This window comes from Streptomyces sp. NPDC050263 (assembly GCF_040655955.1).
GTDB lineage: Bacteria > Actinomycetota > Actinomycetes > Streptomycetales > Streptomycetaceae > Streptomyces.
In genome coordinates this window covers 1-56,996 of record NZ_JBFAKW010000023.1, presented here as the reverse complement: position 1 = coordinate 56,996, position 56,996 = coordinate 1, and the positions used below count along the sequence as shown (strand labels likewise).

Below are 56,996 nucleotides of genomic sequence, written 5' to 3'. Positions count from 1 at the left end.
CTGGCCCTGACACCGGGGCTGGACGCGTTCGTCATGCGTCCGTTCACGCCGGGGGTCCTGCTGCACAGCGACGGACGACATCACCGCGCGGGCGCGCAGGCGGGCGCGGGGAGCGCAAGGGGCGCACTGCACGCCGTACGCGCTCTGGCGAGCACTCCCCGGCCGGGTGCGCTGCCCCGGCCGCGCGCGGGCGGCTCCCTGCCCGCGCAAGGCCGCCCGACGGCCCCGCCCAGGGTCCGGGCGGGCGCGCCGCTGGGCACCGCCGTGGACCAGGCCCGGCTGGGCGCCGCGCTCACCCGGCTCGCGACCACCCCGGCCGAACGGCTGCTGCGCCGCCCGGAGTTGCCGGCAGCCCAGGCCCTCGCGGCCCGCGGTCTGCCGGCCCGCACGGTCGACGGGTTCCTGCGTCCGCTGCTCGCCGCGCTGCTGTGCGACCCGGACCTCACCACGTCCAGCCGGTGCGCGGACCTCGCGCTGCGCGCCTTCGCGTCGGGCCGGCTGTCGCTGCCCGAGGGCGGGGCGGAGGTGCTGCCCGAGCTGCTCGCGCGGACCCTGCCGCCGGGCACCGTGCACACCGGGGTGCGGGTCACCTCGGTCTCCACCACCTCGGTGACCACGGCGGGGCACGGCGAGTTCCGCTGCCGCGCCGTCCTGGTGGCCACCGACGCGCGGACCGCGGCGGAGCTGCTGCCCGGGCTGCGGGTCCCCGACTTCCACCCGGTGACGGTCGTCCACCACACGACGGACGAGCCGCCGCAGACCGGCGCCTCACTGCTCCTGGACGCAGACCGGGGCGGGCCGGTCGCGCACACGGCGGTGGTCAGCGAGGTCGATCCCAGCCGGGCGCCCGCCGGCCGGGCGCTGATCTCGTCCACGGTGCTGGGCACGCCGCCGCCGGGCGTGGACACCGCCGTGCGCATGCATCTGTCCCGGCTGTACGGCACGTCGACCGCGCGGTGGGAGACGCTGGCCGTGCATCACACCGCGGAGGCCGTGCCGGCGATGCGGGCGCCGCATGATCTGCGGCGCCCGGTGCGGTTGCTGGCGGGGCTGTACGTGTGCGGCGACCACCGGGACACGAGCACGGTGCAGGGGGCGTTGCACTCGGCTCGGCGGGCTGCGTCGGCGATCGTCTCCGACCTGCGCGCGGCAGGTTCGCTGAACGCGGCCGAGCCGTTGCCGACGGCCCGTCAGGAGCAGGCAGCGGCGTGAACGACACCGTCCCTGCGGGCTCCGCCCCCAGACCCCCTGCCCATGCCCACCCTCCACCCGACTCGGTGAGTCAAAAGGCAACGTCAAGGCACTTCAGCCCGTCCGGCGATTGAGGACGAGGACCGTTCAGGGCCGAAGCGGGGGTCCGGGGGCGGCAGCCCCCAGGGACGGGGGGGTGTCAGCCCTCAGGGACGGAGGGTGTCAGCCCCCAGGGACGGAGGGTGTCAGCCCCCAGGGACGGGGGTGTCAGCCCAGTGCCGCGACCTTGTCGCGGTACGTGCGGGCCGGGGCCGCGTCGCGGTACGGCTCCAGCCTGCGTTCGAAGTCCCTGACGTACTCCAGGGCGCGGACCGACCGCATCTCCGCCGCCTGGCCCGCCGCCTCGGCGGCGAGCTGGCAGGCCTGGTCGAGCTCGCCGAGGCCGAGGCGGGCCGAGGCGAGGACGACGCGGCAGAACAGGCGGCTGCGGGCATGCGCGGCGGGACGCAGTTGCAGCGAGCGTTCCGCGTGCTGCGCGGCCGCCCGGAACTGCTGGAGGTCGCGGTGGCAGTGCCCGAACTCGTCGGCGAGCTGCGCCTCGTCGAAGAAGCGGGCCCAGTGCGGCACCTCGTCACCCGCCTTGGCGGCCTCCAGCGCGCGTTCGGCCCGGACGAGCGCGGCGGTGGAGGCCCGCACCTCGCCGAGCACCCCGTGCCCGCGCGCCTCCGCCGAGTGCAGCAGCGCCTGCACGACGGGCGGGGCGCCCGTGCCGACCCCCTGCTGGGCCACCCGCGCGAGCTGCACCGCCTCGCGCCCGTGGCCGAGATACACGGCCTGGCGGCTCATCGTGACCAGCACGAAGGAGCCGTACGCCCGGTCCGCGGCCGCCTGGGACAGGCGCAGTGCCTGGACGAAGTAGCGCTGGGCCAGGCCGTGCGCGGCGATGTCGAAGGACGTCCAGCCGGCCAGCCGGGTCAGGTCGGCGGCGGCGCCGAAGAGGCGGCGGCCGGTCTGTTCGCCGTAGGCGCCGCGCAGCATCGGCTCGCACTCGTGTTCCAGGTAGCGCACGAGGGCCTGGCGGGCATGGCCGCCGCCGTACCGGTCGTCGAGGGTGCGGAAGAGCTCGCCGACCGAGCGGAGCGCGGAGATGTCGCCGCCGGTGACCCGCTGGCCGGGGCCGCGCTCGCTGCCCTGACCGCGCTGCCGGGGTACGGCCGCGAGCCCCGGCGTCGCCTGGACGGGTGTCGCCGTGGGCTGGATCGACGAGGGCTGCTGGGGCACGGCGGGCCTGGCCGCCGGGCGGGTCTGGACGGGTACCCGGGCGGGCGGTTCGCTGCGGGCGACCTTCTCGTCGGCCCGCCCGATCAGCCAGTCGCGGCTCGGCACGACGAGCCCGGCCGGGGTGAAGGCGATCTTGCGGAGCTCGGCATGGCTGCCGGAGTCCTTGCGCCAGAGCCCGCCGACGATGTCGATGGCCTCCTCGGGGGTGCCGGCGAACTCCAGGCCCGCGTAGACGGGGGCGCAGGCGTCCAGGCCGAGGTCCTGGGCGGTGAGGCGACGGCCCAGGCGCCGGGTGAAGACCTCGGCGATCAGGGCGGGGGTGGTGCCCCGGGGCTGCTGCCCGCGCAGCCACCGGGTGACGGACGTCTTGTCGTATCTGAGATCCAGCCCGTGCTCGAGGCCGAGCTGATCGACGCGACGGGCCAGTCCCGCGTTGGAGAAGCCCGCTTCTGCGATGAGCGCGGCGAGCTGGCGGTTGGGATTGCGCTGCGCGGGTCGTTCCGTCATCTGCGGTGCGGTCTCCTGCCTTCCGGGCGTCCGACGTGCCCGGTTGAAGTGCCGTGGTGGGTGTGAGCAGCCCTTTTGGCCTCGTGAACGGCGCGAATGTAGCGGAGCGTAGCCAGTCGGTCGCACATCTCCACGTTCATTCATCCGATCGTGTGAGGATTGGCCGTGCGGCTGACGCGGAACGCGCGGACGTACAGTGGCTTGGGCGCGTTACGCGCCTGACGACTTTCCAGGGAGGCGCTTGCCGTGAGCGAGTTGCGGTTCGTCCGGATGGGGTTCGGCGAGGACGCCGTCGAGTACCAGGAGGCGTGGGACGAGCAACGCCGTGTGCACGCGGCCCGGTTCGCCGACGAGGCCCCGGACACCGTGCTGCTCCTCGAACACCCCCCGGTCTACACGGCGGGCCGGCGCACGGCCGACGACGAGCGCCCCCTGGACGGCACCCCGGTCGTGGACGTGGACCGCGGCGGCAAGATCACCTGGCACGGGCCCGGCCAGCTGGTGGGCTACCCGATCCTCAAGCTGCCGCGCCCGGTGGACGTCGTCGCCCATGTGCGACGGCTGGAGGACGCCCTGATCCGCACGTGCGCGGAATTCGGCCTGGAGACCTCTCGGGTCGAGGGGCGCAGCGGGGTGTGGGTGCTCGGCGATCCGGTGGAGCGGCGCCCGTCGTTCGGCGGCCTGTCGCTGGACTTCGACCCCCGCCTCACGGACGACCAGTTCGACCCACGCCTGAACGGCCCCGAGTACGCCCCCTCCAACGCCGGCCAGCGCCGCGAGGACCGCAAGCTCGCGCAGATCGGCATCCGGGTCGCCAAGGGCGTCACGATGCACGGCTTCGCACTCAACGTGAACCCGGACAACAAGTGGTTCGACCGGATCATCCCGTGCGGCATCCGGGACGCGGGCGTCGCCTCGCTCGCGGGCGAGCTCGGCCGGGACGTGACGATCGCCGAGGTGCTGCCCGTGGTGGAACGGCACCTGAGCGACGTCCTCGAGAACGCCGAGCCCAAGCCGCGCGAGATCGAGAAGACACCGGTCTAGGCAGCCCGCCCGGGCGCAGGCGGGCGCAGACGTCGGGCGACAAATCAACGGGCGTACCCTGGGGCACGCCGAAGAATCAATCGTTAGGGAGCCGGTCGTGTCCGCAGTCGCACCCGACGGACGCAAGATGCTGCGCCTGGAGGTCCGCAACGCCCAGACCCCCATCGAGCGCAAGCCCGAGTGGATCAAGACCCGGGCGAAAATGGGTCCCGAGTACACGAAGATGCAGAACCTCGTGAAGAGCGAGGGGCTGCACACCGTCTGCCAGGAAGCCGGCTGCCCCAACATCTACGAGTGCTGGGAGGACCGTGAGGCGACGTTCCTCATCGGCGGCGACCAGTGCACCCGGCGCTGCGACTTCTGCCAGATCGACACCGGCAAGCCCGAGGCGCTGGACCGCGACGAGCCGCGGCGCGTCGGCGAGTCCGTCGTCACGATGGACCTGAACTACGCCACCATCACCGGCGTGGCCCGGGACGACCTGGCGGACGGCGGGGCGTGGCTCTACGCCGAGACCGTCCGGCAGATCCACCTCCAGACCGCCGAGCGGGCGGCGGGGCGCACGAAGGTGGAGCTGCTCGCTCCCGACTTCAACGCCGTGCCGGAGCAGCTCGCGGAGGTCTTCTCCGCACGGCCCGAGGTCTTCGCGCACAACGTCGAGACCGTCCCGCGGATCTTCAAGCGAATCCGGCCCGGCTTCCGTTACGAGCGTTCGCTGAACGTCATCACGGCCGCCCGCGACTACGGGCTGGTCACCAAGTCGAACCTGATCCTCGGCATGGGCGAGACGCGCGAGGAGGTCAGCGAGGCGCTGCGGCAGCTGCACGAGGCGGGCTGTGAGCTGGTCACCATCACGCAGTACCTGCGGCCCTCCGTGCGCCACCACCCGGTGGAGCGCTGGGTGAAGCCGCACGAGTTCGTCGAGCTCAAGGAGGAGGCCGAGCAGATCGGCTTCTCCGGCGTGATGTCGGGTCCGCTGGTACGGTCCTCCTACCGTGCCGGGCGCCTGTACCAGATGGCCGTCGAGAAGCGCGGTGCGTTCATCGCCACCCAGGCTGTCTGACGCGACGTCACCCGCCTTGCGCCGTACGGCCGCAAGCCGAGTGTGTGAATTCACGCACTAGTACTTACTCGTCAGTAGTGACCGAAATGACGCGGCCCTGACCGTCCTCGCAGATGAGGGCGTACGTCAGGGCCGCGTCAGCGTTTCGGCCCCCCGCATCAAGGCTTCATTCGCGTTTGACCGGTCGGTCACGCACTGGTAACACCAATCAGTGACGCTCGTATCACACCACGTAGACCCATGCCGAAGCCCTACGAGGGGGACGTTCACCATGCAGGCCGCGCCCGTTCGCGCCACCGCGATCCCGACCTTCACCGACGCACTGCGCGCCGTCGAGTCGCTGCTCATGAGCAGCGGCCAGCGCACCGCCCGTCGCAACGCCTGGACCTCCGTGCTGGAGGACCGTCGTCGCGCCAAGGACCGGGTCGAGGCGCAGCGCGTCCTCGAAGCGGTCACCTCCGCCCGTTCCTGACTTCCCGACCCACCCGCCCCTGCGCACCCCGCACGCGTCCCCGCACCTCCCCTCCTGCCGTCGAAGGCGCTTCCGAGGCCACGTAGACTTCGTGGCATGGCGAGAAGTGACAGCGCGGCGGACGCCGCTAACCCCGGGCGACTGAAGCAGATCGCCCTGACGTACAAGATGACCCGCAAGGCCGACAAGACGATCGGCCTCGTGCTCGCGGGTGTCTTCCTCCTCACGTTCGGCGTCTTTCTCGCGATCGGTTTCCTGATCGACCACCCGGTCTACCTGGGCATCCTGGGCTTCCTGCTCGCCTTCCTCGCGACGGCGATCGTGTTCGGACGCCGGGCCGAGCGGGCCGCCTTCGGTCAGATGGAGGGACAGCCCGGCGCCGCCGCGGCCGTCCTCGACAACATCGGCCGCGGGTGGACGACGACCCCCGCCGTGGCGATGAACCGCAGCCAGGACGTGGTACACCGGGCCGTCGGCAAGGCCGGCATCGTCCTGGTGGCCGAGGGCAACCCGAACCGGGTGAAGTCCCTGCTGGCCGCCGAGAAGAAGAAGATGAACCGCATCGTCGCGGACGTCCCGGTGCATGACGTGATCGTCGGCACGGGCGAGGGCCAGGTCGCGCTGAAGAAGCTGCGCACCACCATGCTGAAGTTCCCGCGCGTGCTGGCGGGCCCTCAGGTGACCGCGACCAACGACCGGCTGCGCGCCATGGGCGACCTGATGAGCAACATGCCGCTGCCGAAGGGGCCGATGCCGAAGGGCATGCGCCTGCCGAAGGGCGGCAGCCCGAAGTCCCGCTGATCTTCATCTCTGACGACGACGGGGCGCCCGGATCACTCCGGGCGCCCCGTCGTCGTCTTCCGTCGTCTTCCGTGGTCCCCCGTCGTCCTCTTCGTGGTCAGATCCGGACTTCCACCGTGCGGGCCAGCCGGTCGTGCAGGCCTCGGCCGTCGCGGTCCCAGATCAGGGCCGGGACGGCCAGGCAGAGCAGGACCGTGCGCAGCGCGGAGCGCAACGGGTTGACGGTGCCGGTCTCGGCGGAGACCACGCGCAGGCCGAAGAGGCGCTTGCCCGGGGTGGAGCCGACCGTGCCGACCGTCAGGACGCCCAGCACGAGGAAGATGAGCAGGGCCCAGTTACTGGTGGCGGGCCGGTAGCCGTCCGTGATCAAGCTGTATGCGATCAGAACGCAGAGGCCCCAGTCCACGGCCAGGGCGCCGAGCCGGCGGCCGGGACGGGCGATCGAGCCCGGCCCCTCCTCCGGCAGACCGAGCTGCTCGCCCCGGTAGCCGAACTCGGCACCGGCTTCTTCCATGGCCGACCGGGGTCCGGAGAGCCACGATCCGAGTGCTTGCCTGTTGTCCACCCGTCCACGGTACTGCGCACCCATATGACCGGTGACGGGCGGGGGTGGCGACCTGGTGTGTCCGGGCTACGGTGGACGATGGGCCGGTTAACTTGTGCGAAACAAATGGGTCACGCCCGAGAAATCACCCGTCCCTAGGGTCGACGACAGCGTGTGCCACCGCACTGGCCGCACGAACGAACTACCACCCCGGCTCGACGGTCGGGAGTAGGAGGAGCTGGATGTTCCAGAACGCCGACGAGGCCAAGAAGTTCATCGCGGACAAGGACGTCAAGTTCGTCGACGTCCGATTCTGCGACCTGCCGGGCGTCATGCAGCACTTCACGCTGCCCGTCGAGGCGTTCGACCCGGACGAGGAGCTCGCGTTCGACGGTTCGTCGATCCGCGGTTTCCAGGCCATCCACGAGTCCGACATGGCCCTGCGCGCCGACCTGTCGACGGCCCGTCTCGACCCGTTCCGCCGGGACAAGACGCTCAACATCAACTTCTTCATCCACGACCCGATCACGGGCGAGCAGTACTCCCGTGACCCGCGCAACGTGGCGAAGAAGGCCGAGGCGTACCTGGCGTCGACCGGTATCGCCGACACCGCGTACTTCGGCCCCGAGGCCGAGTTCTACGTGTTCGACAGCGTGCGGTTCCAGACCTCCGCGAACGAGTCCTTCTACCACATCGACTCCGAGGCCGGCGCCTGGAACACCGGTGCGGTCGAGAACAACCGCGGTTACAAGGTCCGCTACAAGGGCGGCTACTTCCCGACCCCGCCGGTCGACCACTTCGCCGACCTGCGTGCCGAGATCTCCCTGGAGCTGGCCGCGTCCGGCCTCCAGGTCGAGCGCCAGCACCACGAGGTGGGCACCGCCGGCCAGGCCGAGATCAACTACAAGTTCAACACGCTGCTCGCCGCGGCCGACGACCTCCAGCTCTTCAAGTACATCGTGAAGAACGTGGCCTGGCGCAACGGCAAGACCGCGACCTTCATGCCGAAGCCGATCTTCGGCGACAACGGCTCGGGCATGCACGTCCACCAGTCGCTGTGGTCGGGCGGCTCCCCGCTGTTCTACGACGAGGCCGGTTACGCGGGCCTGTCGGACATGGCCCGCTACTACATCGGCGGCATCCTCAAGCACGCCCCGTCGCTGCTGGCCTTCACCAACCCGACGGTGAACTCCTACCACCGCCTGGTCCCGGGCTTCGAGGCGCCGGTCAACCTGGTCTACTCGCAGCGCAACCGCTCCGCGGCCATGCGTATCCCGATCACGGGCTCCAACCCGAAGGCCAAGCGCGTCGAGTTCCGCGCGCCCGACTCCTCCGGCAACCCGTACCTGGCGTTCTCCGCCCTGCTGCTCGCAGGCCTGGACGGCATCAAGAACAAGATCGAGCCGGCCGAGCCGATCGACAAGGACCTCTACGAGCTGGCCCCCGAGGAGCACGCGGGCGTCGCGCAGGTCCCGACCTCGCTCCCGGCCGTCCTGGACCGCCTCGAGTCGGACCACGAGTTCCTGCTCGCCGGCGACGTCTTCACGTCCGACCTGATCGAGACGTGGATCGACTACAAGCGCGCGAACGAGATCGCCCCGCTGCAGCTGCGCCCGCACCCGCACGAGTTCGAGCTGTACTTCGACGTGTGATATCACCCCAGGTCAGAGCGGGTTTCCGCTCCCCTGGGCCGTCCGGCGCCCCCGCTTCCGTTTTTCGGAGCGGGGGCGCCGTCGTATGGTTTCTGGCACTGCTGTTCGAGAGACATGACGGGGGAACGGGGATGCCCGAACAGGACGACGCCGAGCGGGAGTTCGACATCAAGTGGGCGGACGCCGCAGTGCACAAGGAGCCCTCGGCGCGGGCCCGGATGCTGGCCGCCCGCTGGAAGGAGAATCCGCCCGAGCCGGTCCCGTTCCGCGGCGACCCGCGCCCCGTGGCACGGCACCGTTCGTCGTGGATGTCGACGGCGCTCGTCCTGGCGGGCGTGGCCGCGCTGATCCTGCTGCTGGGGTACCTGCGGTTCCGGGCGCCGTACTAGGGAGGCCGCGGAGCACGCCCACGACGACGTCGTCCAGAGCCTGTGCGCGGACGCCGCCCTGGCCGGCGGCGGTCACCGCGCTGCGGCGGGCCGGGCAGGCGGAGCGGGGAGCGGCTCGGTGTCGACCGGCTCGGTGTCGACCGGCCCCGGCAGGTGCGGATCGCCGCGTTGCGGCTGCTCGTGGAGCGGGGCGGTGACGGCTTCCCGGGACCTCGCAGAGAGCTTTTGCTGCGTCTAGGCCCGTTACGGACCCGTTCATGGGGCTGGGACGGTGCACACTTGCAGTGGGACGAGTGCCTGACTGCGGGGTGATGCAGATGCAGAGCCGTTTCCGGAGCGACCGGCGCCTGACCGTGCGGATGACGGTCACGCTGTTCCTGCTCGGACTGCTGTACGTGGCGTTCGTCGCCGCGTTGATCTTGTTGCTGAAGTCGTGGCTGCTGGTCGTCGTGCTGATCGCGGCGATGTTCGTCGCGCAGTTCTGGTTCTCCGACCGGATCGCGATGTTCGCGATGCGCGGGCGGGTCGTGGAGCGCGAGGAGTATCCCGAGCTGCATGCCGTGATCGACCGGCTCTGTGCGATCGCGGACATGCCCAAACCGGTGGTCGCCGTCTCCGACCTGGGCATGCCGAACGCGTTCGCGACCGGACGGAATCCCGAGCACGCGGTGGTGTGCGTGACGACCGGGCTGCTGGGGCGGCTGGAGCCGGCCGAGCTGGAGGGCGTCCTCGCGCACGAGCTGTCGCATGTCGCGCACAAGGACGTGGCCGTCATCACGATCGCCTCGTTCCTGGGCGTGATCGCGGGGTTGATCGTGCGGTTCGCGTTCTACTCGCAGCTTTTCGGCGGCGGGCGCAGGGACCAGAACACCGCGGTCGTCTTCGCCGCCGTGATGGGTGTCTCGGCGGCCGTCTACGCGCTCAGCTTCCTCCTCATCCGGGCTCTGTCCCGGTACCGGGAGCTGGCGGCGGACCGGGCCGCGGCGCAGCTGACCGGCCGTCCTTCGGCGCTGGCCTCCGCGCTGACGAAGGTCTCCGGCGACATCGCCCGGATCCCCACCAAGGATCTGCGGACCGCGCAGGCCTTCAACGCCTTCTACTTCACCCCCGCGACCGGCAGGGAGCCCGGCATCGAGCGGTACTTCTCCACCCACCCGAGCCTGGAGCAGCGGCTCGACCAGCTGGGGCGGATCTCCGCCGAGCTGGGCGAGGCGGCCACGCCCGGGAAGGCGGGCTGAGGGACATGGGGCTGCTGGACATCCTGCTCGGCCGGACGAAGCCGGTCGTGCCCGACCTCGATCAGCTGTTCGCGCTGCCCTCGGCCGCGGTGACGCTGGAGGCGGCCGCCGGGTTCACCCCGACCGGGCAGGGCGCCGTGTGTTTCGCGACCGTCGAGGGCTCGGCCTTCGAGCAGACGCACCGTGAGGTCCAGGCGCTCCTCGACGCGGACACCGAGCGCACCGGTCCCCCGGTGCGACTCCTGCGGGACGACTTCGGCTACTCCTGGCTGGTCTCGGAACGGACCCCCGACCAGCTGTCGCTCCTGGTCAACGATCTGCACGCGGTCAACAGCGCGATGGAGGTCAACGGCTTCGGGCCGCAGCTGCTGTGCTCCCTCGCCGGGTTCGAGGACCCGGACGGCAGAGCGCTGGCGCTCGTGTACCTCTACAAGCGCGGTTCGTTCTATCCGTTCGCGCCGCTGCCCGGAGCGGGGCAGCGGCGCGACAACGCGCTGGAGTTGCAGGTGAAGGCCGCTCTCGCGAACGACCTGCGGCTGGAACAGGACCTGAGCCGCTGGTTCCCGGTGTGGGGAGCCCCGGGACTGTAGGGCTCCCCCGGCTCGTAGGTCCTTTGCGGCTACTTGCCGCGCTCGCGCTCCTGACGGCGGTACTCCAGCGGACGCTCACGACGGTAGCGACGCTCCCACTTGGCCTGCGTGTCACGGCGCTCGCGGTAGGCCTTGTACGAGGTCGGCGCGGGACCCGGACCCTGGGCGGGACCGGGCGCGGACGGCGACGACGTCGACGACATCGAGGACGCGTCGAGTCCGTAGCGCACGTACAGGAAGAGCACGGCGACGGCGGCGAGCCAGTAGAGCGGGTTTCCGAATCCCAGGACCACCAGGACGACGGTCCCGGAGAGAACGACGGTGCCCATGGCGTACCTCCTTCCTGGGCAGGGACGAGTGACTGTGCGTAGCGTTGGGGGCGGGTTGATGCCTCCAGGGTACGGAAGCCGTCACTCAACGTGCATCTCCTTTTGGCTCACGGTGCGCTGCGGCTGCCGTGCCCCCGCCCGGGGCCGCCCGATTGTCAGTGGTGTCGGGGAGGATGCGGACGGCAACGAGATGACGAGGGGCGGAGGCCGGGATGGGCGACGGACTGCGGTACGTCGGTGTGGCGGAGCGGCGGGCCAGGCTGATGCTGCGGCACGGGCTGGCGCCGCAGGCACGGGGTGCGACGCCCGAGGCGGTGGCCGACGCGCTGCTCGCCCTGCACGGCTCGGACCCGGCGACGGTGTATCTGGCGATCGGCGCCCGCCTCGCCGACCCGACGGTGACCGTGCCGGAGACCGACCGGGCGCTGTACGCGGACCGGTCCCTCGTCCGGATGCACGGGATGCGGCACACCGTCTTCGTGTTCCCGACGGCGTCGACAGCCGTCGTGCACGCCTCGACCGGCCTCACGGTCGCGGCGCGGGAGCGGGCCACGCTGGTGAAGGACATGGCGAAGGCCGGCGCGCCGGACGCGGCCTGGCTGAAGGAGGTCGAGGAGTCGGCGCTGGCCGCGCTGGCCCGGCTCGGCCAGGCGACGGCCGCCGAGCTGGCCCGCGAGGAGCCACGGCTGCGGGAGCAGTTCGTGTACGCGGCCGGGAAGTCCTACGAGGGCGTCCACACGGTCGTGACCCGGCTGCTGAGGGTGCTGGGGGTGGAGGGCAAGGTGGTCAGAGGGCGCCCGCTGGGCTCGTGGACGTCGAGCCAGTTCCGCTGGGCGCTCGCCCCCGAGCACCCCGAACTCCCCGTGCCGGACGCCCAGTCGGATCTGCTGCGGCACTGGCTGCGGGCGTGCGGCCCGGCCACGGAGGCCGACCTGAAGTGGTGGACGGGCTGGCGGGTGACGGACGTCCGGCGAGCGCTCACCGCGATCGGGGCACGGGCGGTGACGCTGGACGAGGGCACGGGGTGGGTCCTCGACGGCGATGTGGATCCCGTGCCCGGCCCCGCGGAGCCGTGGGCGGCCCTGCTGCCCGCCCTCGACCCGACCGCGATGGGCTGGCAGGGCCGGGACTGGTATCTGGCCCCCGAGCTGCGCCCCGCCCTCTTCGACTACAGCGGGAACGTCGGACCGACGGTGTGGTGGGACGGCCGGGTGGTGGGCGGCTGGGCCCAGCGCGCCGACGGGGAGATCGTGTGGCGGATCCTGGACGGGGAGGGGATCGGCGGCGAGGCGAAGGCGGCGATCGCGGCGGAGGCGGAGCGGCTGGGGGCGTGGGTGGGAGCGACCCGGGTGACGCCGAGGTTCCGCACGCCGGTGGAGAAGGAGCTGGCGAGCTGAGCTCGGGGGGCGAACGCCCCGACGCCGGGCGCCGTCGCATACGAACGGCGCCCGGCGCCACGGCTCAGCGCGAGTAACGCAGCAGGGCCCGCACCATGTGGCACGTCGTGTCCGACGGCGGATGGACGCCGATCAGTTCGGCCGTGCTGCGGATCTTCTCGTTGCGGGCCTGGTTCGGCATATACACGCCCAGGTCGAGCAGCGCTATGGCAAGGCGCATGGCCTTGAGACGCCGGTTGTGCATGACGTACCAGTCGCGCGGCCGCCCGGGCGGCAACGGCCGCTTCTGAACGGGCACATAGGGCAGATCGAGCTCGACGGAACGCTTCGCGGTGGACTGGGTCGCGGACGGCTTCGGCTTCAGTGCGGCAGCGGGCACAGGCATCCTCCTGTCGCGGTCAGGGCCCGGCCCGGAACCTCCGGCGGACCCTCGAACACTGCTTCAATTCTACTGCCCCCCACTGACAATCGCCCCTGATCACAAGGGCTTTCGGGCCGGTTTGGAGCTACCGTGACGGGCATGGAGATCTGGATCAACCCCGCCTGTTCCAAGTGCCGCAGCGCCCTCACGCTCCTCGACGCCGAGGGGGCCGACTACACCGTCCGCCGCTACCTGGAGGACGTGCCCGACGAGGACGAGATCAGGGACGTCCTCGACCGCCTCGGCCTGGAGCCCTGGGACATCACCCGCACCTCGGAAGCGGTCGCCGAGGAGCTCGGCCTCAAGGAGTGGGCGCGGGACGCCGGTTCACGCGAGCGCTGGATCGGCGCGCTCGCCGGGCACCCCAAGCTCATCCAGCGCCCGATCATCACCGCGGACGACGGCACGGCGGTGGTGGCTCGCACCGACGAGGCCGTACGGGATGCCGTGACGCGCGTCACACCAAAGGGCCCGCGTAACCCCTGAGCAACCTCGTTCGGAATCTCGTACACACCGGCGTACGTTCCCCTACGTCCCAGGAGGCGCGCATGTCGCGCAGGAGAACAGTCGGTACGAAGAAGAAGATCGCGTTGCTGGTCGGCGCGGCGGCGGTGGCGGGCGGCGGGGCGTTCGTGATGGCGAACACCTCGAACGCCTCCCAGCCCGCGCAGAACGCGAACACGCTGTCCGCGGCGAACTCGACGGTCTGTCAGGGGCTCGCCACCGCGCTCGGCAACAACCAGGCGTTCATCGACGGCCAGCGGGCCGCTCCGGACGCGCAGTCGCAGGCCCGGATCGCCAACCGCGAGGCGGTCATCGCGCAGATCAAGGTGCAGCAGCAGGCGTCGGGGTGCGTCGTCGGGGAGTCGGCTCAGGACTCCCAGTCGACGCAGCCCTCGCAGGCCGCCTCGCCTCCCGCCGCATCGGCCCCGGCCGCTTCGGCTCCGGCCGCTTCGGCTCCGGCCGGGAACACCGGCAACGCCGGGAACACCGGCAACGCCGGCAACGGCGGCGCCGCCTCCGGCCAACAGGTCTGCAACGGCTCCACGATCACCCTCTCCGGGGAGGCCGGCGCCCCGGCCGCCTCCAGCAACCAGTTCCCGGTGGGGACCAAGCTGAAGGTGACCAACCTGGACAACAACAAGTCCACGACGGTCGAGGTCACCGGCCCCTCCGGCAGCTGCGCGCTGCTGAACAACGCCGCGTTCGAACTGGTCCGTGAGCCCGGCAAGTTCCTGATCCGCCGGGCCCTGATCGAGAAGGTGGGGTGAGGCTCGGCTGCCGAGAACCCACGTACGTGTCACCGGTCCTGTCGCTCGCGGCCACGAGCGGCAGGACCGCCGTATTTCCCGGCCTGCACCGTCTTTCCGGGCTCACACCGTGAGCCGCGCCACAGAACCACCAGGTAACACGGGGTTCACATTCGAGCAATGATCGGGAAATCGCCTGTTGACAAGCTTCCCGGCAATACCGGCGGCGCCCCAGTGCCGCAGCGCCGCAGCACCCGCAAGTGCGTCAGACACACCCCCGAAGGAAGTGGCCCGTGACCTTCAAGGCTGAGTACATCTGGATCGACGGCACCCAGCCGACGGCGAAGCTCCGTTCCAAGACGAAGATCATCGCGGGCGAGCCCGCCGGTCTCGACGCGCTGGGAATCTGGGGCTTCGACGGATCGTCCACGAACCAGGCCGAGGGCCACTCCTCGGACCGTGTCCTCAAGCCGGTCTTCACCTGCCCCGACCCGATCCGCGGCGGCGACGACGTCCTCGTCCTGTGCGAGGTCCTCAACATCGACATGACGCCGCACGAGTCCAACACGCGTGCCGCGCTGGTCGAGGTCGAGGCGAAGTTCGGCGCCCAGGAGCCGATCTTCGGCATCGAGCAGGAGTACACGTTCTTCCAGGACGGCTACCCGCTCGGCTTCCCCAAGGGCGGCTTCCCGGCCCCGCAGGGCGGCTACTACTGCGGCGTCGGCGCGGACGAGATCTTCGGCCGTGAGGTCGTCGAGGCGCACCTCGACAACTGCCTCGCCGCCGGTCTCGCCATCTCCGGCATCAACGCCGAGGTCATGCCCGGCCAGTGGGAGTTCCAGGTCGGCCCGGTCTCCCCGCTGGAGGTCTCCGACCACCTGTGGGTGGCCCGCTGGCTGCTCTACCGCACCGCCGAGGACTTCGGCATCTCCGCCACCCTCGACCCGAAGCCGGTCAAGGGCGACTGGAACGGCGCCGGCGCGCACACCAACTTCTCCACCAAGGCGATGCGCGAGGGCTACGACGCGATCATCACCGCCTGCGAGTCGCTCGGTGAGGGCTCCAAGCCGCTCGACCACGTCAAGAACTACGGCGCCGGCATCGACGACCGCCTGACGGGCCTGCACGAGACCGCCCCGTGGAACGAGTACTCCTACGGCGTCTCCAACCGCGGCGCCTCGGTCCGTATCCCGTGGCAGGTCGAGAAGGACGGCAAGGGCTACATCGAGGACCGCCGCCCGAACGCCAACGTCGACCCGTACCTGGTGACCCGCCTGATCGTGGACACCTGCTGCTCGGCGCTGGAGAAGGCCGGCCAGGTCTGATCCGCCCGCATCCTCTGTGCAAGGGGCGCCCGCCTTTCCGGTGGGCGCCCCTTGCGCATATCGTCCGCCCTCATGGGAATGGAGAACGGCTCGACGGGACCGGTACGCCCGTACGGCCTGGCGGGGGACGTGCCCGGAGTGCTGCGCGCGATGGAGTCCACGGACGAGGCGGTGCGCGAGGAGGCGATGAACTGGCTGCACTCCCTCCTGTGCTACCGGGACGCGACACGCACGTCACCCGCGGCGCAGCCGCTGATCCGGCTCGCCCTGCACGGCCCCGGCCACCGGGCCGAGTTGCTCAAGCTGCTCGCGGACCTCGCGAACTGGGCCGGGCCGACGGACGAACAGGAGCGGTGCCGGCGGGCCACGGCGCAGGCGCTGCCGTCCCTGCTGCATCTGACGCAGGACGCCGACCCCGCCGTCCGCGAGGCGATGGCGCTGCTGATCGCCGCCTGCGGACGGCAGAGCGCGCCGGCGCCCACGCCCCTGCTGCGGGACCGGCTGGCGGCGGAGACCGACCCGCTCGTGCGCGCCCGGATCGTGACCGCGCTCGGCCTGCTGGAGCCGGGCGACGGCGGCTGGCGGCGCGCCCTGCTCACCGCCCCGGAGCCCCGGGTCGCGCTCGCCGCCGCCGAGGACCTGCTGCGCACGACCGAACCGCCGCTGCCGGACTCGCTGGTCGACGCCTGTGCGCGGGCGTACGGCGCGCAGCCGCAGGACGAGCGGGAGGACTCCGAGTCGGAGGGCCATCTGTGGCCGGAGGCCCACCGGACGTTCAAGGACCGGCTCCTGGAGGAACCCGGGGCCGCGCTGCGGGCCCTCGCCCGTGGCATACCGCTCGCCTTCGAGATCACCGCACGCTGGCGGGACCGCGAGACCGACGTGCTGCCCTGGGCACTGCACGAGTCGGTCCGCGAGACCTGGGACCTGTACCAGCTGGCGCAGTTGACCTGCGCGCTGCCACCGGAGCTGCACGCGCGCGTGGGCGAGCAGGTGATGCCGTTGCTCGCGGACGACGACCCGGCGGTGCGGGCGAAGGCGGTCACCGTGCTGGCACGCGCGCGCGTGCCGGTCGCGGTCGAGGAGGCGGTGCGGCTCGCCGAGGAGACGCCGGGGGCGTACGACACCCTTCGCGCGGTCCGCGCGGTGGCCGAGGAGTTCGGGGCCGACGCGCTGCCCGTGGGGCGGGCGGTGGCCCGGCGGCTGGGGACCGGCCACCCGGAACTGGTCAAGGTGCTGACCCGGTTCCCCGAGGCGGCCGCGGACGCCGTCGGAGAGCTCGCGGAGCTGCTGACGCGCCACGGCACCGGCTACCCGCAGGCAGCGGTCGACGTGCTCGCCGGGCTGGGGCCCGCCGCGGGCGAGGTGACCGAACGGGCGCTGCGCGACTGCGTGGCGGCGGGCGTCCACTCCTCGGTCTCGGTGGAGGCCGCGATGGCGCTCCACGCCGTCGCCGACGACCCCGAGCCGGCGCTGTCCCTCCTGCGGCGGGAGATGAGCTCAGGGGCATCGGCCTGGACCACGATCCTCGCGGGTCGGCTCGGCCCCGCCGCCGCACCGCTGCTGCCGTTCATCGAGCCGCTCCTCGCGCCGAGCCCCTTGTCGCGCACCCGGGCCGCGGCCGCGCTGGCCGTCTGGCGCGTCACGGGCCGGACCGAGGACACCGTGGAACCCCTGGCCCGGCAGGCGCTCGAGTGGGACAGGTTCTCCCCCGGCGCCCCGCACCCCGTGCTGACGCTCACCGAGATGGGCCTCCTCCCCCGCTTCGCCGTGGCCCCGCTGCGCGAGGGCGCCGAGTCACCGCGCCGGATCGTCCCCGACCACATGTACGGCGACGGACCGCACCCGGACGACGAGGTGCGCGCCGCCGTCCGCACGCTGCTGGCGACCGCCGCAGTCGTCGGCTGACGCCGGCCTCACGTCTCAGCCTCACGTCAAGGATCCGTCCAAGCTGTGAGAGGAGGCTCCTGCGACGGGCCGGTGTCTGCTTCAATGGGGCCATGGCCAGCTTCCAGAAGTACACCGCGACAGGTCGCCATGACCTCGAGCCCTTCTGGCCCTCCCGTCAGCACCACGACTTCGACCGGGTGTGTTGCCGCGCGGTGAACGCGCCGGCCCTCTAAAGCCGTACACCCGGCCTTCGGCCAGCGCGCACGACGTACGTCCTTCGATGACGAACTCCTCGCGCGAAAGAGCTGACCTCTCATGGCGAACACCCGTTCTCTCTCCTCCGCTCCCTCCCTCACCGCACCCTCCACGACCGCCTCTTCCGGCTCGCCCCGGCACCGGCTTCGCGCCGTGGACCGGGACGAGGTGGTCGACGTCGCGGACTTCCTGCCGCCGGGCGCGACCTGGCTGCCCGCCCCCCAGCACACCCTGCCCACGCTGCCGGGGCAGCCGCCGATGGTCGGCTACCTGGTGCTGGTGCCGGCCGACCGGCAGCCGCCGTTCCTGCCGGTCGCGGTGCCGGAGCAGTCGGCCGCCGAACGGGCCGAAGGGCCCGGCGAACCGCTCGTGCGGATCGACCCCGCGCAGCGCACCGCCGCGGTGGACGGCCGGCAACTCGACCTCACCTACCTGGAGTTCGAGCTGCTCGCCCATCTGGTGGCGTACCCGAACCGGGTGCACACCCGCGACCAGCTCGTCACCACGGTGTGGGGCTACGGGCATGTGGGCGACGGCCGCACGGTCGACGTCCACATCGCCCGGCTGCGCCGCAAGCTGGGCGTCCGGCACCGCCAGTCGATCCAGACGGTGCGCCGGGTCGGCTACAAGTACACCCCGCCGACCGGCCGCTGACCGGGTCCGTCTGCCGACGGCAGAGCGCGGTTCCCTCCCGCGTCCGGACGGGGCACAGTCACCGGTATGAGACTTCTGGTGCTGGGTGGTACGGAGTTCGTGGGACGGGCCGTCGTCGAGGCGGCCCTCGGGCGCGGCTGGGAGGTGACGGCCTTGAACCGGGGACGGCACGCACCGGTCCCCGGCACGCGGTCGCTGTCCGGCGACCGCACCGCGCCCGGGGGCCTCGACGCGTTGGCGAAGAGCGGCGACGACTGGGACGCCGTCGTCGACACCTGGTCCGCGGCGCCCCGCGCCGTGCACGAGGCGGCGCGGCTGCTGCGGGGCCGCGCCGGCCGGTACGTGTACGTGTCGAGCTGCTCGGTGTACACCTGGGCCCCGCCCGCCGGGTACGCCGAGGACGCGCCGGTCGTCGAAGGCGCCGAAGCCGACGCCGGGCAGACCGACTACGCCCGGGACAAGCGCGGCGGCGAGCTGGCCGCCGTGGACGCCTTCGGCGCGGACGCCTCCGTCCTCGTCCGGGCCGGGCTGATCCTCGGACCCCTCGAGAACGTGGGCCGACTGCCCTGGTGGCTGACCCGGACAGCGCGCGGCGGCCCGGTCCTCGCGCCGGGCCCGCACGATCTGCCCCTGCAGTACGTCGACGCCCGTGACCTCGCCGAGTGGATCCTCGGGGCGGCCGAGCGGGAGCTGAGCGGGCCGTACAACCTGATCAGCCCGCAGGGGCACGCGACGATGGACAAGCTGCTGGAGGCGTGCGTGCGGGCCACCGGCTCGGCCGCCGAACTGCGCTGGACCGCGCCCGAGATCATCCTCGACGCGGGCATCGAGCCGTGGACCCAGCTGCCGGTGTGGGTGCCGCCGGGCAGCGACATGCACGACGCCCTGCACGCGGCCGACGTCTCGCGGGCGGTGGCGACGGGGCTGTCCTGCCGCCCCGTCGAGGAGACCGTCGCCGACACCTGGAGCTGGCTGACGTCGATCGGCGGGACGGCGCCGCGGCGTCCGGACCGGCCGCCGCTGGGCCTGGACCCGGAGGTCGAGGCGAAGGCGCTGGCCGGGTCGAGGGGTGTACCTGGCACCACCTCCTGACCGGGGGCCTCGGGCCAGTGACCGCCGGTCCGCGGCTCGGCCAGACTGACGGCATGAACACCAACACGAAGAGCGGCGAAGGCGGTTCGAGGGCACGGGGGATGGTGCTCGCCGCCGTGCGGGGGCTCGCGCTGGCCGTGGTGTCGCTGCCGCTGAGCATCCTGGGCCTCTGCCTCTCCCTCGTGTCCATGGCGCTGATACCGATCGGGGTCGGGGCCCTCACCACCCCCTTTGTGGTGAAGGGGGTGCGCGCCTACGCCGACCGGCGGCGGGCGCTCGCCGAGCGGTGGGGCGGGGTGCGCATCCCGTCGGCGTACCGGCCGGCCCCCGCGAGCGTCAACCCGTTCCGGCGCACCTTCGCGCTGCTGCGCGACCCGGCGACCTGGCGGGACCTGCTGTGGCTCCTGGTGGATCTGCCGGCCGGGTTCCTGACCGCCCTGCTGCCGGCCGTCCTGGTCTTCTATCCGCTGGAGGGGCTGGCGCTGCCTGCCGGGCTGTGGCGGGTGTACACGGAGACGGAGGCCGACGCGTACTGGTATCTCTTCGTGCCGGTCAGCGACCGGACGTCCGCCTTCGGCGCCGGGGCGCTGGCCGCGGTCCTGCTCTTCGTCGCCCACCGGTACACCGTGCGCGCCTTCCAGGTCCACTTCCTCCTCACCAAGGCCATGCTCACCCCGAGCCAGGCCGAACTGGCCGAACGGGTAAAGGTGTTGACGCAGACCCGGCGGGACGCCGTGGACACCTCGGCCGCCGAACTGCGGCGCATCGAGCGGGATCTGCACGACGGCGCCCAGGCCCGGCTGGTGGCGATGGGCATGGACCTCGGCACCGTCGAGATGCTGCTCGACAAGGACCCGGAGAAAGCCAAGGCGTTGCTCGCGCAGGCCCGTCGGTCGTCCGCGGAGGCGCTCTCCGAGCTGCGCGACCTGGTGCGCGGCATCCATCCGCCGGTGCTGGCCGAGCGCGGACTCGGGGACGCCGTACGGGCGTTGGCGCTGCGGCTGCCGGTGGCCACCGAGGTGAGCGTCGAGCTGGAGGGCGGCCGGGCGCAGGCCCCCGTGGAGTCGGCGGCCTACTTCGCGGTGAGCGAGGTGCTGACCAACGCGGTCAAGCACTCCGGCGCCGACCGGATCTGGGTCGACCTCCACCACGGGGACGGCCGGCTGAAGATCTCCGTCACCGACAACGGGCAGGGCGGCGCGAGCATCGGCGCCGGTTCGGGCCTGGCCGGGGTGGAGCGACGACTGGGTACATTCGACGGCGTCCTGGCCGTCAGCTCTCCCGCAGGCGGTCCCACCATGGTGACCATGGAGATCCCTTGCGTGTTGTCCTAGCCGAAGACCTCTTCCTGCTGCGCGACGGTCTCGTGCGGCTGCTGGAGGCCTACGACTTCGAGATCGCCGCGGCGGTCGAGACCGGGCCCGAGCTGGCCCGGGCGCTCGCCGATCTGGAGCCGGACGTCGCCGTGGTCGACGTCCGGCTCCCGCCCACGCACACGGACGAGGGGTTGCAGTGCGCGCTGGAGGCCCGCCGCACGAAGCCCGGGCTGCCGGTGCTCGTCCTCTCCCAGCACGTCGAACAGCTGTACGCGCGCGAGCTGCTGGCCGACGGCAGCGGCGGCATCGGCTATCTGCTGAAGGACCGGGTGTTCGACGCGGACCAGTTCGTGGACGCCGTACGGCGGGTCGCGGCGGGCGGCACGGCGATGGACCCCCAGGTGATCCAGCAGCTGCTGGCCCGGCGTTCGGGCGACGGACAGGGGCCGGTGGACCGGCTCACTCCGCGCGAACGGGAGGTTCTGGAGCTGATGGCGCAGGGCCGGTCGAACGCGGCGATCGCCGCCAAACTGGTCGTGACCGAGCGGGCGGTCGCCAAACACACCGCGAATATTTTCGTGAAGCTGGGTTTGGAGGTCGCCGGCGACGACAACCGCAGGGTGCTGGCGGTGTTGGCCTATCTGGACCGGGATCGGTGAGCACCCCAACTGCTGTGCCATGTGGGGGTGTTGCGGTCGGTTTGTCGTACGGAGCTCTCATCAATTTCTGAGGACGCTGAACACCTCTGGGGCAGCGTGCGTAAGTGAGGGGGCAGCTTCACTCCTGTCGGGCGCCTCGATGCTGCCCCGCAAGGAAGTCAGAGGAGTTCCATGGGACGCAACATACGTAAACGCCGTTCGTCGATGGCCACGAAGGCCGTGGCAGCATCGGCGGCCCTAGCGCTCGGCGGGGGCGGGCTGATCTGGGCGAACTTCTACGCTTCGGCGCACGAGTCGAACAGCTCGGGCCAGAACCAGACGAAGGCCGCCAACGCAGCCGCTCAGGTGGCCACCATCTCCTGCCCGGATGTGGGGCAGAAGCTGACGAGCGTGCCCAAGGGGGCGAAGCAAGGCGTCGCGACCGAGCTGGCCAACCTCGACAAGCAGATCACCGAGGCGTACACCCGGCTCGCTTCGACCCGCCAGGCCCAGGCCGGTGACGCCAGCTTCGTCCAGAACGCGATCACCGGCCCTCTGAAGGAAAAGCGGGCCGCGACGATCGACCGGATCCGGATCAACATCACGCGCTCCGGCGGCCAGTTCAACAACTCGCTGAGCCAGCTCGCGGCGTGCACCACGCAGGCGGCGAACAACACCAACGCCGGCCAGGGCCAGGGCAACGGCCAGCAGGGCAACGGCCAGCAGGGCAACGGCCAGAACAACGGTGGCCAGCAGAACAACGGCGGCCAGAACAACGGCGGCCAGAACAACGGCAACAACGGCGGCCAGCAGAACGGCGGCAACGGCGGCCAGCAGCAGAACGGCCAGGGCGGCAACGGACCCGTCGCCGCGGACTTCGTGGACATCACGAAGGTCCAGGGCAACGCCGCGCTGGGCGTCGGCCAGAACGGTCTCGCCGCGAACGGCAACAGCGGGTCGAGGGGCACCTTCACCTCGAGCTGCGGCACCAACGGGAACGACAACCACAACACGGACAACGTGATCGTCGCCCCCGGTGTCACCAACGGCGCCCACCACCTGCACGACTACGTGGGCAACCAGAACAACGACGCCTTCGCGAGCGACCAGGAACTGGCCGGTGCGAGCACCAGCTGCCAGAACCAGGGTGACAAGTCCTCGTACTTCTGGCCGGTGCTGCGTCTCCAGGACGGCACGCAGGACTTCGACCAGAACAACGACGGCGGTGGCAAGGAAGGCAACGTCGGCAAGATCCTGCAGGCCTCCCAGGCGCAGATCAAGTTCGTCGGCAACAAGAAGGGCAACGTCGTCGCGATGCCGACGGCCCTGCGCATCATCACCGGTGACGCGAAGGCCTTCGTCAACGGCAACGCCAACGCCAACGTGAACTGGAGCTGCACCGGCTTCGAGAACAAGGTGCAGCTGAAGGACCAGTACCCGATCTGCCCGCAGGGCAGCCAGGTGGTCCGCACGTCGAACTTCCAGAGCTGCTGGGACGGCCAGAACATCGACTCGGCCAACCACCGCACGCACGTGTCGTTCGTCCAGGCCGACGGCACCTGCGCCAACGGTTTCAAGGCGATCCCCCAGCTCCAGGTCCGGCTCGTGTACAACGTCCCGGCCCCGAAGCTGCAGAACGGGACCGTTGTGAACCCGTACGCGGTGGACACCTTCCCGGAGAACCTGCACAAGCCGATCACCGACCACAACGACTTCATCAACTTCTTCTCCACGAACCTGATGAACAAGATGGTCAACTGCATCAACACCGGCAAGCAGTGCAAGTGATCCACTGAGCGGTACCGGCCCTGAGAAGGGCCGACACGAAAGAGCCGGCGGTGAGGATTCCTCACCGCCGGCTCTTTCGTGTGTGTGGAGTTCTGTCTGCGCGGTTCGGCCGGCGACCGGTGTCAGTGACCGGAGTGGGTCGCGCCGTCGGAGGGCTCGCCCGAGACGTGCACGGAGTGGTCCGTGCCCTCCTCGATGTCACCGCCGAGCGTCTTGCGCAACGCGTTCACGGTGCTGGTCTCCTCGCCCACGGCCACCCACTTGCGGCCGACCAGGTAGTGGCCGCCGTAGTCCTTGGCCCCGTTGATCCATTCGCGCTGACCGCGGTCGGTCGCGAAGGTCACCAGGATGAACTTGCCGACGGCGACCTTGCAGATGGCCTGCCGGAGTTCGTCGGCGTCGGTCTGCATGTCGGGCGTGCACTTCACCTTGGTGGCCAGTTGCTCCAGGCTGCCGGTCGCCGTCACCGGCACGGTCGCGGCGGCCTTCGTCGCCCCGCCGGAACCGCAGCCCGTCAGCACCAGCGCCGCCGCGGCGGCGGCCGCCGCGAGCATCGGTCGGGTCACCTTCATCTGTTCCTCCCTGCAAGAGCCTCGCCCTGGATACGGCTCCCACGCACGGTGCGCTCAAAATACCGGTGCCCCGGCGTGGGCGCCCGTGCCAGAGTGAGCCGGTGAACAAGGACTGGGAAGATCGCGTGACCGCCGCCTGGGCGACCTTCGACGACTGTCCGGAGGAGCGGGCGGCCGACTTCCGGGCCGTGATCGACGCGCTCGTCGCCGAACTCCCCGAGGGCAGTCCGCTCGGCCCGTTCGAGCAGGCCTGCGCCTGGGACTCGACCGGCCACTCGGACAAGGCGGCCCCGCTCTACCGCCAGGCGCTCGCGCGCGGCCTCAGCGAGGTGAGCGGCTACCGCGGCAGACGCGCCAAGATCCAACTCTCCAGCTCGCTGCGCAACATCGGGCAGGCGGCGGAGGGCGTCAAGCTGCTGACCCCCGAACTGGACGGCCCGTCCGACGAGTTGGACGACGCCGTACGGGCGTGTCTGGCCCTGTGCCTGTCGAGCCTGGGCCGCGACCGCGAGGGCCTGTCCCTGGTCCTCGGCGCACTCGCTCCCCATCTGCCGCGCTACCAGCGGTCGATGGCCAACTACGCGCGAGCGCTCGTGGCGGACGAGCCGCAGGGCTGACCACACGGCGGCGGCAGCGGCGACAGCGGGGGGCGACGGCGACGGCGGTGACCATCCACCGTGTCGCTCGTTTGCCTGGACGTGCAGTCACAGGATGTCGCCCCGCGCCCCTCAGCCGGATCCTCCGCCGACCGGATCGTCGACGTCGAGCAGGCCGAGGCCGCGCTCGTCGAGCACTACCCGCGTCTCGTCCGGCTCGCCTATCTGGTGCTGCCACCCGGCCTCGGCCGCGGTCGCCGCGTCCTGACCGCACACGCTCTCGCCCAGCGCGCCCTGCCCCGCGGCCGCGCCTGCGCCCCCGTCATCCCGGCCCAGTCCACCGGCCGTGACGACGACCCCGGGTACGCCTACGTCCGCCTCCAGGTGGTCCGTACGGCACTGGAGGCGGGGCTGCCGCTGAGGCTGCGGGCCCGGCCCAAGCGCGCCCAGCTGCCGCCGCTGCTCCCCCAGGTGTGGGGCCTGCGGCTCTTCCCCCGCTCCGGCGGCGCCGACGAACTCGCCCTCGACCAGCGGCTCGCCGCCCTCTCGGGCCCGGCCCGGGCCGCCTACGTGCTGCGCGGTCTGGAGAAGCTCCCCGACGGCGATGTGCGCGAGGTGCTCACCGAATGCGGCGTCGAGGACGTGGCGGCGGCGCTGCGCGAGGCCGGTGAGATCCCGGCCGCGCAGTACGCGCTGCTCGACTCCCCCGAGTTCGACGCCTGCTCGCTGCAGGCCCGGCCCACCGATCTGATGCGCCGCCGCCAGCACGGCAGGGCCGCGCTGGCCGCCGTGGCCGCGCTCGCCGTGTGCGGCGCCCTGGTCGCGCTGCCCGGCGGCGGCTGGGGACCCGACGGCGCGGCCGCCCCGGCGTACGCGCAGAACCCGGCCGCCGAGGCCGCCCTCGACCCCGGGCGGCTGGTGAAGCTCCCCCCAGCCGCCTGGAAGACCTCCGCCCGCACCGACTTCTCGGTCTGGCCCGCGCGCGGCCCGCTCACCCGCGACACCGCCCTGCTGCGCCGTGCCCTCGCCGTCTGGGCCCGCCCCGGCGAGAGCGTCCGGGTCTCCACCACCCCGGACACCCCCACCGGCGGCCCGGCCGGACCGCCCCAGCTGCTCTACGCCGGCGAGGTCGACGCCGCACGCGTGGTGATCCTCTACGACGGTCTGCGCATCGCCCGCTACGCCGAACCGAAGGACGGCACGGCCGGGGCGGCCCTCGACTTCGCCCGGGTGGACGGCGCGACCCGCGCCGAGGCGGGCGCGCTGGTCCTCGGCCGGTCCGACGGCAACGTCCGCTATCTGACGGCCCCCTGGGTCACGAAGGCCGGCGAGCGGGACCTGTCGAAGCCGGGCGCCGGGGTGTTGGACCTGACCCTGACCGACGGGATCACCTCGCCCCTGTCCAGCCCGGCCACCCAGACCGACGCCTGCACGACCTGGAACGTCCTCCAGCTCACCGACGCCTCCGGCAGCCACCTCCTCAGCGACCTCGGCGAACTCGTCCCCGCCCGCCTCACCGCGGGCCGCCCGTCCGCGCCCGCCGACGCGACGGGCGCGGAGGCGCTGCGCACCTGGGCGCCGTTCGCCTGCTCGCTGGCCGACGCGCGCGGACAGGGTGTGCGGACGGTCAACGCCTGGGGCTACACCCGGCAGCAGCTGCCCGACGCGAGCGGCTCGGCGGCCTGGGTGTGCACCCGGGCCGAGACCTGGCGGGGCGACGGCAACCGGGTGCTGGCCCAGTTCCACACGCCGGGCGGACCGTTCGGCGCGGCCGTGGCGAAGGCCGGGGACGTGCCGGCGTGCGGGGCGCGCGATCCGCATGTGCTGGCCGGGGTGCTGTGGAAGTCGAAGGGCGGCGACTGGTACCTCCTCGCGGCCGGCGACAAGGAGACGGCGTCCATCCGGACGACGGGCGGGGTGACCGGCTCCGGGCAGGGCAACCTGCTGACGGTGCCGGCGAAGCAGGGCGCGCAGGCCGACCTGGAGGGCACGTCGGCGGACGGGCGCTCGATCAGCGGCCTGCGCTGATCCCCCCTCTCCCCGCTGATCCCCCTCACCGCCCCACCCAACAAGCCGGGAGGGCGGCCCGACGAGCATCGGGCAGGAGGCGATGCACTCCCAGGCCCACGACGAGGTGCTGCGAACCCCTCCTCCTACACGGTCGCCGTCCGGCTCGTGACCGGCGGGCGGGGCGGCTCGCGCGAGGTGCACGAGGAGCTGTGGGAGGGAGCGGAGATCGAGGTGCGGGGACCGCGCAACCGACTTCCCGCTCGTCGAGGCGCCTTCGTACGTCTTCGTCGCCGGAGGCATCGGCAGCACGCCGATCCTGCCCATGCTGCGGGCCCTGCCCGAAGACGCCGACTGGCGGCTGGTTTACGCCGGTCGCACACGGGCGTCGATGCCGTTCCTGGAAGCGCTCGCGAAGCTCGGCGGGGACCGGGTGACGGTGGTGGAGGGACGGCCGGATCTCGACGCGGCGCTCGCGGAGCTGCCCGAGGGGACGGCCGTCTACGCGTGCGGTCCGGAGGGGCTCATGACGGCGGTCCGGGAGCGGGCGCCGCAGGTCCGGCTCGAACGGTTCACGGCGCGCGCCGTCGGCGAGGGCGACGCGTTCGAGGTCGAACTCCGGCGCAGCGGACGGGTGTTGACGGTTCCGGCCGACTCGACCGTGCTGGCCGCCGTACGCGCCGAGCTGCCGAACACCGTCTACTCGTGCGAGCAGGGCTTCTGCGGAACCTGCCGACAGCGGGTACTGGAGGGCGAGGTGGAGCACCGGGACGAACTGCTCACCGACGCGGAGCGCGGCGACTCGATGCTGATCTGTGTGTCGCGGGCGCGAGGTGGGCGACTGGCGCTGGACATGTGATCGACTCCCTGCCCGATCGGGGTGAACACCCGGTCCGGTCCGGTCCATTGGAGTCCGGATCCGATCGGTAAGGTGTTCGTATGACTACCGGGGTTCGTCGCAGAATGGGAGTCGAGGAGCGTCGGCAGCAGTTGATCGGCGTCGCCCTCGAACTGTTCGCCCAGCGCTCGCCGGACGAGGTCTCCATCGACGAGATAGCCGCGGCCGCGGGCATCTCGCGCCCCCTCGTCTATCACTACTTCCCCGGCAAACTCAGCCTGTACGAGGCCGCGTTGAAGCGGGCGTCGGAGGATCTCGCGAGCCGGTTCAGCGAGCCGCACGAGGGTCCGCTGGGCGCCCGGCTGCTGCGCGTGATGCGCCGGTTCTTCGACTTCGTCGACGCGCACGGACCGGGCTTCTCCGCGCTCATGCGCGGCGGCCCGGCGGTCGGCTCGTCGACCACGAACGCACTCGTCGACTCCGTGCGCCAGATCGCCTACGAGCAGATCCTGTCGCATCTGGACATCACCGATCCACCGCCGCGGCTGGAACTGATCGTCCGGTCCTGGATCTCGCTCGCCGAGTCGACCGCGCTGATCTGGCTGGACGGGCGGCGCATCCCGCGCGAGGAACTGGAGCTCCAGCTCGTGCACGACTTCGCCGCGCTGACCGCCGTCAGCGCGGCCTACGACGACGAGCTGCGCACCCTGCTGCGGCCCATGCTGGGCGGCGAGCCGGCCGACGGCCCCTTCGGCGCCCTGGTCACCCGGCTCATCGCCCTGGCGTCCTGAAGCCGTCGCCTGCTGAAAGGCTCAGCTCTCGTACTTGCGGTAGGACGGGTCGAGGTCGCGGACCTCGGCGGAGGCGTGCAGCACGAAACCGTCCGCCGCCACGTGCTCGCGCAGGTGCTCCAGCACGGCCTCGGTCAGCTTGGTCTTCGTCTCGTCGGTGCGGCCGGCGAGGAGCCCGAGCGTGACGTGGACGACCGCGTGCCCCAGCTCCTCGGGGTCCTCGTAGCCGAACGCGGTGAACTCGGCCGGCCGGAAGAGCGTCTTGCACGCCTCCGGCTTGGCGGCCGCGATCCCTACCACCGAGGTGTGCAGGGCCCGCGCGAATCCGGCCCGGTCGAAGGCGGACGCCATCGTGCTCGAGTAGTCGACGGTGATCTGCGGCATGGGCACTCCTGTTCTAGGTCTCGGGGCTCACCCTAGTCGCAGGATCCCCCTCCAGCCGCAGTGCCAGCATGGCGATGTCGTCGTCCCGGTTGTGGTCGAAGTAGGTGAGGAGTGTGTCGCACAGGGCGTCCAGGCCCGGCATGGAGCCGGTGGCGGCCGCGCGCAGGTGTTCCATCGACACGGCGAGATCGACGCCCCGGGTCTCGATCAGCCCGTCGGTGACCATGAGGAGGCGGTCGGTGGGTTCGAGGAACAGCTCGGTGGGTGCGGGGTGGGGCACGCCCAGACCGAGCAGCGGGCCGGCCGCCTTGACGTAGTCGGCGCTGCGCGTGTCCCGGACGATCAGCGGCGGGATGTGGCCCGCGTTGGCGATCCGGGTGCGGCCGGTGCCGGGGTCGATCAGGGCCAGGCAGACCGTCGCCGTGACCTCGGGATGGTAGAGCTGGAGCATCCGGTCGAGTTGCCCCGCGAGCACGGCCGGGTCGCTCTCGTCGACGCAGTAGGCGCGCAGCGCGTGCCGGATCTCGACCATGACGGTGGCCGCCTCCAGCGAGTGCCCGACGACGTCGCCGACCACCGCCAGCACCCCTTCCCCGGTGCGCAGGGCCGCGTAGAAGTCGCCGCCGATCTCCGTCTCCCGGGAGGCCGGCACATAGCGGACGACGACGTCGACGCCCGGCAGCTCGGGCAGCCGGTGCGGCTGCGGCAGGAAGCTGTGCTGGAGGGTGAGGGCGACGTGCCGCTCGATCTGGTACATCAGCAGCGGCTCGGCGGCCAGCACGGTGGCCTGGGCGAGCCGGGCCAGCAGCGACTCGTTCTCGGGGTCCACCCTGCGGACACCGCGGGTGGGCGTGGCCAGACAGACCGCGGCCCTGCCGTCCTGGGTGGGCATCAGCACCAGCCGGGCGTCGTGCTCCACACCGGGCCGGAAGAAACCGGCGGGCCACAGCGGTGCGGGCACGGTGGTGATCCGCACCCCCGCCTGGCCGTGGGCGAGCCGCCGCAGCAGCGCGGTCACCGTCCGGTGGGCGCCCGCGTCCGGCAGCGCGAGCGAGGTGCGGTTGCGCGAGGTGCCGCGGTAGAGCTCGTCGTCCGGCCCGAGGACGAAGACGGCGGCGGGAGCGCCGGTGAGCCGCGCGGTGCCCTCGGCCGCCGCGTCGGCGAGTTCCTGCGGGGAACGCGCCGACTGGATGGTGACGATCGCCTCCGACAGCAGCGTCAGCCGCCGGGCCGCCGCCTGGTCGTCGGCCCGCAGCCGCGCGGCCCGCACGGCCGCCCGGACCACCGTGTCGATCTCCTCGGGCTCGGCCGGCAGCGCCAGATGGGACTCGCCGCCCGCCTCGAGCCCCTGGCGGAGCTCGCCCGGGGCGGCTTCGCCCGCCGAGAAGTGCACGACGGGCAGCCCGGACATGTGCGGCCGGGTCTTGAGCCGACGGCACAGCTCGAAGCCGCTCATGTCCGACAGCTCCACGTCGACGAGGGCCACGTCCGGCAGGGTCCCCCGGCGCAGCCGTACGTCCAGCTCGACGAGTGCCTCGTTGCCGGTGCCGACCGCGACGACCTGGTGCCCGGCGCGCCGCAGCACGCTGCCCAGGGCGAACCGGCCGGCCGCCGTGTGGTCCACGACCAACACGGTCAGGTCCGTCCGTCTGCCGTTGACGCTCATGTGTCAACCCTCGGACTCCCCGGTGGAGCAGGCCGAGTTCGAGGCCTGCTCCACCAAGGTAATGCCCCTGTCTAGGGTGTCGTCCGAGCGAATACGGCCACAGTCCGGGCCGGGACGGCGAACGTGCCGGACGCCGACGCGTAGGAGGCGGACTTCACGGTGGAGTCCAGCCCTGCCGCCTGCACGGGGTGCAGCCGGTATCCCGTCCCCGCGAGCGCGGTGACGGTCTGCCGCTGGGCGGTAGGCGTCGCGTTGAAGACGACGACCAGGTCACCGAGTTCCATGGTGATCACCCCGGGCGTCTCCGCCTTGCCGGACAACGGGAAGGACAGCGTCGACTGCACCTGCGCGGCCGTCCCGAGGGAGAACGCCTTCTCTGTCGTACGGATCTTCAGCAGATCCTGGTATGCGGCGGTGGTCGCGGTGATCTGCGGGCAGCCCACGCCCACCGTCGCGGTGTTCAACAAGGGCTTGGCGTAAGGCCACTTGGCCGCGTTGTCGGCGGCCGGCGGCAGTCCGCGTCCGAAGCCGTTGCCGGCCGAGCAGTTCCAGTGGATCGCGTTGAACCAGTCGCCGCTGTCGAAGGAGTTGCGGTCCAGGGACTTGGAACGCAGCAGGTCGGTGCCCGCCTGGGACAGCGCCGGGCCCTGGGAGAGCGCGGCCGTGGCCATGGCGAGGACCTGCATCCGCGAGCGGTCGGCGGCAACGGTGTCGGCCGGCAGCTTGAAGGCGAGGGCGTCGAACAGTGACTCGTTGTCGTGCGCGTCGACGTAGGCGAGGGCGTCGCCGGGAGCGTCCGCGTAGCCGGCCGGGGCGCCGTTGTAGTCGACCTGGGCGCCGGTGACCTCCTTGCCGTCGGTGTCGGTGAAGCGGTAGGCGGCGAGGTTCCCGGACAGGCCGACCTTGACGAGGTCCTGGTAGTGCAGCAGCCGGGCCTTCTGCTCGGCCGAAGTACCGTTGCTCGTCGAGGAGTTGGGGTCGGTGTACAGGCCGGAGGCGAAGCCCTGGACGCCGGGGTCCTCGTCGAACGGCCCGCCGCCGCGCACGGCGTCCCGCGCACGGTCGGAGAAGGTCGCGATGCCGGTGCCCGCCATGTTCTGCTGCGTGGCCTGCACGAACCGTGCGTCGTCGGCGACCTCGCCGAAGTTCCAGCCCTCGCCGTACATGATGATCTTCTTGCCGTCGACGCCGTCCTCGGCGAGGGTCAACGCGTCCAGGGCCTTGCGCACGGCGAGGATGTCGGCCTTCGGGTGGTGCCCCATGAGGTCGAAGCGGAACCCGTCGACCTTGTACTCCTTGGCCCAGGTGACGATCGAGTCGACGACCAGCTTGCCCATCATCGCGTTCTCGGTCGCGGTGTTCGCACAGCAGGTGCTGTTCGCCACCGAGCCGTCGGCGAGCAGCCGCTGGTAGTAGCCGGGGACGATCCGGTCCAGGACGCTGGTGGCCGCCTGACCGCTCGCCGCCGTGTGGTTGTAGACGACGTCCATGACGACGCGCAGGCCGTCGTCGTTCAGGGACTTGACCATCTTGCGGAACTCGACCGTGCGGGCCGTCCCGTCCGGGTCGGTGGCGTACGAGCCCTCGGGGACCGTGTAGTGATACGGGTCGTAGCCCCAGTTGTAGGCGTCCTTCGCGGCGGTCGCGGCCACGCACTCCTGCTGCCTGTCGGAGTCTGCCGCGTAGGAGGCGAGGTCGCAGTCGGTGGTCGCCTGGTCGGACTTGTTCTCGGGAACGGTGGCGATGTCGAACGCCGGGAGGAGATGGACGTAGGAGGCGCCCGACTTCGCGAGCTCCTTCAGGTGCTGGGAGCCGTCGCTGTCCTTGTCGGCGAAGGCGAGGTACGTGCCCCGGTCCTTCGCGGGCACGGTCTCGTCCGCCACCGAGAAGTCCCGGATGTGCAGCTCCTGGATCTGCGCGTCCCTCAGCGCCACCGCCTTGGGCTTCGGGTACGAGGCCCAGCCGCTCGGGGCAAGGGACTTGTCGTCCAGGTCGACGACGAGGCTGCGCTCGGAGTCGGTGGTCAGGGCGACGGAGTAGGGGTCGGTGACCTTGTTGACGACGACCTTCCGGACGCCGGGCGCCCAGACCTTGACGACGTACCGGTACTCCTTGCCCTTCCAGGACCTGGGGCCGGTGACGGACCAGACGCCGGTGGCGGCGTTCCGCTTCATCCTCACCGTGGCGCCGTCGAGCTCCAGCGAGACGCTCTGCGCGGTCGGCGCCCAGACGGCCAGCGTCGGACGGCCGCTCCTGTCGAACGTCGGCCCGAGGGCGGCCTTGGTCGCACCCGGGTACAGGTCGTCGAGGACGCCCGCGATCTGCACCCCGGTCGCCGCGAGCACGGCGCCGTTCACGGCCCGCTGGGAGGCGACGGCCTGACCGGCGAGGGCCTCGCGGACCCGGTCGCGGTCGCGCGGGTCGACGGTCCAGGCGGTGTAGTCCCTCAGGTGCGGGAACTTCTCCTTCTGGGCGTCGGTGAGGGATGTCCTGGACAGGCGGAGCAGGCGTTCGTCGTCGCTGGTCAGCGCGCCGTCCTTCGCGGCGATCGAGCCGTCGCGGCTGTACAGCAACTGGGTGGAGGCGGCCGCGGCGGAGCCGTTCCAGGCGATCGTGTCCCGGTCGATCCAGACCGCCTTGGAGGTGGTCAGATCGAGGGCGGCCGCGGAGCCCGCGGGCTGTGGGAGCAGGTACTTCTCCTGGCCGTTCAGCAGCCACACCTCGTGGCCGTTCGCCGTGAGGTCCAGCGACTGGTCGGCGGGGAGGTCCTTCTCGTCACCGTTGTGGATGATGTAACTGAGGCTGGTGGCACCGGAGTTGAGCGGTACCTCGTAGACCGCGCCGTAGGCGTCGGTCCGCACCGGCTGCAGCGGGTTCGACCAGTCGGTGGGGTTCGCGGCGCCGCTCCAGACGTGCAGGCCCCAGCCGTCGTAGTCGCCGTCGGCGCGGTGGTAGTGCACGACGGCCTTGGTCTTGTCCTGGTCGGGGTAGTCCGGCTTCTCGGTGAGGACGTCCGTCTTGCCCTGCTCGATCCAGACCTCACCGGTCTTGGTGACGTCGATCGAGCGGTCGGCGGAGACGTCCTTGTCGCCGTCCTCGTCGATGACGAGGAAGCCCACGTTCGACGCGCCCGGCTTCAGCTTGACGTAGGCGAAGGCGCCGTAGGCGTCCCGGCCGACGAAGGGGTGGCTGTCCGGCCAGGTGGTCGCCTCGCCGTCGGCCAGGTCGCCCCAGGCGTACAGACCCCAGTCGGCGTAGTCGCCGTCGGTGCGCTTGTAGTGGACGATCGCGTAGTCGCGGGAGGAGGCGGTGGGGACCTCCTCGGCGGGCGCGGCGCCGGTCACGCTCGTGGCCGTGGCCGAAGCGGTCCGCCCGGCGGAGTCGACCACGACCGCCTTGTAGCGCAGGGCGGTTCCGGCCGGGACGGCCTCGTCGATGGTCTGCGTGACCTTGTACGGGGCGTGGTCGGCGGAGCCGAGGGTCTGCCACTTGCCGTTGCCGACCTGGGCGGCGAAGACGACCCGGTCGAGCGCGCCGCCGTCGACGTCGGCGGTCAGCTCGACGGTGCCGGTGGCTCCGGCGGCCGGGGCCCCGAGAGTGATCGTCGGCGCGGTGGCGGGCTCGACCGGCTTGCCGGCCGCCTTCAGCACGATCGCGGAGCCCGCCGGGACGGTGACGGTGATCTTCCTGTCGGCGTCGGACTTCGACGTGGCCGCGGTGCCGTAGATCCCCCGGTAGGTCATGTTGGCCGAGGCGGTCGCGAAGGTCGCCGACTGCGCCGTGCCGGCGTTGTTGAAGGCGACGACGTACTCGGTGGTGTCCTTGCCGGTGCCGTTGCGGGAGAAGGCGTAGACGCCGGCGCCGTCGGCCGCGTAACGCTCGGTCTGGACGCCGTCGGTGAGGGCGGGGTTCGCCTTGCGGAGCCCCGCCAGTTCGGCGATCTGCCGGTACAGGGGCGCGTCGGTGTCGTACGCGTCGCTCGCGTGGGTGCGGTCGGTGCCGATCTCGTCGTCGTCGAGGTAGTCGGCGGTGCGGGAGGCGAACATCGTCTGGCGGGCGTCCTTGTCGCCGCCGGAGCCGGTGAAGCCCTGCTCGTCGCCGTAGTAGACGACCGGGTTGCCGCGGCTGAGGAACATCAGCTCGTTGGCGAGCTCGTCCTTCTGGAGCAGTTCGGCATCGGTGGCCTTCGGGTTGTCCTGGTTCAGGAAGTAGCCGATGCGGCCCATGTCGTGGTTGCCGAGGAAGGTGACCTGCTCGTAGGCGTTGGCCTTGTCGGTCGTGTACTTGTAGTCGTCGCCGAACACTCTGGAAAGCGTCTGTGCGCTGCCGCCCTGGGAGACGTACCGGCGGGCCGCCTCCTGGAAGGGGAAGTCGAGCGTGGCGTCGAGGCGGCCCTGGGTGACGTACGGGGAGGTGATCGACGTGTCGGCGGAGTAGACCTCGCCGAACATGAAGAAGTCGTCCCGGCCCTGCTTGGCCGCGTACGCGTCGAGGGCGGTGGCCCACTGGGTCCAGAACTCCATGTTCACGTGCTTCACGGTGTCGATCCGGAAGCCGTCGATGTCGAAGTCCCTGACCCAGCGCTGGTAGATCTTCTCCATGCCGCCGACGACCTCGGGACGCTCGGTCCACAGGTCGTCGAGGCCGGAGAAGTCGCCGTACGTCGTCGACTCGCCGGCGTAGGTCGAGTCGCCGCGGTTGTGGTACATCGTCGGGTCGTCGAGCCAGGAGGGGACCTTGGCGTTCTTCTTCTCGGACGGCACCGTCGGCGTGCGCGGGAAGGAGGCGGCGGAGACCTCCGGGAACTTCTTCGTGCCGTCCGCGTAGTCGGCGTCGTCGAAGGGCTCGCCGTCCTTCGTCAGGTACGGGAAGGCGCCCTTGGAGAGGTAGTCGTAGGACTTCTCCTGGGTGTCGACGACGTCGGCCGTGTGGTTGGTGATGACGTCGAAGAAGACCTTCATGCCCTTGGCGTGTGCCTTGGAGATCAGGGTCTCCAGGTCCTTGTTGCTGCCGAAGTGCGGGTCGACCTGGGTGAAGTCGGTGATCCAGTAGCCGTGGTAGCCGGCCGAGGCGTTGCTCCCGGTCCCCTGCACGGGCTGGTTCTTGAAGATCGGGGCCATCCAGATGGAGGTGGTGCCGAGGCCCTTGATGTAGTCGAGGCGCCGGGTCAGGCCCTTGAGGTCGCCGCCCTGGTAGAAGCCCTTGTCGGTGGGGTCGTAGCCGGTGCTCAGCCGGGAGCCCGTGAGCCCGCCCCGGTCGTTGGCGGTGCTGCCGTTGGCGAAGCGGTCCGGCATGACGAAGTAGAACTGCTCGCGGGTGTCGTCGTGCCGGGCGGGCGCGGCGGCCAGCTTGGCGTCGGACGGGGGCGGGGGCGGGCTGTCGGCGTGCGCCGCGAGGGGCTGCACGAGGGCTGCAGCCAAGGCGGTCACGGTGACGGCCGCGATCCGTCTGCCCTGCGCGGTGCGGCTCGCCGGGGGCGCCGGCCATCTGGGTATCACAGGCGGGAACTCCTTGCGCTTACGGCTCTCTTGGGTCCGACCCCGCGCGACCGTACCGCTGACGAAAGGTTTACAGCAAGAGTCTTGCAATTCACAGAAAGGACTTTCACACATTGACCTTGCCGTGCCCTTCTCGACCGCCCCGCGCCCACCGGCCGAACCGCCCGTGCACGACGGGCGGTTCGGCCGGATGCTCCGCGAGCGACACCCGGAAGCAGTCGCGCGGCAGGCGCTCGGTGAGCGCCCAGCGGGCGCCCAGCGGGCGCGACTCAGCAGCCGGTCTTGCCGGCGTAGATCGCCAGCGCCGTGTTGGAGCCGAGCGTGGCGGTGAACTGGCCGCTGGAGTTCACCGTCACGCTCGTGTTGCTCTGCACGTTGCAGTACGTTCCCGCCGCCAGTGAGGTCTGGTACGTCCGGGTCAGGGAGCCCCTCTCGTGGTTGATGGCGACGTAGCCCTTGCTCCCCCGCCCGAAGGCGATCGCGTCGGCGCCGTTGTCCCACCAGTCGGTCATCGACTCGCCGCGGGTGGCGTTGCGGAAGGCGACCATGCGCAGGATCTCCGGCCAGGCGTGCTGGCACTTCCAGCCGTCCTGCCAACAGGCGTTCACCGCACCGCTGTTGGGCGGACCGGCGTCCGTGTTGGACCACTCGTAGCCGGAGTTGACGTCCGGCGCGCCGTACGGATACGCCAGCATGAAGACGTTGGCCAGCGTGTAGTTCGCGCCGTCCTTGTAGGTGAGCGTGGAGCCGTTGCGCTCGGTGTCGTGATTGTCGACGAAGACGCCCGCGACCGAGCTGCTCAGGTACCCCCAGCCCTCGCCGTAGTTCTTCAGGTAGGCGAGGTTCTCGTTGTTGAAGACGCGCTTGAGGTCGTATGCGTAGCGGAACTCCTGGACGTCCCCGTTGCCCGTGTACTCGGTGGGCTGGACGGCCTCGCCGCTGCCGTAGATGACCTCCTGCTTCCAGTACGCGCTCGGGTTCGTCAGCCGGGACTTGATGTCGGCCAGGTCGGCGGTGTCGATGTGCTTGGCCGCGTCGATGCGGAAGCCGTCGACGCCGAGCGTGAGCAGGTCGTTCATATACCCGGCGATGGTCTTGCGGACGTACTCCTCGCCGGTGTCCAGGTCGGCGAGGCCGACGAGTTCGCAGTGCTGGACGTTCCAGCGGTCGCTGTAGTTGGCGACCTGGCCGGTGCAGTCGTCGAAGTCGTAGGAGGAGTAGCGGCCGGGGTAGTCGTACTTCGTGTACGACGAGCCGCCGGTGCCGGTGCCGGAGCCCGCCGACATGTGGTTGACGACGGTGTCGACGACGACCTTCACGCCCGCCGTGTGGCAGGTGTTCACCATGCTCTGGAAGGCCGTCCGGTCGCCGAGCCGGCCCGCGATCTTGTAGCTGACCGGCTGGTACGACGTCCACCACTGCGAGCCCTGTATGTGCTCGGCGGGCGGGGAGACCTGCACGTAGCCGTAACCGGCCGGGCCCAGCGTGTTGGTGCACTCCTTGGCGACCGAGGCGAAGTTCCACTCGAAGAGGACGGCGGTGACGTCCTTCGTGCCGGGCGGGGTGGCGGACGCGGCGGTGGGGGCCATGACGGCGGCCGCGGCGGCCAGGGCGAGGGCGCCCGAAAGGGGTCTGCTGCTTGCCATGTGGGGTGTCCTTCTCCGTTGAAGGCTCTTGCTGAAATATTTCAGCAAACTTGCGGTGACGCAGATGTTAAAGGCCCGCTGCCTGAAAGGGCAGCGGGCCGTGTGAAGTTGATGCGGAAACTTGGGCAACGGAAATGCACGGAGGGGTACAGAGGGGTACGGAGGGGTCGGACCCGGCGGGTGGGCGCCGCCGCGGTCGGCGGGACACGACCACGACCTCGATGGCCCGCCGCTCAGCCGACGAAGCGCTGGAGCGGCGGGCCATACGGCGGTCCGTCAGACATACCTCAGGCGGTCGTGAACCACACCGTCGTGTCGGCCGGCAGCTTCGCCTCGCCGCTGTCGGTCTCGGTCACCTCACCGCTCGCGAGCAGCACGCGCCCGTGGACCGGGGTCGTCACCGACTCCCCCGTGGTGTTGGCGACGCACACGAACTCCCCGCGACGGAAGGCGAGTACGCCCTCCGGGGCCTTCAGCCACTCCACCGAGTCGCCGGCGCCCAGGTCGGCCTGGGAGCGCCGGATGCCGAGGGCGGAGCGGTAGAGCTCCAGCGTCGAACCGGGCACGCCCGTCTGCGCCTCCACGCTCGACTCGCCCCAGCCGGCGGGCTGCGGCAGCCAGCTGCCGCCGTCGCCGAAGCCGTACGAAGAACCCTCACGGGTCCACGGGATCGGCACCCGGCAGCCGTCGCGGAAGCCGTCCTGACCGGCGCCACGGAAGTACGCCGGGTCCTGGCGCACCTCGTCGGGCAGGTCGACGACGTCCGGGAGGCCGAGTTCCTCGCCCTGGTACACGTACGCCGAGCCGGGGAGCGCCAGCATCAGCAGGGTGGCGGCGCGGGCCCGGCGCAGGCCGAGTGCGCGGTCGCCGGCGGTGCGGATCTGGGTGCCGAGGCCGGGCGGGTTGGCGAAGCGGGTGGCGTGCCGGGTCACGTCGTGGTTGGACAGCACCCAGGTGGCGGGCGCGCCGACCGGGCGCATCGACTCCAGTGTGCGGTCGATGACCTCGCGCAGCTCCTGCGCGTCCCATGCGGTGCCCAGGTACTGGAAGTTGAAGGCCTGGTGGAGTTCGTCGGGACGGACGTAGTTCGCGGTGCGCTCGACCGTCGGGGTCCAGGCTTCCGCCACGAAGATGCGCCCACCCGTCTCCCGCCCCCGCCCTTCTGCGGAAGGCCCTTCGGGCCCCTTCCTGTCTCCGGAGTACTCGTCGAGGATCAGCCGCCACTGGCGGTAGATCTCATGGACGCCGTCCTGGTCGAAGAACGGCATGACCTCGTTGCCCAGCAGCTTGAGTTGCTCGTGCGAGCCGAGGTCCGGGAGGCCCTCCGCCTTCACCAGGCCGTGGGCGACGTCGATGCGGAAGCCGTCGACGCCCATGTCGAGCCAGAAGCGCAGGATCGAGCGGAACTCGTCGCCGACGGCCGGGTGCTCCCAGTTGAAGTCGGGCTGCTCGGGCGCGAAGAGGTGGAGGTACCACTCGCCGGCCGAGCCGTCCGGTTCGCTCACGCGCGTCCAGGCCGGGCCGCCGAAGATGGACTCCCAGTCGTTGGGCGGGAGTTCGCCGTTCTCGCCCTTCCCCGGGCGGAAGTGGTAACGGTCGCGCAGCGGTGAGCCGGGTCCCTCCGCCACCGCCCGCTTGAACCACTCGTGCTGATCGGAGGAATGGTTCGGGACGAGGTCGACGATGATCCTCAGACCCAGTTCGCGGGCCTCGCGGATCAGCGCGTCGGCGTCCAGCAGGTTCCCGAACATGGGGTCGACCGCGCGGTAGTCGGCGACGTCGTAGCCGGCGTCGGCCTGCGGAGAGGCGTAGAAGGGGCTGAGCCACACGGCGTCCACGCCGAGGTCGCGCAGGTACGGCAGGCGGGAGCGTACGCCTTCCAGGTCGCCCATGCCGTCGCCGTTGCCGTCGGCGAAGCTGCGCGGGTACACCTGGTAGATCACCGCGTCCCGCCACCAGTCACGGCGCTTGGCGACGGTGGCGACGGTGGCGACGGCCGAGGTGGGGGAGGGGGCCGGGGCTGCGGAGGGCTGCTGGCTCATGGCGTCCTTGGTACCTAACGGGGTCATGGGATCAGGTGAAGTAGGGGATGGGGGACGAGGCGGCCGCGGTGTCGGCGGGGTCGGATGAACACCGCGACCGCCTCGAGTTCAGGGGTATGAGAAGCGTCCCGAAGGGGCGTGGGGCTGTGTCCATATGCGGCTCCGCCGCGCGGGCGCGACCAGCCACGACGAAGCCGCAGCCAGAAGACGGCCTGTCGTGGCCCTTCCCGCGGAGCGCCGCTCACCCTTTCGTGCCACCGGCGGTAAGCCCGGTGACGAGGTTCTTCTGCACGAGGTAGAAGAACACCGCGGCCGGTATGGCGATGAGCACCGCCGTCGCAGCCATCAGGTTGCGCTGGGCGTCATGCTCGCTGACGAACGACTGCAGGCCCACCGCAAGCGTGTACTTGTCGTCGCTCAGCATGAACGTCGAGGCGAACGCGACCTCGCTGAAGGCGGTGAGGAAGTTGTAGAAGGCGGCTACCGCGAGGCCGGGCTTGGCGAGCGGGAGGATCAGTCGGAAGAACGTGCCGAAGGGGGTGAGCCCGTCGACGCGTCCGGCCTCGTCGATCTCGAAGGGGATGGTGTCGAAGTACCCCTTGAGCAGCCAGGCGCTGTACGGGATGACCGTCGTGCAGTAGACGAGGATCAGGCCGAAGTAGTTGTCGATGAGCTTGAGGTCGGACAGGATCTGGTACATCGGCACCATCAGCACGGCGACCGGGAACATCTGGGTGACCAGCAGTACCCACATGAACTTCTTGTAGCCGGGGAAACGCATGCGCGAGACGGCGTAACCGGTGGTCGCGGCGATGAGCACGCCGATCGCGGTGGTGCCGAGCGTGACGATGAGCGAGCTCTTCAGCCAGTCGAAGAACTTGGTGTGCTGGAGGACGAACGTGTAGTTGTCGAACGTCATCTTGTCCCAGATGCCGCCCGGGTGCAGGTAGTCGTCACTGTCCGGGCCGAGGGACAGATAGACGAGCCAGCCGATCGGGAAGAGCGCGATCACGCTCGCGACGATCAGGACGGCGTGCGAGCCGAGGGAGCCGGCGAGGCTGTTCTCGCCGCGGCGCCGGGCCCGGCGCGGGGCCTTGGCGGGACGCTGTTCGCCGGCGACCTGGGCGGAGGTCTCTGCTGTGGTGGTGCTCATGGGAACTCCTGCCTCAGATCGCGAGCTGCTGCTCGTTGCGGTTCAGCCAGCGGCGGTAGAACGAGGTGAAGACGATCAGGATGGCCAGCAGCAGGATGCCGTACGCGGCCGACTGCGCGAAGTCACGCGGCTGTTGTCCGAAGCCGAGGTAGTACGCCCAGGTGACGAGGATCTGCGCTTCCGGGGCGGTGGTGCCGAACAGCAGGAAGATCACGGCGAACTGGTTGAACGTCCAGATGATGCCGAGCAGGACGACGGTGGAGCTGACCGACCTCAGGCCCGGCAGGGTGACGTGGCGGAAGCGCTGCCAGGCGCTCGCGCCGTCCATCTCGGCGGCCTCGTAGAGGGAGCCGTCGATCGCCTGGAGGCCGCCGAGCAGCGAGATCATCATGAACGGCACACCGCACCAGGTGTTGACCATGATCGCGGCGAACCGCTGCCAGAAGGTGTCCTCCAGCCAGAGCGGCGCGGGCAGATGGAGGAAGTCGAGCGCGGAGTTGATGACGCCGCCGTCCGCGAGCATGAAACGCCAGCCGAAGACGGTGACGAACGTGGGCACCGCCCACGGGAGCACCAGGATCAGCCGGTACAGGGTGCGGCCGCGCAGCTTCTGGTTGAGGAGCAGGGCGAGGCCGAGGCCGATGCCGTAGTGCAGGGCGACGCAGGCCGCCGTCCACACGATCGTCCAGATGAAGTGCGACCAGAAGCGGTCGTAGGCGGTCGGGCCCCACAGGATGTCGGCGTAGTTGTCGAGGCCGATGAACTTGTAGGTGGCGTCGATGTGGTTGACGCCGATCGTGCGCGCGGTGTTGAGGCTGTTGGCGTCGGTAAGGGTGAGGTAGAGGCCGTACGCCAGGGGGTAGAGCACGAGGACGCCGAGGACGACCGCCACCGGGGCGATCATGGCGTAGGCGTACCAGTGTTTCTGATAGCCGCGCTTCAGGCGTCCGGCGCGGCCGGGCCCTGGCTCACGGTCACCGCGGCGCTTGCCGGTCGCGCGGTCGATGGCGACTGTCATGGTTCGACAACCCTCTCGAGGCTCTGCAGTTCAACGGGGTGCACGGCGGGGTGCACAACGGGCGTACGGCGGGAAGCCGGTGGCCGCCGGATCCCTCCCCCCTTGAGTGGGAGATCCGACGGCCACGCGGGGCTCACTTGCTGAAGTCCGGCACCAGCTTGGCGATGGCGAGTTCAGCGTTGCTCAGGCCCTTGTCGAGGGTCTCCTTGCCGCCCGCGATCTTGGGCAGCTCGGTGTCCAGCGGGCCCCAGAGGGAGCTGTACTCCGGCAGCGCGGGGCGCGGCTGGGCGGCGGACAGGACGGTCTGGTAGCCGGCGATGCCCGGGTCGGCCTTGACGGCCGCGGTGTAGGCGTCGTCGCGCGTCGGCAGCGTGGAGTTCTTCTGCGCGATGGTGGCCTGGGAGGACGCGGAGGTCATGAAGTTGAGGAACTTCAGCGCGGCGGCCTGGTGGGCCTTGTCGGAGCCGGCGTAGACCGAGAGGTTGTGGCCGCCGGTCGGGGCGCCCGCCTTGCCGGTGGAACCGGCCGGGACGGTGGCGATGCCGAGGTTGGACTTGTCCGTGAAGGCGCTGCCCTTGTAGAAGTTCGTGATCTCCCACGGGCCCTGGACGATCGCGGCGACCTTGCCGTTGACGAACGCGTCCTGGATGTGGGCGTAGGCGTCGGCGGTGGTGTCGGCCTTGTGCAGGCCCTTGCCGTCGAACAGGCCGAGCCAGGTGCCGTACGCCTTCTTCGCCGCCGCCGAGTTCACGGTGATCTTCTTGGCGTCGGCGTCGACGGTGTCGGTGCCCTCGCCGTAGAGGAAGGACTGGGCGTAGTAGGCCTGGGTGGAGCCCCAGTAGCCGTCGACGCCGGTCTTGTCCTCGATGGTGGCGGCGGCGGTCTTGAGGTCGTCCCAGGTCTTGGGGGCCTCGGTGATGCCGGCCTTGGTGAAGAGGGCCTTGTTGTAGACCAGCGCGAGCGTGTCGGTGACGATCGGCACGCCGTACGTCTTGCCCTCGTACTTGGCCTGCTCGATCAGGTTCGGCTTGAACTTGGCCTGGTCCTTGAGGGCGTCGGTGCCGTCCAGCGGCAGGAAGTAGCCCTTCTTGGCGAAGGCGGGGGTCCAGCCGACCTCGGAGCGCAGCACGTCCGGGGCGCCGGACGCGCCGGCGGCGGTGTCGAACTTGTTCTGCGCCTGGTCGAAGGGCACGTTGACGTACTTGACCTTGATGTCCTTGTTGGCGGCCTCGAACTGCTTGACCAGGGCCTGGTACGTCGGCGCCTCATTGGTGGCGTTGGAGGTGTCCCACCAGGTGATGGTGACCGGCCCGGACGAGTTGTCGCTGCCGCTGCCGTCCCCGCTGCAGGCCGTCGCCGCGAGGGCGAAGGACGCCACCAGCGCGGTGGCCGCTATGCCACGCCGCATGAGTTTCTCCTTGAGGGTGAGAGCCCGTTCAGCTAACAGGAGGCAGTCCCGTCCGCCGCCCTGCCGACTCCGACCGCGCCGTTGCTGCCGTCGGGCGACGTGAACGTAACAGCGATGTAAGCGGCACGAAAGACCTTGCAGCAAAAAAGTGCAAGAGACCGCCGAAGTTATCCGCACGTGACTCCTGCGTGACCTCCCCTAGACCGCCGTGAGACCGTAGTTGTCGCGGTTGAGCGGCCTCACAGCGGGGCAGACGGCTGCTGTGCAAGACTCTGCAAGCTCTTGCCATTACTTTCACGAGGGAGCTCGATGACGCAGCAGCCCGGCGCGGGTCGTTCACCAGGTCGTCCGCGGCGTCCCATCGGTGTGCAAGCCGTCACCCGACCGGTACAGTCCACCCCTGTGACCACACGGCTTGCCGACATCGCTGCGCAGGCGGGGGTGAGCGAAGCGACCGTCAGCCGCGTCCTCAACGGCAAGCCTGGCGTCGCCGCCACCACCCGTCAGTCCGTGCTCGCCGCTCTGGACGTCCTGGGCTACGAGCGCCCGGTCCGGTTGCGCCAGCGCAGCGCGGGCCTGGTCGGCCTGATCACGCCGGAGCTGGAGAACCCGATATTCCCGGCCCTGGCCCAGGTCATCGGCCAGGCGCTGACCCGCCAGGGCTACACCCCGGTGCTCGCCACCCAGACCCCGGGCGGGTCCACGGAGGACGAGCTGACCGAGATGCTGGTCGACCGCGGGGTCGCCGGCATCATCTACGTCTCCGGGCTGCACGCGGACACCACGGCCGACATGCAGCGCTACGAGCAGCTGCGCGCGCAGGGCGTGCCCTTCGTCCTGGTGGACGGCTTCTCCCCGAAGGTCCAGGCGCCGTTCATCTCCCCCGACGACCGGGCCGCGATGACCCTGGCAGTCACCCACCTCGTCTCCCTCGGCCACACCCGGGTCGGCCTCGCCCTCGGCCCGAAGCGGTTCGTGCCGGTCCAGCGCAAGATCGAGGGCTTCGTGCGGGCGATGCAGGAGCAGCTGCGGCTGAGCCCGGAGACGATCGAGGCCGAGCTGGTCCAGCACTCCCTCTACACCCTGGAGGGCGGCCAGGCGGCGACCACGGCGCTGATCGACCGGGGCTGCACGGCCGTCGTCTGCGCGAGCGACATGATGGCCCTCGGCGCGATACGGGCGGCCCGCCAGCGCGGCCTCGCGGTCCCCCGGGACATCTCGGTGGTCGGCTTCGACGACTCCCCGCTGATCGCCTTCACCGACCCGCCGCTGACGACCGTCCGCAAGCCGGTCCCGGCGATGGGCCAGGCCGCCGTCCGCACGCTCCTGGAGGAGATCGGCGGGACGCCCGCACCCCACAGCGAGTTCGTGTTCATGCCGGAACTGGTGGTGCGCGGTTCGACCGCCTCGGCCCCCGGGGACCGGAATCGTCCGTAGGGCGGAGACGTCAGGGGCTCCCCCAGTGCGTCAGGAGCAGACGAAGGCCTCCTCCCGCCGTAGAACATGCGAGGCGAACCCGACCGAGGGATGATCGGGCCGAGAGGGCTTTTCTGGCAGACTTTATGTCCATGGGTGACTCGACTGTGACGCCACTGGAAGGCCGTGACCAGGCCGTTCCGCAGCCCGTCACGGCCGGGAGCCGACCGCGGCGGCTGGCCCGTCTGCGCACCCCCCGCCGCCCCCGCCTCTGGTTTGAGATCCTGCTCGTCGGCGTGAGCTACTGGACGTACTCGCTGGTGCGCAACGCGGTCCCGGAGCAACGGGCCGAAGCGCTGCGCAACACCGACTGGATCTGGCGCGTGGAGCACCACCTCGGCCTGGCCTTCGAGGAGTCGGTCAACCACGCGGTGAACTCGCTGACCTGGCTCATCGTGGGCATGAACTACTACTACGCGACCCTGCACTTCATCGTCACCCTGACCGTCCTGGTCTGGCTCTACCGCAGCCATCCGGGCCGCTACGCGGCGACGCGTCTCGTGCTCTTCGCCACCACGGGGGTGGCCCTGGTCGGCTACTACCTGTACCCGCTGGCGCCCCCGCGCCTGATGCCGGGCGGCGACTTCGTCGACACGGTGATGGTCCACCAGACGTGGGGCTCGATGGCCTCCGGCGACCTCAAACACATGTCGAACCAGTACGCGGCGATGCCGTCCATGCACATCGGCTGGTCCCTGTGGTGCGGTCTGACGATCTTCGCGCTCGCGTCGGTCCCGTGGGTACGGGTACTGGGCCTGCTGTACCCGGCGGCGACCCTGGTGGTCATCGTCGCCACCGCCAACCACTTCTGGCTGGACGCGGTCGGCGGCGTCGTCTGCCTGGCCTTCGGCTTCACGGTGGCCCGCGTCTGGTACGGAGCGCTGCCGTACTCCCTGCCACGGCCGGCCCCGCCGAAGCGGCGTGGCAGGCCGCTGTTGCCCACCAAGGCGTGAGCCTCAGCCGTCCCCGCGCTGCGCTCAGCAGTCCCCGCGACGCGCTCAACAGTCCCCGCGATGCGCCACCCGCCCTCCGGTCACCGTCAGCCGCACCGGCGCCTGCGCCAGCTCGTCCGCCGGGGCCTCGACCGGGTCCAGTCCCAGCACCGTGAGATCGGCGCGCAGACCGACGGCGATGCGGCCCGCCGAGTCGCCCTCCCCCGCGGCCCGGGCGGCGTGCGTGGTGCACCCCTCCAGAGCCTCCAGCCCCGTGAGCCCCGCCCGCGCCGAAGCCGCACCGCGCGGCGCCCGCGCGTCGGCCAGCACACCGCGTACGTCGTAGGGGGCGATGGGCCAGTCCGAGCCCAGGGCGACCGTCGCACCGGCGTCCCGCAGATCCCGTAGCCGCCAGGCACGCCCGGCGCGGTCGGCGCCGAGCCGACGGGACCACTCGTCGGTGCCGTCGGCCCGCGTGTAGGCGGTGTGCGGCGGCTGCATGGACGCCGCCACCCCCAGCTCGGCGAACCGCGGCAGCAGAGCGTCGGGCACGCTCTCGAGGTGCTCGACCCGGTGCCGCCCCCGGGCCCCCTCCCCCAGCCCGGCCACCACATCGAGCACATGCCGTACGGCCGCGTCCCCGATGGCATGGGTGACGGTACGCACGCCGTCTGCGTGCAGCGACCGCACCGCTTCGGCATAGGCCCCGGGATCCGGCCAGAAGGCGGCGGTCCCCTGTCCGTGGCAGTCGGCATGCTCCAGCCACGCGGTCCCTCCTTCCACGGTCCCGTCCATGAAGAACTTCACCCCGTCGACGACCCAGTGCCGTCCGCCCCGACCCTGCTGCGCGACCAGCTCCCGCAGTCCGGCCTCGTCCACGCCCGGCATGCACCAGGGCGCGAACCGCAGCCGCACCGGCAGCACGGTCTCCCGGGCCACCTCCGCGACCAGCTCCGGATCCCCCGCGTCCATGACGTGCGCCCCGGTCAGCCCGGTGGCCGCCATCGCGGAGAGCAGCGAGACGAGCCGCTCCCGCCGGGCGGCGTACGAGGGCCGGGGCGCGACCGCCGCCACCAGCTCCATGGCGGCGTGCTCGACGAGATGCCCGGTGGGCCGCCCGGCGCCGTCGCAGACCACCTCCGACCGCTGCGCGAAGGCGCGCGCCCCGGTCACGCCCGCCGCGGCGAGCGCCGCGCCGTCGGCGAGCGCGGAGTGCCCGTCGTACAGCCGCAGAAAGGCCGGCGCGCCCCCGAGGACGTCCTCCACGAGCGCCCGGTCGACGGCCCGCCCCTCGAACGCGTTGTGATCGAGCCCGAACCCGACCACCCATCCGTCGATCCGCTCGGCGCCCGCCAGGGCCTGCCGCAGCCCCGCCAGATCGGCCACCCCCGACAGATCCACGCCGGTCGCCATGTCCAGCCCCCACACGGGGTGGCTGTGCGCGTCGACGAGCCCGGGCACGAGATGGGCGCCCGCCAGGGGCACGACCTCGGTGCCCGGCCCGCGCCAGTCGCGTACGTCGCTCTCCTCGCCGACGGCCGCGATCACCCCGTCGCGCACGGCGACGGCGGTGGCGTACGGCCGGGCGGGGTCGAGGGTGCGCACCTTGGCGTCGGCGAGGATCAGGTCGGGGACGGTCACGAGGTGAACTCCTCTGCGGGCTCGGCGGGCTCTACGGCTTCTACGGCTTCTACGGCTTCTACGGCTTCGGCGGGCTCGGCGGGCTCGGCGGGCTCGGCGGCGAAGTTGGCGTACACGAGGGGCCGCTCGCGGCGCAGCCACCAGGCCAGGCCGAGCCCCGCGACGAAGACGGCGGGCGCCAGGGCGATCAGCAGGGTGTTCACGGCATCGGAGGCCCCGGTGAACAGGGCGATGTGGGTGACGACGAGCCCTATCGCACCGGCCAGCAGCACGGCGGCGACGACGGGGGCGACCACCGTCCGCAGCACGCCCTCCTGGTGCGACACCCGCCGGAAGTAGCAGGGCACGGCGATCGCGGCGAGCACCTGGAGCACGAACAACCCCATCATGCCCGGGGTGTTGACCCACAACAGGAGCTGTCCGTAGGGATCGGCGCCCGCCGCCCAGAACCCGAGCACGACCACCGCGCCGAGGACGGTCTGCGCGAGCCCGGCCACATACGGCGACCGGTGCCGCGGATGGATCCGCCCCAGCGCCCTGGGCAGCACCCCCTCCTCGGCGAGGGCGAGGGTGTACCGGTTGATGGCGTTGTGAAAGGCGAGCAGCGAAGCGAGAACGCTGGTGACGATGAAGACGTGCATCAGGTCGGCCGCCCAGCCGCCGACATAGGTCGTGATGGCGGAGAAGAAGAGCCCACCGGGATCCTTGGCGGCCGCCGCGATCACACCGGCGTCCCCGAAGGCCTGGATGACGATCCAGACGACGAAGGCGTAGAAGAGCCCGAGGAACCCGATGGCCGCGTAGGTGGCGCGGGGCACCGTCCGCCCCGGGTCACGGGCCTCGCGCCGGTAGATGACGGTCGACTCGAACCCGGTGAAGGCGGCGAAGGCGAGCACGACGCCCGTGCCGGACACCAGCACGTTCCCCGGCGCGAAGGACGCCCCGGACAACCCGTGCGCACCCCCCCTTGACCAGCACGCCGCCCGCGAGCAGCAGCAGGATCCCGGTCTCGGCGACAAGCAGGACGCCCAGCACTTTGGCGCCGAAGTCGACAGATCGATAACCGCCGTACCAAATGACGCCCAGCCCGACCAGAGCGAACGGACCGCACGACCCACCCGGCCCGCCTGACCGGCCTCTTCCTGGGCTTCGCCGGCACGGTCCTGATCTTCGCCCCCTGGCACCACGAGGGCCTGCTCACCTGGCCCGCCCTGGCCCTGCTCGCCGCGGCGGCCAGCTACGCGGTGGCCTTCGCCTACATGGCCCGCCATCTGACGACCCAGGACGCCCCCCTGGCCATGTCGGCAGCCCAACTCCTGGCCGCCACGGCCTGGACCACCCTGGCCCTCCCCACGGCCACCGCCTTCCATCCCGACGCCACCGCCCTCCTGGCGGTCACGGCCCTGGGCGTGCTGGGCACAGGGGTCACCTTCTACCTCAACTACCGTCTGATAGCGGACGAGGGCCCCACGACAGCGGCAACGGTCGGCTACCTGCTCCCGGTGGTCTCCATAGCCCTGGGCGCGGCAATCCTGGACGAACACATCGGCCCCCGAGTCCTCGCAGGCATGGCGGTGGTACTGCTGGGCGTGGCCCTGACCCGCACAAAGGAGCCCACACGCCCGAAAGGCACGGCGCTCACCCGCAAGACGACGCGAGCGGGCCGTGGCGGTGCGTCGCAGCCCGTCACTTAGCTCGTCACAGCCGACAGAGCAATGTCAGCAGACAGCAGTACGCCCAACACGCGACGGGCTCGACGCACCGCCACGGCCCCGCCCCACCCACTTCCCTTCGCTGCGCCGAGCCGGCCGAGCCACCCACCGCAGAAGAGCCGACTACCCCCCGTAGAAGAGCTCGTCGACAACCCCCCGGGCCCGCCGAGCGGTACGCCGATAGTCGTCGAGCATGTCCCCCACCCGACCGGGTCCGTACCCCAAGTACCGCCCCACCGCGACCAGTTCACGTGCGCCGGACGGAAACGTGTCCCCGGCCCGCCCCCGCACCAGCATCACCGCGTTGCGCACCCGAGTGGCCAGCACCCAGGCCTCGTCCAGCGTCGCCGCCTCCTCCTCCCCGATGAGCCCGGCCGCGCGCGCGGCGGCGAGCGCGTCACGGGTCCGGGTGGTCCGCAGCCCCGGATGCGTGGCCCCGTGCCGCATCTGAACCAACTGAACGGTCCACTCCACATCGGACAGCCCACCCGGCCCCAGCTTGGTGTGCAGCTTGGGATCGGCCCCCCGGGGCAACCGCTCCGACTCCATCCGGGCCTTCAGCCGCCGGATGTCCCGCACGGCGTCCTCGGAGAGCCCGCCCTCCGGATACCGCAGCGGATCGACGACGGCGATGAACCGTCGCCCCAACTCCTCGTCACCGGCGACGACTTCGGCCCGCAGCAACGCCTGCGACTCCCAGACCAGCGACCACCGCCGGTAGTAGGCCTCATAGGACTTCAACGTCCGCACGAGCGGCCCGGACTTCCCCTCCGGACGCAGGTCGGCATCGACCAGCAGCGGCGGATCCGCGCTGGGAACCTGCAACAACCGCCGCATCTCGGAGACGACCTTGTTGGCGGCCTGAGAGGCCTCCCGCTCGTAGACCCCGTCCCGAGGCTCATGCACGAACAGAACATCCGCATCGGACCCGTAGCCCAGCTCATGCCCGCCGAAGCGCCCCATCCCCACCACCGCGAACCGCGTGGGCAAGGTGTCCCCCCAACCGTCCCGCACAACAGCCCGCAACGTGCCGGCCAACGTGGCGGCCGTGAGGTCAGAGACCGCGCCCCCCACCAGATCCACGAGCGCACCCTGATCGGCCTCGACCGGATGCGCCTCGGTCCCGTAGGAGGCGACGATGTCCGCGGCGGCCGTACGGAACAGCTCACGCCGACGGACCCCACGCGCCGCGGTGACCGCCTGCACGGCGCCCTCGGCGCGCCCCACCGCGGCGAGTATCTCCTGCTCCAACTGGGCCCGCCCGCGCGGCTCCAGTCCCCCGCCGTCACCGTCGCCGAGCAGTGCGACGGCCTCCGGGGCGCGCATGAGCAGATCGGGGGCGAGCCGCCCGGCGGACAGCACGCGCGCGAGGTTCTCCGCGGCGGCCCCCTCGTCCCTCAACAGACGCAGATACCAAGGGGTCTTGCCGAGCGCGTCCGAGACCTTCCGGAAGTTGAGGAGCCCCGCGTCCGGATCGGCGGAGTCCGCGAACCAGCCCAACAGCACCGGCAGCAGGGTGCGTTGGATGGCGGCCTTACGGGTGACGCCGGAGGCGAGCGCCTCGATGTGCCGCAACGCGGACGCAGGATCGGCGTACCCGAGCGCGACGAGCCGCTCCCGAGCGGCCTCCGGGCTCAACCGGGCTTCGCCGGGCGCGAGTTGGGCGACCGCGTCGAGCAACGGCCGGTAGAACAGCTTCTCGTGCAGCCGCCGCACGACAGCGGCATACCGCTTCCACTCCCGGGTCAGCTCGACGACCGGGTCGGTGCGCAGCCCGAGCGAGCGGCCGAGCCGCCGCAGGTCGGTCTCGCTCTCCGGCACCAGATGGGTGCGCCGCAGCCGGTACAGCTGGATCCGGTGCTCCATGGACCGCAGAAACCGGTAGGCGACGTCAAGTTGCTCGGCATCGGCGCGCCCGACGTACCCGCCCGCGGCCAGCGCCTCCAGCGCGTCCAGCGTCGTACCGCTCCGCAACGACGCGTCCGCCCGCCCGTGCACCAGCTGCAACAGCTGCACGGCGAACTCGACGTCCCGCAACCCCCCGGGCCCGAGCTTCAGTTCACGCTCGACCTCGGCGGCCGGGATGTTGTCGATGACGCGCCGCCGCATCCGCTGCACGTCGACGACGAAGTTCTCCCGCTCGGCGGCCTTCCACACCAGGGGCTCGACGGCGGCGACGTACTCGGCCCCCAGCTCCAGGTCCCCGGCCACCGGCCGCGCCTTCAACAGGGCCTGGAACTCCCAGGTCTTGGCCCACCGCTGGTAGTAGGCGAGGTGACTGCTGAGCGTCCGCACGAGCGGCCCGTTACGCCCCTCGGGCCGCAGGTTGGCGTCGACGGGCCAGATGGACCCTTCCACGGTGGTCTCGGAACAGATCCGCATCATGTGCGAGGCGAGCTTCGTGGCGGCCCGCAGCGCCTTGCCCTCGTCGGCCCCGTCGACGGACTCCCCGACGAAGATCACATCGACGTCGGACACGTAGTTGAGCTCGTGCCCCCCGCACTTGCCCATCGCGATGACAGCGAGCCGGCACAGGGCGGCGTCCTCGGGCGCGGCGTCCCGCGCCAGACCAAGGGCGGCCCGCAGGGTGGCGGTGGCGAGATCGGCGAGCTCGGCGGCGGTCTCGGCGAGATCGGTCGTCCCGCACACATCACGCGCCGCGATGGACAGCAGACACCGCCGGTAGGCGACCCGCAGCACCACCGGATCGGTGGCCCCGGCGAGCCCCCGCTCGAACTCCTCGACTCCCGGATGCAGATCCCGGGGCTCGTAGGTGACCAGCGCCTCCCAGTCCCGCGGATGCCGGGCCAGGTGATCGGCGAGCGCGGCGGACGCTCCGAGGACCCCCAGCAGCCGGTCCCGCAGCGGCTTGGCCGCTATCAACGTGTCGAGCAGTTCCCGCCGCGCGGTGGGACCCGACTGCGCCTCCAGCAGCCGGACCAGGCCGTGCAGCGCGAGATCGGGATCGGCGGTGCCCCCCAGTGCCTCCAGCAGAAAGGGATCGTCGCGCACCGGGGACAGCTCGGGCCCGTCCAGGAGCCGCTCGGCGGCGGAGGGGTCGGTGAAGCCGTGCCGCAGCAGTCGTGTGAAGGTGCTGCTCCTGCGCCCCGGCGCCATCATCACAGGCCTCCTCGTGCGATCAAGGTCTTCCGGTCGAGCGTAACCCGCACCTCAGGGTGGCGCGCCGGCCCGGCTTCGGGTTCTGTGGGCTGGGTACGTGCAGTTCGCCACGAAGGAGTCCCGCATGAGCCCCAAGAACGCCATGAACATGACCCTCGAAGTGATCCTGCTGCCGGTGTCGGACGTGGACCGCGCCAAGGAGTTCTACCGGGACAAGGTCGGCTTCCACGTCGATCTCGACGGTGAGGTGATGGAGGGCGTACGGATCGTGCAGCTCACCCCGCCGGGATCGGGCTGTTCGATCGCCCTGGTGGACGGCCTCCAGGTCCCGACGGGAACCCCGCAGCCGGGCACGTACCACGGCATGCAACTCTGCGTGACGGACGCGAAGGCGGCGTACGAGGAACTGACCGCCCGCGGCCTGGAGGTCACCGAACCCCAGCAGTTCGCCCCCCAGGACGGAGCGACCTTCATGTACTTCAAGGACCCGGACGGCAACGGCTGGGCGATCCAGGAGTACAAGCGCAGGGAAACAGAGCCCCTGCACCGGCTCCTCGCCAACCTGGCAGCCCAGTAACGCACCGCAGGGGCGCGGGGCTCTGTCGACATGCGGCTCGCGCCGCGTGGGCGCGACCAGCCCCCACCGGGAGCAACAGTCCCACCGAACCCCACGCCCCTACGGCGAGGTCTTCAGACCTCGAGGCCGCGAGGCCTCACAGCACCGGCAGGTTCTTCCGCAGCTCGAACGCGGTGACCTCGGAGCGGTACTCGTGCCATTCGGCGCGCTTGTTGCGCAGGAAGAAGTCGAAGACGTGCTCGCCGAGCGTCTCGGCGACGAGGTCGCTGCGCTCCATCAGCGTCAGCGCCTCGCCGAGGTTCTGGGGCAGCGGCTCGATGCCCATGGCGCGCCGCTCCGCGTCCGACAGCGCCCAGACGTCGTCCTCGGCGCCCGGCGGAAGCTCGTAGCCCTCCTCGACGCCCTTGAGGCCGGCGGCGAGCAGCATGGCGTAGGCCAGGTACGGGTTGGCGCCGGAGTCGAGCGAGCGGACCTCGATGCGCGCTGAGCCGGTCTTGCCGGGCTTGTACATGGGGACGCGGACCAGGGCCGAGCGGTTGTTGTGGCCCCAGCAGATGTACGAGGGGGCCTCGCCGCCCGCGCCGGCCGTGCGCTCGGAGCCGCCCCAGATGCGCTTGTAGGAGTTGACCCACTGGTTGGTGACGGCGGCGATCTCGGCTGCGTGCTTCAGCAGACCGGCGATGAAGGACCGGCCGACCTTCGACAGCTGGTACTCGGAGCCCGACTCGTAGAACGCGTTCCGGTCGCCCTCGAAGAGCGACAGGTGGGTGTGCATTCCGCTGCCGGGGTGCTCGCTGAACGGCTTCGGCATGAACGTCGCCTGGACGCCCTGCTCCAGCGCGACCTGCTTCATGACCAGGCGGAAGGTCATGATGTTGTCGGCCGTGGAGAGCGCGTCGGCGTAGCGCAGGTCGATCTCCTGCTGGCCGGGGGCGCCCTCGTGGTGGGAGAACTCGACCGAGATGCCCATCGACTCGAGCATGGTGATCGCCTGGCGGCGGAAGTCCATGCCGACGTTGTGCGGGGTGTGGTCGAAGTAGCCGGAGTTGTCGGCCGGGGTCGGGCGGGAGCCGTCGGTCGGCTTGTCCTTCAGCAGGAAGAACTCGATCTCCGGGTGGGTGTAGAAGGTGAAGCCCAGGTCGGAGGCGCGGGCCAGGGCCCGCTTGAGGACGTAGCGCGGGTCCGCGAAGGACGGGGAGCCGTCCGGCATGAGGATGTCGCAGAACATGCGGGCGGTGCCGGGGGCCTCGGCGCGCCAGGGCAGCACCTGGAAGGTGGACGGGTCGGGCTTGGCGATCATGTCGGACTCGTAGACCCGGGCGAAGCCCTCGATCGCGGAGCCGTCGAAGCCGATGCCCTCGTCGAACGCCTGCTCGAGCTCGGCCGGGGCCACGGCGACGGACTTGAGGAAGCCCAGGACGTCCGTGAACCACAGCCGTACGAACCGGATGTCGCGCTCCTCCAACGTCCGGAGCACGAACTCCTGCTGCTTGTCCATCTTCCGCTTCCCCATCCTTGCTGGTCAGGCCGCCTGTCTCTCGTCCCGCGGAGAGGCGGTCGGGCACCTGAGCATCACACCACAACACCATTTCGTGCGCGTTGCCGACCATGATCGCCTCGGCGACCGGGGCCTGAACGCCTCACGTCGGGCAGGTGTACTGCTCTGTCGCCCATCTTGCCTGCTCGGACCGACATCCGTAATGCCCGACCCCCTCCGTCTCACCCCGGCCACTTAATTTGCATCTCAGATGCAAGTTTAGCTAGTGTGCCGGGCAGAGCGCCGGCCCAGGTAAGGCCGGCGAGGCCAGAGGAGGCCCTGATGCTGTCCGAGCAGTCCGCAGCCACCGTCCGCGCCACGCTCCCCGCCGTGGGCGCGGCGATCGGCGAGATCACGGAACGCTTCTACGCCGACCTGTTCACCGCCCACCCGGAGCTGCTGCGCGACGTCTTCAACCGCGGCAACCAGGCCGCCGGCACCCAGCGCCAGGCCCTGGCGGGATCCTTCGCCGCCTTCGCCGCCCACACCGTGGAGCACCCGGACGACCGGCCCGACGCGATGCTCAGCCGCATCGCCCACAAGCACGCCTCCCTGGGCATCGCCCCCGAGCAGTACGCGATCGTCCACAAGCACCTCTTCGGCGCCATCGCCGCGGTGCTCGGCGAGGCGGTGACGCCCGAGGTCGCGGCCGCCTGGACCGAGGTCTACTGGCTGATGGCGAACGCGCTGATCGCGATCGAGAAGCGGCTGTACGAGGAGTGCGGGGGCGGCGGCCGGCGGCAGTGGGAGGTCGTGGAACGCGTCCCCGAGACCCCGGACGTCGTCACCTTCCGGCTGCGCCCGCTCGACGGGGCCCCGGTCCGGGAGTTCCGTGCGGGCCAGTACGTGTCCGTCCGCGCCGAACTCCCGGACGGCGCCCGCCAGACCCGCCAGTACAGCCTCTCCGGCGCACCGGGTTCGGACCTGCGGCAGATCAGCGTCAAGCGGGAGCCCGGCAGCCCGACGACCCCGGAGGGCGAGGTCTCCAACCACCTCCACGCGCGCGTGCACGAGGGCAGCGTCCTGGAGCTCTCCGAGCCGTTCGGCGATCTGGTGCTCGACAGCGGCGAGGGCACTCCTCTGCTGCTGGCCTCGGCCGGCATCGGCGTGACGCCGATGGTCGCGATGCTGGCGCACCTGGCGGCGACGGGTCACCGGGCCCCGGTCACGGTCGTCCACGCGGACCGCTCCCCCGCGGCCCACGCCCTGCGCGCCGACCACGAGACGTACGCGGAGAAGCTGCCGGACGCCTCCCTCCACCTCTGGTATGAGCAGGAGGCCCCCGAGGACGCCCACACGGGGTTCGCCGACCTCACGGACGTACCCGTCGCACCGGGCACGCGCGCGTACCTGTGCGGCCCGCTGCCGTTCATGCGGGCCGTGCGGTCCCAGCTGATCGAGAAGGGCGTCGCCCCGGCGGACGTCCACTACGAGGTGTTCGGCCCGGACCTGTGGCTGGCCCACGCCTGAGACAGGCTCCTCCGAAGCCCGGCCGCGCTCAGGGGTGCACGGGCAGGCCGGGCGGCCGGGCGGGGTCGTAGTGGGCGCGGGCGAAGGCGTCGTCCGCGCGGTGGACGACGTCCGGCCCGGGCGGGGCGGGCCACACGCTCAGGAAGTGCTCCTCGACGGGCTCGTCGCCCGTGTGCGTCTCGCCCGCGTCCCGGCCGCGCGCCCGCGCGCGGACCCGGTACCACCCGGCCCCGGCGGTGGCGAAGTTTCCGGCGTCCTCCTCGACGTCCCCGCCCCACCGGAACAGCCGCAGCACCCCGCTGGTGCTGCAGACGCTCACGTCGACGACGGTCTCCCACTCCTCGGCGCCGGTCGACGGCGGCTCCTGCGCGCGACTCTCGGTCGTCAGCCGGATCCGTCCGGTGTGCGTGCCGGCGAACAGCGTGAGGTGCTCCGGTCCGCCGGCCGCCAGGCTGTTGCCCGCGAAGATCCGCTCGACGGTGTCGCAGTCGTCGTACTCGGTGAGGAACTCGTCGCCCTGGAGGTAGTACTGGCGGTACGCGACGAACATACGGTCGGACGTCCAACGTAGACAGCGCATCCGCCAGATGATGCCCCGGCCCACTGACAACCCGGCTCCGGAACGCCACCCGGACGAAGCGGCCGCCTCCGCCGCTCCGGCCGCCGCGCACGGCACAGTGGACGCATGAGCTCGAACACGACAGACGACGGCACCCCGCTGACCCGGGCCCGCGCGGCGACCAGACTCCCCGCCCAGGACCTGGAACGGGCGCGACGTTTCTACGCGGAGCGACTCGGCCTGCACCCCGTCGACGAACGCCCGGGCGGGCTGCTGTACCGGTGCGGGGGCGCGGAGTTCGCGCTGTTCCGCTCGACGGGAGCGGCGACCGGCGCGTTCACGCAGATGGCCTTCGAGGTCGACGACATCGAGGCCACGGTGTCCGAACTCCGGCGGCGTGGCGTGGAGTTCGAGGAGGTCGACGTCCCGGGCCTGCGGACCGTCGACGGCATCGCCGAGGTCGACGGCAACTACCCGAGCAAGGGCGCCCGGGGCGAACGCGGAGCCTGGTTCCGGGACAGCGAGGGCAACCTCCTGGGCGTCGGCGAGCCGATCGTCTGATCCGTCTCGACGACTCGGCAGCGATCAGGACGACCCGGCAATGATCAATCAGTACGGTCGCGGCATCTCGTGCTCGGCCAGCGCGGCCGCGTAGCGGTCCAGCAGCGCGTCGAGGCCGGCCAGGAGCAGTCCGGCGCCGTCGCGGGCGTCGGCCAGGTCGCCGCGCTCGCAGGCGTCCACCAGTTCGGCCGCATCGGTGCGGAGGATGTGCAGCGAGTCCCCCTGCACCAGAACCCCGGGAAACCGCCGCCCGGGCAGCCGGACCACGGCGTTGTTGCCGCCGTCGGTGAACAGCTCTGCTTCGATGCGTTCGATGCGTTCCATGGGAGCATCCAATCCGGCATGACCAGCCGCGATCAATGGCGGCGTCAGGGGGAGACGGGGCGATGAGCAGGAGACGTTACGTCGCCAGGGGCGTGCCCGGGGGGTACCGGATCTGGGACAACCGGGGGCGTCGGTGGTGGGGGGATCTCTACGAGCTGTGCCCGGACGGTCTGCTGGACGAACTCAACGGCCGGGCGGACCCGGAGCGGATCACCGCCCTGATGAAGCACTACCGGGCCCGGAAACGCTAGTGCCGCGGCAGGCAACGTTTGCCCGTCAAGGAGCGGCGTCCGGTGCGTGCTCTCGGTGTGCCGGCCGGAAGTCCTCGTACTGGACGTACT

At 71.2% G+C, this 56,996-nt stretch carries 48 protein-coding genes and 2 pseudogenes (1 of these 50 running past the window's edge); 31 read left to right on the top strand and 19 right to left on the bottom strand.

Annotated features, from left to right (window positions below; translation table 11 throughout):
- Window positions 1-1,212, top strand: partial view of an NAD(P)/FAD-dependent oxidoreductase gene (locus AB0J04_RS13850; RefSeq protein ID WP_363168593.1) — the 3' portion only. 207 nt of this gene lie to the left of the window's left edge; the window shows 1,212 of its 1,419 coding nt (coding positions 208-1,419); its start codon lies off the left edge, out of view; it ends in the stop codon at window positions 1,210-1,212.
- 246 nt (window positions 1,213-1,458) lie between these two features.
- Here AB0J04_RS13850 and AB0J04_RS13845 read toward each other — a convergent pair whose 3' ends face one another.
- Window positions 1,459-2,979, bottom strand: coding sequence for a regulator (locus AB0J04_RS13845; RefSeq protein WP_363168592.1), 1,521 nt, complete (start codon window positions 2,977-2,979; stop codon window positions 1,459-1,461).
- A gap of 246 nt (window positions 2,980-3,225) precedes the next feature.
- Between AB0J04_RS13845 and lipB the strand changes: the two genes are divergently transcribed.
- The 4 genes from lipB to AB0J04_RS13825 all read left to right on the top strand — a co-directional run bounded on the left by lipB (window position 3,226) and on the right by AB0J04_RS13825 (window position 6,359).
- The gene (gene lipB / locus AB0J04_RS13840) at window positions 3,226-4,023 is read left to right on the top strand and encodes a lipoyl(octanoyl) transferase LipB (RefSeq protein WP_363168590.1); all 798 of its coding nucleotides are present in this window, start codon (window positions 3,226-3,228) and stop codon (window positions 4,021-4,023) included.
- A 97-nt stretch (window positions 4,024-4,120) separates the two neighbouring features.
- The gene (gene lipA, locus AB0J04_RS13835; protein ID WP_363168588.1) at window positions 4,121-5,086 is read left to right on the top strand and encodes a lipoyl synthase; all 966 of its coding nucleotides are present in this window, start codon (window positions 4,121-4,123) and stop codon (window positions 5,084-5,086) included.
- Between the two features lie 271 nt (window positions 5,087-5,357).
- Window positions 5,358-5,558, top strand: a complete 201-nt coding sequence (locus tag AB0J04_RS13830) for a hypothetical protein (protein WP_363168587.1) — start codon at window positions 5,358-5,360, stop codon at window positions 5,556-5,558.
- 96 nt (window positions 5,559-5,654) lie between these two features.
- Entirely contained in the window at window positions 5,655-6,359 is a 705-nt protein-coding gene (locus tag AB0J04_RS13825; protein WP_363168586.1) for a DUF4191 domain-containing protein, read from the top strand.
- Between the two features lie 97 nt (window positions 6,360-6,456).
- On the opposite strand, the gene AB0J04_RS13820 is transcribed toward AB0J04_RS13825, so the two are convergent.
- Entirely contained in the window at window positions 6,457-6,924 is a 468-nt protein-coding gene (locus AB0J04_RS13820) for an RDD family protein (protein ID WP_363168585.1), read from the bottom strand.
- A gap of 221 nt (window positions 6,925-7,145) precedes the next feature.
- On the opposite strand from AB0J04_RS13820, the gene glnA reads away from it, so the two are divergent.
- The 4 genes from glnA to AB0J04_RS13800 all read left to right on the top strand — a co-directional run bounded on the left by glnA (window position 7,146) and on the right by AB0J04_RS13800 (window position 10,772).
- Window positions 7,146-8,555, top strand: a complete 1,410-nt coding sequence (glnA, locus tag AB0J04_RS13815; protein WP_363168584.1) for a type I glutamate--ammonia ligase — start codon at window positions 7,146-7,148, stop codon at window positions 8,553-8,555.
- A 131-nt stretch (window positions 8,556-8,686) separates the two neighbouring features.
- Complete coding sequence (locus AB0J04_RS13810) at window positions 8,687-8,944, top strand: hypothetical protein (protein ID WP_363168583.1); 258 nt, start codon at window positions 8,687-8,689, stop codon at window positions 8,942-8,944.
- A 317-nt stretch (window positions 8,945-9,261) separates the two neighbouring features.
- On the top strand, window positions 9,262-10,182 hold the full coding sequence (htpX, locus tag AB0J04_RS13805) for a zinc metalloprotease HtpX (protein WP_363168582.1): 921 nt from the start codon (window positions 9,262-9,264) through the stop codon (window positions 10,180-10,182).
- Between the two features lie 5 nt (window positions 10,183-10,187).
- Window positions 10,188-10,772: a hypothetical protein gene (locus tag AB0J04_RS13800; protein WP_363168581.1), complete on the top strand. Its 585-nt coding sequence runs from the start codon at window positions 10,188-10,190 to the stop codon at window positions 10,770-10,772.
- Window positions 10,773-10,801: 29 nt separating this feature from the next.
- On the opposite strand, the gene AB0J04_RS13795 is transcribed toward AB0J04_RS13800, so the two are convergent.
- Window positions 10,802-11,101: a hypothetical protein gene (locus AB0J04_RS13795; protein ID WP_363168580.1), complete on the bottom strand. Its 300-nt coding sequence runs from the start codon at window positions 11,099-11,101 to the stop codon at window positions 10,802-10,804.
- 212 nt (window positions 11,102-11,313) lie between these two features.
- On the opposite strand from AB0J04_RS13795, the gene AB0J04_RS13790 reads away from it, so the two are divergent.
- A complete protein-coding gene (locus AB0J04_RS13790) occupies window positions 11,314-12,498 on the top strand; it encodes a winged helix DNA-binding domain-containing protein (protein WP_363168579.1) in 1,185 nt (394 codons plus the stop codon).
- A 64-nt stretch (window positions 12,499-12,562) separates the two neighbouring features.
- Here AB0J04_RS13790 and AB0J04_RS13785 read toward each other — a convergent pair whose 3' ends face one another.
- A complete protein-coding gene (locus AB0J04_RS13785) occupies window positions 12,563-12,877 on the bottom strand; it encodes a hypothetical protein (RefSeq protein WP_363168578.1) in 315 nt (104 codons plus the stop codon).
- Between the two features lie 141 nt (window positions 12,878-13,018).
- Between AB0J04_RS13785 and AB0J04_RS13780 the strand changes: the two genes are divergently transcribed.
- From AB0J04_RS13780 to AB0J04_RS13735, 10 genes are all read left to right on the top strand, one after another.
- The gene (locus tag AB0J04_RS13780) at window positions 13,019-13,405 is read left to right on the top strand and encodes an arsenate reductase family protein (RefSeq protein ID WP_363168577.1); all 387 of its coding nucleotides are present in this window, start codon (window positions 13,019-13,021) and stop codon (window positions 13,403-13,405) included.
- Window positions 13,406-13,467: 62 nt separating this feature from the next.
- A complete protein-coding gene (locus AB0J04_RS13775; protein WP_363168576.1) occupies window positions 13,468-14,190 on the top strand; it encodes a hypothetical protein in 723 nt (240 codons plus the stop codon).
- A 272-nt stretch (window positions 14,191-14,462) separates the two neighbouring features.
- Window positions 14,463-15,494, top strand: a complete 1,032-nt coding sequence (gene glnII, locus AB0J04_RS13770; protein WP_363168575.1) for a glutamine synthetase — start codon at window positions 14,463-14,465, stop codon at window positions 15,492-15,494.
- 72 nt (window positions 15,495-15,566) lie between these two features.
- Window positions 15,567-17,402 (top strand): HEAT repeat domain-containing protein, encoded by a 1,836-nt coding sequence (locus tag AB0J04_RS13765; protein WP_363168574.1) that lies wholly within the window; start codon window positions 15,567-15,569, stop codon window positions 17,400-17,402.
- 92 nt (window positions 17,403-17,494) lie between these two features.
- The gene (locus AB0J04_RS13760; RefSeq protein WP_020137324.1) at window positions 17,495-17,617 is read left to right on the top strand and encodes a hypothetical protein; all 123 of its coding nucleotides are present in this window, start codon (window positions 17,495-17,497) and stop codon (window positions 17,615-17,617) included.
- 82 nt (window positions 17,618-17,699) lie between these two features.
- Entirely contained in the window at window positions 17,700-18,293 is a 594-nt protein-coding gene (locus AB0J04_RS13755; protein ID WP_363168573.1) for a winged helix-turn-helix domain-containing protein, read from the top strand.
- A gap of 66 nt (window positions 18,294-18,359) precedes the next feature.
- On the top strand, window positions 18,360-19,385 hold the full coding sequence (locus tag AB0J04_RS13750; RefSeq protein ID WP_363168572.1) for an NAD-dependent epimerase/dehydratase family protein: 1,026 nt from the start codon (window positions 18,360-18,362) through the stop codon (window positions 19,383-19,385).
- A 53-nt stretch (window positions 19,386-19,438) separates the two neighbouring features.
- Entirely contained in the window at window positions 19,439-20,719 is a 1,281-nt protein-coding gene (locus AB0J04_RS13745; protein WP_363168571.1) for a sensor domain-containing protein, read from the top strand.
- A complete protein-coding gene (locus tag AB0J04_RS13740; RefSeq protein ID WP_363168570.1) occupies window positions 20,704-21,360 on the top strand; it encodes a response regulator transcription factor in 657 nt (218 codons plus the stop codon). Before AB0J04_RS13745 ends, AB0J04_RS13740 begins: the two co-directional genes overlap by 16 nt.
- 171 nt (window positions 21,361-21,531) lie before the next feature.
- Window positions 21,532-23,127 (top strand): DUF1996 domain-containing protein, encoded by a 1,596-nt coding sequence (locus AB0J04_RS13735; RefSeq protein WP_363168569.1) that lies wholly within the window; start codon window positions 21,532-21,534, stop codon window positions 23,125-23,127.
- 122 nt (window positions 23,128-23,249) lie between these two features.
- Here AB0J04_RS13735 and AB0J04_RS13730 read toward each other — a convergent pair whose 3' ends face one another.
- A complete protein-coding gene (locus AB0J04_RS13730; RefSeq protein ID WP_363168568.1) occupies window positions 23,250-23,699 on the bottom strand; it encodes a hypothetical protein in 450 nt (149 codons plus the stop codon).
- A 101-nt stretch (window positions 23,700-23,800) separates the two neighbouring features.
- Here AB0J04_RS13730 and AB0J04_RS13725 point away from each other — a divergent pair, with 101 nt between their 5' ends.
- From AB0J04_RS13725 to AB0J04_RS13710, 4 genes and pseudogenes are all read left to right on the top strand, one after another.
- Complete coding sequence (locus AB0J04_RS13725; protein WP_363168567.1) at window positions 23,801-24,316, top strand: tetratricopeptide repeat protein; 516 nt, start codon at window positions 23,801-23,803, stop codon at window positions 24,314-24,316.
- Between the two features lie 81 nt (window positions 24,317-24,397).
- The gene (locus AB0J04_RS13720; RefSeq protein ID WP_363168566.1) at window positions 24,398-26,323 is read left to right on the top strand and encodes a hypothetical protein; all 1,926 of its coding nucleotides are present in this window, start codon (window positions 24,398-24,400) and stop codon (window positions 26,321-26,323) included.
- 114 nt (window positions 26,324-26,437) lie between these two features.
- Window positions 26,438-27,161, top strand: a pseudogene (locus AB0J04_RS13715) (PDR/VanB family oxidoreductase); the annotation flags it as partial.
- Window positions 27,162-27,241: 80 nt separating this feature from the next.
- A complete protein-coding gene (locus AB0J04_RS13710) occupies window positions 27,242-27,931 on the top strand; it encodes a TetR/AcrR family transcriptional regulator (RefSeq protein WP_363168565.1) in 690 nt (229 codons plus the stop codon).
- A 21-nt stretch (window positions 27,932-27,952) separates the two neighbouring features.
- Here AB0J04_RS13710 and AB0J04_RS13705 read toward each other — a convergent pair whose 3' ends face one another.
- From AB0J04_RS13705 to AB0J04_RS13670, 8 genes are all read right to left on the bottom strand, one after another.
- Entirely contained in the window at window positions 27,953-28,315 is a 363-nt protein-coding gene (locus tag AB0J04_RS13705) for an isomerase (protein ID WP_363168564.1), read from the bottom strand.
- A 13-nt stretch (window positions 28,316-28,328) separates the two neighbouring features.
- The gene (locus tag AB0J04_RS13700; RefSeq protein WP_363168563.1) at window positions 28,329-29,981 is read right to left on the bottom strand and encodes a fused response regulator/phosphatase; all 1,653 of its coding nucleotides are present in this window, start codon (window positions 29,979-29,981) and stop codon (window positions 28,329-28,331) included.
- A 71-nt stretch (window positions 29,982-30,052) separates the two neighbouring features.
- Window positions 30,053-35,479 (bottom strand): pullulanase-type alpha-1,6-glucosidase, encoded by a 5,427-nt coding sequence (gene pulA / locus AB0J04_RS13695; RefSeq protein WP_363168562.1) that lies wholly within the window; start codon window positions 35,477-35,479, stop codon window positions 30,053-30,055.
- A gap of 269 nt (window positions 35,480-35,748) precedes the next feature.
- Window positions 35,749-37,125, bottom strand: coding sequence for an alpha-amylase family protein (locus tag AB0J04_RS13690; protein WP_363168561.1), 1,377 nt, complete (start codon window positions 37,123-37,125; stop codon window positions 35,749-35,751).
- Between the two features lie 287 nt (window positions 37,126-37,412).
- A complete protein-coding gene (locus tag AB0J04_RS13685) occupies window positions 37,413-39,167 on the bottom strand; it encodes an alpha-amylase family glycosyl hydrolase (protein ID WP_363168560.1) in 1,755 nt (584 codons plus the stop codon).
- Window positions 39,168-39,408: 241 nt separating this feature from the next.
- Window positions 39,409-40,320 (bottom strand): ABC transporter permease subunit, encoded by a 912-nt coding sequence (locus AB0J04_RS13680; protein ID WP_363168559.1) that lies wholly within the window; start codon window positions 40,318-40,320, stop codon window positions 39,409-39,411.
- A 13-nt stretch (window positions 40,321-40,333) separates the two neighbouring features.
- Window positions 40,334-41,338: a sugar ABC transporter permease gene (locus tag AB0J04_RS13675; protein ID WP_363168558.1), complete on the bottom strand. Its 1,005-nt coding sequence runs from the start codon at window positions 41,336-41,338 to the stop codon at window positions 40,334-40,336.
- 133 nt (window positions 41,339-41,471) lie between these two features.
- Window positions 41,472-42,746, bottom strand: a complete 1,275-nt coding sequence (locus tag AB0J04_RS13670; RefSeq protein ID WP_363168557.1) for an extracellular solute-binding protein — start codon at window positions 42,744-42,746, stop codon at window positions 41,472-41,474.
- Window positions 42,747-43,148: 402 nt separating this feature from the next.
- On the opposite strand from AB0J04_RS13670, the gene AB0J04_RS13665 reads away from it, so the two are divergent.
- Both AB0J04_RS13665 and AB0J04_RS13660 read left to right on the top strand, forming a co-directional pair.
- Window positions 43,149-44,183, top strand: a complete 1,035-nt coding sequence (locus tag AB0J04_RS13665) for a LacI family DNA-binding transcriptional regulator (RefSeq protein WP_363168556.1) — start codon at window positions 43,149-43,151, stop codon at window positions 44,181-44,183.
- Window positions 44,184-44,314: 131 nt separating this feature from the next.
- A complete protein-coding gene (locus AB0J04_RS13660) occupies window positions 44,315-45,175 on the top strand; it encodes a phosphatase PAP2 family protein (protein ID WP_363168555.1) in 861 nt (286 codons plus the stop codon).
- A 45-nt stretch (window positions 45,176-45,220) separates the two neighbouring features.
- Here the strand turns inward: AB0J04_RS13660 and AB0J04_RS13655 are convergent, their stop codons facing one another.
- The gene (locus AB0J04_RS13655; RefSeq protein WP_363168554.1) at window positions 45,221-46,795 is read right to left on the bottom strand and encodes an amidohydrolase; all 1,575 of its coding nucleotides are present in this window, start codon (window positions 46,793-46,795) and stop codon (window positions 45,221-45,223) included.
- A pseudogene (locus tag AB0J04_RS13650) lies at window positions 46,792-47,893 on the bottom strand (APC family permease); the annotation flags it as partial. The pseudogene AB0J04_RS13650 and the gene AB0J04_RS13655, both read right to left, overlap by 4 nt.
- Window positions 47,894-47,922: 29 nt before the next feature.
- On the opposite strand from AB0J04_RS13650, the gene AB0J04_RS13645 reads away from it, so the two are divergent.
- Window positions 47,923-48,489, top strand: coding sequence for a DMT family transporter (locus tag AB0J04_RS13645; RefSeq protein WP_363168625.1), 567 nt, complete (start codon window positions 47,923-47,925; stop codon window positions 48,487-48,489).
- 141 nt (window positions 48,490-48,630) lie between these two features.
- Here AB0J04_RS13645 and AB0J04_RS13640 read toward each other — a convergent pair whose 3' ends face one another.
- Complete coding sequence (locus AB0J04_RS13640; RefSeq protein ID WP_363168552.1) at window positions 48,631-51,627, bottom strand: bifunctional [glutamine synthetase] adenylyltransferase/[glutamine synthetase]-adenylyl-L-tyrosine phosphorylase; 2,997 nt, start codon at window positions 51,625-51,627, stop codon at window positions 48,631-48,633.
- A gap of 142 nt (window positions 51,628-51,769) precedes the next feature.
- On the opposite strand from AB0J04_RS13640, the gene AB0J04_RS13635 reads away from it, so the two are divergent.
- A complete protein-coding gene (locus AB0J04_RS13635; protein WP_363168624.1) occupies window positions 51,770-52,204 on the top strand; it encodes a VOC family protein in 435 nt (144 codons plus the stop codon).
- A gap of 136 nt (window positions 52,205-52,340) precedes the next feature.
- Here AB0J04_RS13635 and AB0J04_RS13630 read toward each other — a convergent pair whose 3' ends face one another.
- The gene (locus AB0J04_RS13630; RefSeq protein ID WP_351916609.1) at window positions 52,341-53,702 is read right to left on the bottom strand and encodes a glutamine synthetase family protein; all 1,362 of its coding nucleotides are present in this window, start codon (window positions 53,700-53,702) and stop codon (window positions 52,341-52,343) included.
- Between the two features lie 321 nt (window positions 53,703-54,023).
- On the opposite strand from AB0J04_RS13630, the gene AB0J04_RS13625 reads away from it, so the two are divergent.
- A complete protein-coding gene (locus tag AB0J04_RS13625) occupies window positions 54,024-55,211 on the top strand; it encodes a globin domain-containing protein (RefSeq protein WP_363168550.1) in 1,188 nt (395 codons plus the stop codon).
- 28 nt (window positions 55,212-55,239) lie between these two features.
- Here the strand turns inward: AB0J04_RS13625 and AB0J04_RS13620 are convergent, their stop codons facing one another.
- Window positions 55,240-55,791 (bottom strand): hypothetical protein, encoded by a 552-nt coding sequence (locus AB0J04_RS13620; protein WP_363168549.1) that lies wholly within the window; start codon window positions 55,789-55,791, stop codon window positions 55,240-55,242.
- A gap of 105 nt (window positions 55,792-55,896) precedes the next feature.
- On the opposite strand from AB0J04_RS13620, the gene AB0J04_RS13615 reads away from it, so the two are divergent.
- Window positions 55,897-56,331 carry a VOC family protein gene (locus tag AB0J04_RS13615; RefSeq protein WP_363168548.1) on the top strand — a complete coding sequence of 145 codons (435 nt, stop codon included), beginning with the start codon at window positions 55,897-55,899 and terminating at the stop codon, window positions 56,329-56,331.
- Between the two features lie 48 nt (window positions 56,332-56,379).
- On the opposite strand, the gene AB0J04_RS13610 is transcribed toward AB0J04_RS13615, so the two are convergent.
- Window positions 56,380-56,655 carry a hypothetical protein gene (locus AB0J04_RS13610; protein WP_363168547.1) on the bottom strand — a complete coding sequence of 92 codons (276 nt, stop codon included), beginning with the start codon at window positions 56,653-56,655 and terminating at the stop codon, window positions 56,380-56,382.
- A gap of 62 nt (window positions 56,656-56,717) precedes the next feature.
- On the opposite strand from AB0J04_RS13610, the gene AB0J04_RS13605 reads away from it, so the two are divergent.
- Window positions 56,718-56,906, top strand: a complete 189-nt coding sequence (locus AB0J04_RS13605) for a hypothetical protein (RefSeq protein ID WP_363168546.1) — start codon at window positions 56,718-56,720, stop codon at window positions 56,904-56,906.
- The last annotated feature ends 90 nt before the right edge of the window (window positions 56,907-56,996 follow it).

Excerpts from the sequence above, each read along its gene's own strand:
- AB0J04_RS13845 (WP_363168592.1), bottom strand. The coding sequence starts at position 2,979 with ATGACGGAACGACCCGCGCAGCGCAATCCCAACCGCCAGCTCGCCGCG.
- AB0J04_RS13830 (WP_363168587.1), top strand. The coding sequence starts at position 5,358 with ATGCAGGCCGCGCCCGTTCGCGCCACCGCGATCCCGACCTTCACCGAC.
- AB0J04_RS13825 (WP_363168586.1), top strand. The coding sequence starts at position 5,655 with ATGGCGAGAAGTGACAGCGCGGCGGACGCCGCTAACCCCGGGCGACTG.
- glnA (WP_363168584.1), top strand. The coding sequence starts at position 7,146 with ATGTTCCAGAACGCCGACGAGGCCAAGAAGTTCATCGCGGACAAGGAC.
- AB0J04_RS13810 (WP_363168583.1), top strand. The coding sequence starts at position 8,687 with ATGCCCGAACAGGACGACGCCGAGCGGGAGTTCGACATCAAGTGGGCG.
- htpX (WP_363168582.1), top strand. The coding sequence starts at position 9,262 with ATGCAGAGCCGTTTCCGGAGCGACCGGCGCCTGACCGTGCGGATGACG.
- AB0J04_RS13800 (WP_363168581.1), top strand. The coding sequence starts at position 10,188 with ATGGGGCTGCTGGACATCCTGCTCGGCCGGACGAAGCCGGTCGTGCCC.
- AB0J04_RS13795 (WP_363168580.1), bottom strand. The coding sequence starts at position 11,101 with ATGGGCACCGTCGTTCTCTCCGGGACCGTCGTCCTGGTGGTCCTGGGA.
- AB0J04_RS13790 (WP_363168579.1), top strand. The coding sequence starts at position 11,314 with ATGGGCGACGGACTGCGGTACGTCGGTGTGGCGGAGCGGCGGGCCAGG.
- AB0J04_RS13780 (WP_363168577.1), top strand. The coding sequence starts at position 13,019 with ATGGAGATCTGGATCAACCCCGCCTGTTCCAAGTGCCGCAGCGCCCTC.
- AB0J04_RS13775 (WP_363168576.1), top strand. The coding sequence starts at position 13,468 with ATGTCGCGCAGGAGAACAGTCGGTACGAAGAAGAAGATCGCGTTGCTG.
- AB0J04_RS13765 (WP_363168574.1), top strand. The coding sequence starts at position 15,567 with ATGGGAATGGAGAACGGCTCGACGGGACCGGTACGCCCGTACGGCCTG.
- AB0J04_RS13760 (WP_020137324.1), top strand. The coding sequence starts at position 17,495 with ATGGCCAGCTTCCAGAAGTACACCGCGACAGGTCGCCATGACCTCGAG.
- AB0J04_RS13755 (WP_363168573.1), top strand. The coding sequence starts at position 17,700 with ATGGCGAACACCCGTTCTCTCTCCTCCGCTCCCTCCCTCACCGCACCC.
- AB0J04_RS13750 (WP_363168572.1), top strand. The coding sequence starts at position 18,360 with ATGAGACTTCTGGTGCTGGGTGGTACGGAGTTCGTGGGACGGGCCGTC.
- AB0J04_RS13745 (WP_363168571.1), top strand. The coding sequence starts at position 19,439 with ATGAACACCAACACGAAGAGCGGCGAAGGCGGTTCGAGGGCACGGGGG.
- AB0J04_RS13735 (WP_363168569.1), top strand. The coding sequence starts at position 21,532 with ATGGGACGCAACATACGTAAACGCCGTTCGTCGATGGCCACGAAGGCC.
- AB0J04_RS13730 (WP_363168568.1), bottom strand. The coding sequence starts at position 23,699 with ATGAAGGTGACCCGACCGATGCTCGCGGCGGCCGCCGCCGCGGCGGCG.
- AB0J04_RS13710 (WP_363168565.1), top strand. The coding sequence starts at position 27,242 with ATGACTACCGGGGTTCGTCGCAGAATGGGAGTCGAGGAGCGTCGGCAG.
- AB0J04_RS13705 (WP_363168564.1), bottom strand. The coding sequence starts at position 28,315 with ATGCCGCAGATCACCGTCGACTACTCGAGCACGATGGCGTCCGCCTTC.
- AB0J04_RS13700 (WP_363168563.1), bottom strand. The coding sequence starts at position 29,981 with ATGAGCGTCAACGGCAGACGGACGGACCTGACCGTGTTGGTCGTGGAC.
- AB0J04_RS13690 (WP_363168561.1), bottom strand. The coding sequence starts at position 37,125 with ATGGCAAGCAGCAGACCCCTTTCGGGCGCCCTCGCCCTGGCCGCCGCG.
- AB0J04_RS13685 (WP_363168560.1), bottom strand. The coding sequence starts at position 39,167 with ATGAGCCAGCAGCCCTCCGCAGCCCCGGCCCCCTCCCCCACCTCGGCC.
- AB0J04_RS13680 (WP_363168559.1), bottom strand. The coding sequence starts at position 40,320 with ATGAGCACCACCACAGCAGAGACCTCCGCCCAGGTCGCCGGCGAACAG.
- AB0J04_RS13675 (WP_363168558.1), bottom strand. The coding sequence starts at position 41,338 with ATGACAGTCGCCATCGACCGCGCGACCGGCAAGCGCCGCGGTGACCGT.
- AB0J04_RS13670 (WP_363168557.1), bottom strand. The coding sequence starts at position 42,746 with ATGCGGCGTGGCATAGCGGCCACCGCGCTGGTGGCGTCCTTCGCCCTC.
- AB0J04_RS13660 (WP_363168555.1), top strand. The coding sequence starts at position 44,315 with ATGGGTGACTCGACTGTGACGCCACTGGAAGGCCGTGACCAGGCCGTT.
- AB0J04_RS13640 (WP_363168552.1), bottom strand. The coding sequence starts at position 51,627 with ATGATGGCGCCGGGGCGCAGGAGCAGCACCTTCACACGACTGCTGCGG.
- AB0J04_RS13635 (WP_363168624.1), top strand. The coding sequence starts at position 51,770 with ATGAACATGACCCTCGAAGTGATCCTGCTGCCGGTGTCGGACGTGGAC.
- AB0J04_RS13630 (WP_351916609.1), bottom strand. The coding sequence starts at position 53,702 with ATGGACAAGCAGCAGGAGTTCGTGCTCCGGACGTTGGAGGAGCGCGAC.
- AB0J04_RS13625 (WP_363168550.1), top strand. The coding sequence starts at position 54,024 with ATGCTGTCCGAGCAGTCCGCAGCCACCGTCCGCGCCACGCTCCCCGCC.
- AB0J04_RS13620 (WP_363168549.1), bottom strand. The coding sequence starts at position 55,791 with ATGCGCTGTCTACGTTGGACGTCCGACCGTATGTTCGTCGCGTACCGC.
- AB0J04_RS13615 (WP_363168548.1), top strand. The coding sequence starts at position 55,897 with ATGAGCTCGAACACGACAGACGACGGCACCCCGCTGACCCGGGCCCGC.
- AB0J04_RS13610 (WP_363168547.1), bottom strand. The coding sequence starts at position 56,655 with ATGGAACGCATCGAACGCATCGAAGCAGAGCTGTTCACCGACGGCGGC.
- AB0J04_RS13605 (WP_363168546.1), top strand. The coding sequence starts at position 56,718 with ATGAGCAGGAGACGTTACGTCGCCAGGGGCGTGCCCGGGGGGTACCGG.